Consider the following 55,965-nt stretch of genomic DNA (forward strand, 5'->3'; position numbering starts at 1 on the left):
CGCGAGCGCACCCATGCCGCGTGGATCCATACGTCGGCGACCTTGTCGGTGGCCGGCCATTTCGATCACTTTGCACGCCAGCTCGGCCTGGACGATCCGCAGACCATCAGCCTGGAAAGTCCGTTCGACTATCCGCGCCAGGCGTTGTGCTACCTGCCCGACGGGTTGCCCGATCCGGCCGCGCGCGATTACACCGAGCGCGTGATCGATGCAGTGATGCCGGTGCTGGAGGCATCGAACGGCCGTGCCTTCTTGCTGTTTACCTCGCATCGCGCCCTGCGCCGCGCCGCGGAATTGCTGGTCGATCGGGTGCCGTGGCCCTTGTTCGTGCAGGGCAGCGCGCCGCGGCATCAGTTGCTCGAGGAGTTCCGCGCCAGCGGCCATGGTGTGTTGCTCGGCGCCGCCAGTTTCTGGGAAGGGGTGGATGTTGCCGGCGAGGCTTTGTCGGTGGTGGTGATCGACAAGCTGCCGTTTGCCGCGCCGGACGATCCGGTGCTGCAGGCGCGGCTGGAAGCATTGGAGCAAGCGGGCGTCAATCCGTTCATGGGCTGGCAGGTGCCCAGCGCGGTGATCGCGCTGAAGCAGGGCGCGGGCCGGCTCATCCGCGACGTGCACGATCGCGGTGTGCTGGTGTTGTGCGATCCGCGCCTTAGCAGCAAGGGCTATGGCAAGTTGTTTCTGGCCAGCCTGCCGCCGATGCCGCGTACGCGGGAACTGGCGCAGGTGCGTGCCTTCTTTGCGCAGGCCCCGGAGGTGAGGGACACCTCCGGCGCCGAGCCGCGTGATAGTTTCCCGGCAGCGGGGCCGTAGGCCGTGCATACGTATTCAGGCGGACAGGTTTAGGGCGCGCACGCAGAATCGCCTCTCACTTCACATCATCATGCGGGGAGCATGATCGCTATGAATCTCAATACACCTACATCGGCGGGCGCTGCGCAGGGGGATGGCGAGCGCGCCACGGCACGCGTGGTGCTGATAGCCGCGGCCGCCGCCATCGGCGGTTTCCTGTTCGGCTTCGATACGGCGGTGATCAACGGCGCCGTGGATGCGGTGCGCATGAGCTTCGGGCTCGGCGTGGCGCAGATCGGCCTGGCAGTGTCCTGCGCCTTGCTCGGTTCGGCGCTGGGCGCATGGTACGCCGGCCAGCTGGCCGATCGCCTGGGGCGCGTGCGCACCATGCAGGTAGCCGCCTTGTTCCTGGTGCTGAGCGCGCAGGGGGCGGGGCTGGCGCACAACGTCTGGCATCTGGTGGTGTGGCGGGTGGTCGGCGGCATCGGCGTGGGCGTGGCCTCGGTGATTGCGCCCGCGTATATCGCGGAAGTATCGCCCGCCAATGTGCGCGGGCGGCTGGGCTCGATGCAGCAGCTGGCGATCGTGCTGGGCATCTTCGTGGCGCTGCTTAGCGATGCATGGCTGGCGAGCACGGCCGGCGGCGAGTCCCATCTGCTTTGGCTGGGCCTGGAGGCGTGGCGCTGGATGTTCCTGGTCGCCACCGTACCGGCACTGATCTACGGCGTAATGGTGCTGGGCGTGCCGGAATCGCCGCGTTATCTGGTGGCGCGCGGACGTCCTGCTGAAGCGAAGACCGTGCTGGCCAAGGTGCTGGGCATGCACAGCGACGCCGCCCTGGACGCCAAGATCAACGACATCACGCACAGCTTGCGGGTGGAGTACCGGCCGACGCTGCGCGACCTGCGCAGTCCGAGCGGGGGCCTGCTGCCGATCGTGTGGACGGGCATTTTGCTGTCGGTGTTCCAGCAGTTCGTCGGCATCAATGTGATTTTTTATTACTCCAAAACGCTGTGGCATTCGGTCGGCTTCAGCGATGCGGATTCGTTCACCATCTCCGTCGCCACGTCCATTCTCAACGTGCTGGTGACGCTGGTGGCGATCGCGCTGGTCGACCGGATCGGTCGCAAGCCGCTGCTGCTGATCGGTTCGGCCGGCATGACGATAACCCTGGGCCTGATGGCGCTGTGTTTTTCGCAAGCGGCGGGCAGCGGCGCCAACCTGAGCCTGCCGGCGCCGTGGGGCATGATTGCGCTGGTCGCGGCCAATGCCTACGTAGTGTGCTTCGGCCTGAGCTGGGGCCCGATGGTGTGGGTGCTATTGGGCGAAATGTTCCCCAACAGCATTCGCGCGATTGCACTGGCGGTGGCAGCTGCGGCGCAGTGGATTGCCAACTTCGCCATTACCAGCACCTTCCCGTGGCTGGCGGAAGTCGGGCTGGCCTTCGCCTACGGCCTGTATGCCTTGTTCGCCCTGATCTCGCTGTTGTTCGTGATGCGTGCGGTGCGCGAGACACGTGGCATCGAGCTGGAAGATATGCACGCCTGACGCATCGCTGCATGAAACGGGCACGCTTCAGTGCCCGTTTCAAACGTGCAGCATTAACGCGCTCGCCGGCAAGCATTAACACCTGATGCAAGCAGATCACGCGGACATCACCCGCGTGAGCGCACATGTGCGCGCTGCATCCGCAACTGGCGGATGCGCGGGGGAATGCCTCACATATCTGCGGAGGGCGGTATGCGACACATGGCAGTCTGGTTCACCCTTTTTGCGTCGATGCTGGCACTGGCCGTGCCGGCGGCAGCGCAAACGCTTCCGGGTACATCCACCTCGATTCCCACGCCTGACGGCTATCAGCTGCAGGCCTATGTGGCGGTGCCATCGGGCAGCGGTCCGTTTCCGCTGGTGGTGATGCCTTCCAGCTGGGGCGAGAACTACACCGAATACGTGGGCGAGGCGAATGCGCTGGCCGGCGATGGCTATGTGGTGATCAGCTACAGCTCGCGCGGCTTCGGCACGCTATGCGGACTGAATCCGCACTGCGGCTACATCGATATCGACGGCCCGCTGACCATCGGCGATGTAAGCACGGTGATCGACTGGGCGCTGAGCAATACGCCCTCCAATCCGCAGGCGATCGGTGTCTCCGGCATTTCCTATGGCGCCGGTACCAGCCTGCTGGCGGCGGAGCACGATACACGCATCAAGGCGGTGGCCTCGATGAGTACCTGGGCGGATCTGGTTGCATCGCTCGATGCCAACCAGACACCGAGCCAGCAGGGCATCGGCTTGCTTTCGTTCGCCAGCTATCTGGGCAAGCCGGGCGCATTGATGGCGCAGGTCAATACCGACGTACTGGCCGATAACTTTGCCGGCGCGGTACAGGCAGTGCAGAACGATCCGAATACGCCAGGGCGCTCACCTATCAACGCGGTGGCGCAACTCAATGCGAACGGTACGGCGGTGTTCGTGGCCAATGCCTACGAGGACAGCTTGTTCGTGCCCAGCCAGCTGATCAACTTCTACAACCAGCTGACGGTGCCGAAGAGGATGATGTTTTCGCACGGCGATCACACCACTGCCGAGCTGGCGGGTGCGTTCGGTTTTCCCAACGAGATCTATAGCGCGGTGAATGCCTGGTTCGATCATTACCTCAAGGGTGTCGACAATGGCATCGACACGCAGCCACCGGTGCAGCTGAAATCGCAGACCGGCACGTGGAGCACGTTCGCCGATTGGAATGCGGTGCAGCAGGGCGCGGTGACTTACCAGCTGACCAAGCCGGTGTCCTGCGGTCTGCTTTATCAATGCACCGGAAGTCTCAGCACAGGCACCGGCGGCGGCTGGCAATACGGCATTACCGGCGGCTATCTCACTGCGGCGACCACCGGCGTGGCTTTTGTCAGCGGCGCCTTGACCGGTTACCTGGATCTGCCGCCTTCGGTGGCACTGTCGCTGGTCAATCGCTGGAATGCCGGCGTGTGGGTGAGTCCGGCGGCGACGCAGGCGCAGAGCCTGATGGGCATGCCGGCCTTGCAGCTCACCGTTACGCCGACCAGCAATCGGCTGACTCTGATTGCCTATCTCTACGATATCAATGCTTCGGGCATCGGCCAGTTGATCACCTGGAAGCCGTATACGCTCAACAATGCAGCCGTGGGCGTGTCGCAGACGATCGGCATCCAGCTCGAAGCCACCGACTGGCAGATGAAGCAGGGCGATCAGCTGGCGCTGGTGATCGGCACCAATGATCTGCGCTATGCGGGGGTGACGCCGTTGAACAGCGATGTGACTTTCAGCGCATCGACCGCCGTGCCTTCGACCTTGACGGTTTCGTTCCACTGAACCTGACGCGTTGCGCTTGCGTGACGCTGTTCGCTGCCTCACCGTCATTCCGGCCTGCGCCGGAATGACGGTGAGGCGATATGGCAGGCGGAAAGCCGACGTCAGCTGCCGCGCAAGATCCGGCTGTACGCGTGCACCTCGTCCACCAGCACCTTCACATGCTCCGGATCCACTTCGGGCGTTATACCGTGCCCGAGGTTGAACACATGGCCCGGATGCTTGCCGTAGCTGTCGAGCACCCGCCGTACTTCGCGTCGAATGATGTCCGGCTGCGCACGCAGTACCGCCGGATCCAGGTTGCCCTGCAGCGCGACCTTGCCGTCCACTGCCCGGCGCGCATCGGCCAGATCGATGGTCCAGTCCACGCCGAGCGCCGCGCAGCCGGTATCGGCCATGGCTGCGAGATGCGCATGGGCGCCCTTGGAAAACAGGATGATCGGCAGCTCGCGCGCGTGCGGATCGGCCTTCAGCGCATCGACTGCCTGCGCCATATAACGCAGCGAGAATTCACGGTACGCAGCCGGACCGAGCATGCCGCCCCAGGTATCGAACACCATCAGCACCTGTGCGCCTGCGGCGGCCTGGGCGCTCAGATAAGCCGCCACCGAGCGCGCCAGCGTATCGAGCAGCTGGTGCGCGGTGGCCGGTTCGTTCCAGCACATCGCTTTGGCGGTGGCGAAATCGCGCGAGCCTTCGCCTTCCACCATGTAGCAGGCCAGCGTCCACGGGCTGCCGGAAAAACCGATCAGCGGCACGCTGCCGTCGAGTTCGCGGCGAATCACGCGCACGGCGTCCATCACGTAGCGCAGTTCGGTTTCCATATCCGGCACGCCGAGCCGCGCGACATCGGCGCGGCTGCGCACGGGACGCGCAAATTGCGGGCCTTCGCCTTGTGCGAACGACAGGCCCAGGCCCATCGCATCCGGAATGGTGAGGATGTCGGAGAACAGAATCGCCGCATCCAGCTCGAAGCGGCGCAACGGCTGCAGCGTTACCTCGCAGGCCAGTTCCGGGTTCTGCGCCAGCGCCATGAAGCTGCCGGCCTTGGCGCGGGTGGCGCGGTATTCGGGCAGGTAGCGGCCGGCCTGGCGCATCACCCAGACGGGTGTGGTGTCGACGGGCTCGCGGCGCAGCGCGCGCAGCAAGCGGTCATTCTTCAACGGGGTTGGCATGGTTTATCGGCGTCCGTACGGGCCATCCAGCCCTTGGGCAAACATCACGCGAAAGCCGCGCTTGAGCTGGGTGTCGCGCAATTTTTCGAAGGCGGCGATGGCCTCGTCGCGTTCCAGATACTGGTCGCGCTTGAGCGTGGCGCGGCCGCCCTGGATGCCGGACTCGCGATACAGCGTCCAGCCGCCCAGCAGATCCTGCTCCAGCACGATCTGGACATAGCGCGGCGGCTCGGCCGAGGCAGGCATGGTTTGCAGATAGAGGCGCATGGCGTCCTGTAAGGCGATGCGGCCATGCCGCAGGCTGGTCATTCTAGAGGCGGGACGACTTGCTAGCGAGGGTGCGGTGATTTTCTCCCTCCCCTGCGTAGGCAGGGGAGGGCCGGGGTGGGGTTGCACGAGCTTGCGGCAAGTGTGTGGGCTTCACCCCACCCCAACCCTCCCCTACTTCACGTAGGGGAGGGAGCAGATTGAGCTTGGATTGAAGATTACGGATGCACGATTCAATTGGTTGCCTCGCGCAGCACCGCAAGCACGTCTGCTTCGTTCACGCCGGTCACGATTTCCGCCTGCCCGATCCCGCGCCACAGGATCAGCCGCAGGGTGCCGGCGGTGTTCTTCTTGTCCAGCCGCATCAATCCCAGCAACTGCTCCGGATCGAAGCCGGCCGGCACCGCGGTGGGCAGGCCGGCCGCCTGCAGTAGCTGCGTCAGGCGTGCGCTGTCTTCAGCCCCGCTCATGCCCAGGCGCTCGGACAGGCGTGCGGCCAGCAGCATGCCTACCGCCACGCCTTCGCCGTGCAGCAGGGTGGTGTAGCGTCCCGCCGTTTCCAGAGCGTGGCCGAAGGTATGGCCGAGATTGAGCAGGGCGCGTTCGCCTTGTTCGGTTTCGTCGCGGGCGACCACGCCGGCCTTGTAGCGCACCTTGGTGGCGATGGCCTGCACCAGCGCGGTTTCGTCGCGACGCTGCAAGGCATCGGCATGCGCTTCCAGCCAGGCGAAGAACGCGGTATCGCCGATTGCGGCACCCTTGATCACCTCGGCCAGGCCGGCGCGATATTCGCGCTCGGGCAGGCTGTCGAGCGTGCCGATGTCGGCGATCACTGCGCGTGGCTGGTGGAAGGCGCCGACCAGGTTCTTGCCGGCCGGAAGATTCACGCCGGTCTTGCCGCCGACCGAGGAATCGACCATCGACAGCAAGGTGGTGGGCATCTGGATAAAGTCGATGCCGCGCATCCAGCAGGCCGCGGTGAAGCCGGCCAGATCGCCGACCACACCGCCGCCCAGCGCAATCACGCAGGCATCGCGGGTGGCGCCGAGCGTAGCCAGCGCCTGTAGGGCGTGGCCGACGTTGGCGAAACTCTTGTGCGCTTCGCCATCGTCGAGCAGGAAGGACGACCACTGCAGCCCGTCGAGCCCGCGCGCTACGCGTTCCAGATACAACGGCGCAACGGTGTGGTTGCTGATCACCAGTACATGCCGCCCGCGCAGTGCGGCGCGCCAGCGGGCGTGGTCGTCGAGCAGGCCGCGGCCGATCCATACCGGATAGCTGCGTGCGCCGAGGGTGACGTCGATGGTTTCAGGTGCAACGGTGCGCGTCATGCTGCTTGCCGGTTCCAGTGGTGATCGATCAGCGCCATGCAGCGCTCGATGGTGATGGTGAGGTTTTCCTGCTCGCCGCCGTGCGGGATCGCCAGGTCGGCGATCTCTTCGTACAGCGCGGTGCGGGTCGCGGCCATGGCTTCCAGCCTGGGCTCGCGATCGGTGTCGGCGAGCAGGGGGCGGGTGGTGTCGTGTGCAAGGCGCTGCAACTGCAGCGGCACGCTGGCCTGCAGCCAGACCACATAGCCGCGCTCGGCCAGGTGGCGGCGATTGAGCGGATCGAGCACGGCACCGGCGCCGCTGGCCAGCAGCACGCCCGGATGCCGGCTGCAGGTATCGAGCACAGCCTGTTCGCGCAGGCGGAAGCCGGCCTCGCCTTCGATCTCGAAAATGGTGCTCACCGGCACCCCCATCACGCGCTCGATTTCCTGGTCCAGATCGAGAAACGGCAGGCCGTAGCGCGCTGCCAGCTGGCGGCCGATCGAGGTCTTGCCGGCGCCTGTCGGGCCGATCAGGAACAGGTTGCGCGAAGGATTCATGCGCCGATTTTAGTATGCCGCGGCGGGTTTCAGGCAGTTGCCGTCTGCGTGTTGCGGGCTTGCGCGGATAAAATGCGCAGATATTGGCCCGGAGCTGGATGGATGGCTGAACGACTATTGCTGGCCGGATGCGGCGACCTGGGCCTGCGCGTGGCGCCGTTGCTGGTGGCTGCCGGGCATGAAGTGTTTGCCCTGCGCCGCAGCCCGCCGGCAGCGCAGCGCGATGGCATCCGCTGGCTGCAAGGGGATCTGACCCGGCCGGAATCCCTTGCGCAGTTGCCGGGCGGCGTGACTCAGTTGGTTTATCTGCCCACGCCGGCCGGGCGCGAAGAACAGGCGTACCGCGCGATTTTCCTCGATGGCCTGCGCCACGTGCTGCAGGCGTTGCAGGCATCGCTGCTGCAGCGCGTGCTGTTCGTATCGTCCAGCGCGGTGTATGGCGAGCACGGCGATGCCTGGGTGGACGAGGACACGCCGCCCGCGCCGCCTGGATTCAATGGCCGGGTATTGCTGGAGGCGGAGCATTGGCTGGCCGCCCAGCCGGTGCGCAGCGTGGTGCTGCGTCTGGCTGGGTTGTATGGCCCCGACCGCATGCAGCTGGTCGAGCGGATCAGGGCGGGAAACGCGTGCGCACCACGGCAGCCGCTGCATTGGGCCAATCGCATGCATGTGGACGATGCGGCGGCCGCGATCGTGCATCTGCTTGCGCTGGCGGATCCGCGCGATGCGTATATCGGTGCGGACGATACGCCGCTGCCGCTGCACGAGCTCTACCGCAGCGTGGCCGCGCTGATCGGTGCGCCGGTGCCGCCGGAGGGTCCTGCACCTGCTGCCGTCGGCAGCAAGCGGCTGAGCAATGCGCGTCTGCGTGACAGCGGTTTCAGCCTGCGCTGGCCGGATTCGCGCGCCGGCTACGCCGCGCTGTTGCGCTGAAGCGGACGCGGCACGTTTCGCGCAACACCGTTACGAAGATTTATCTTCTGGCGACGGTGTCGCGTCGCCGGTATTGCGCATGTCCTTCAGCACCAGCTGCGAATCCATGCCGTATTTGATCAGGTCGGCATCCCGGCGGATGCCGAGTCGCCGCATCGCACTCATTTTTTGCGTGCTGATGGTCTGCTTGCTGCGGTGCAGGCGGTCGGCGATTTCGCTTACCGTCAGACCCGATACATACAGGCGGATCACTTCCAGTTCGCGGTTGGTCAGGTTTTTGGTGAGTGGTTCGGAAGGATCGTCGTCATTGTTGTGCATCCGCATGATCGCTTCGATCGTAGGCGAATAGAAACGCTTGCCGGACAGGGCGGCGTAGAGGGCGCCGGCTACATAGGCGAGCGAGTCGGACTTGCTGAGGATGCAGCCGACACCTTGTGCCGCCAGGCAGCGGATCACGCCGGGGTTGCTCATCATGGTGACGGCGATGACATGCGTCTTGGGATAGCGCCGCCGCAGGTAGCCGAACAGCGAAATGCCGTCGCCATGCACGCCGCCGGGCATGGCGTAGTCGGAAACGACCACGTCGACGGGCTGGCGCAGCAGCATTTCCACCAGTTCGGTGGAGTTTTGCGCGGCGCCGACAATGGTGACGCCGGGCTGCTTTTCCAGCTCGTAGGTGAGGCCGGAGAGCAGCAGGGGATGATCGTCGGCGATCGCGATCCGCAATGGACGGCCGTAAATATGCCGTGGGTCCACAACCGTTTTATCTGGGGGCAATTTCATGGGTACGACGTTCCGCTGCAATGGGGATGTCCTCCATGACACGCGACCAAGGCGATTGGACCGCTGCGCCGCATCGGGAGGCGGCTGGCAGTCGGCGTAGTCCTTCGATGACGCTTCGTTTCCGCGCTTGGATCTGTTCCGCCGCGCGCATTGCGAAACATATGTCAGGAATGAACCAATGTCCGAGTTGATAGAGGAAATTTGAATATGGATCGGTAGTGCGTGATCACGGTTTCGAATGTGATCGAAGGGATTATCGGAATGCCTGCCGGGACGGCCAATCGTTCTATTCTTAATTTGCGCGGCTTTGGCGAGGCAGCAGGGCATCGCCAGAGCGATCCGGCGACGGTATGAAACGGCTCGTCGGCAAGGGCTGCGCGCGAACTGGCGGCAGCGGCAGGTGGACCTAGCTATGGTTGAGGCCGGTTACCTGATGGTGGGTGTCGTATTCGACACAGGTATCGGCCAGCACCGGCAGGGTGGCCAGCGCATGGCGGCTGAGCCGTTCGAAATGGGCGAGAAAACGCTTCATTGCCGCGGCGTCCATGGCCAGCGGCGCACCTCGGGCCAGCAATTCCTTTTCGGTTTCGCTGCGCCAGCTGCGCACCACTTCCCAGTTCGGCGCCTGCAGCACGATCAGTGCATCGAGCTTGCGCCACAAGGGCTGATAGGCGCGCAATTGCTTGTTGACCCAATGCCGCCAGCGTCCGTCCGGATCTTCCGTGCGTTCCAGTTCGTTGACCGGTTCGTCCAGCGCGCTTTCGAGCTGGGGGCGCAGGCCCAGCGCCCAGCCTTCGACGATCACCAGCCGGGGCGGCCGGATCACCCGCGGCCAGCGTGAAGGCGGGGTGCGCGTGTCGCGGCCCTTGTCGAAGCGCGGCCAGGTGACCGGCAGCTTGTCGGAGGCGTGGGGCAGCGCCGCCAGCACCGATAGCAGCAGCTCGATCTCGTGCGTGCCCGGGACGCCGCGCGTGCGCAGCAGCGGATGCACTTGGTGGGCCAGCAGCTCGCGTTCGCTGCGCGAGTAGTAGAAGTCGTCCAGCGCCAGCACTTCGGTCGGCCAGCCGCGCTGCTCGGCCTGGGCCTTGATGACCCGGGCCAGAGTGCTCTTGCCGCTGCCCTGCAGGCCGGAGAGACCGAGCACGTACGGCCGGTGGGTCCGCGCGATGCGGCCGGCGTAATGATCGAGCAGGTGCCCGGCGAGGGCCTGATTCTGCGTGCTAGCATCCTCCTTCATCGCTTCATGATGACCTGCATGCGCCACGATTCAAGCCCTTATGCTGAAACCTGAGATTCTTGACACTTTCAATACATTGCTCGATCAGGCCGTTGCCAGCGGCGATCCTGAGCCGACCGCCATGAACCTGTCCAGTGTCGACGCGGCCGGACGGGTCAGCGCGCGCATTGTGCTGCTCAAAGGCGCGGACCAGCGCGGCTTCCGCTTCTTCACCAATTACCAGAGCGACAAGGGCGTGCAGCTGGAGGCGCATCCGCAGGTGGCACTGTGCTTCCATTGGAAGCGTCTGCGCGAAGGGGTGCAGGTACGGGTCGAAGGCCTGGCGCGCAAGTTGCCGGAAGCGGAATCCAATAGCTACTTCGTCAGTCGTCCGCGCGGTAGCCAGATCGGCGCCTGGGCCTCGCTGCAATCGCAGACCCTGCCGGCGCGCGAAACCTTCGAGCAGCGCGTGGCGCACTACGAGCAGCAATTCGCCGGCCAGGATGTGCCGCGTCCGCCGCATTGGGGCGGCTACGTGGTGGAGCCGGACATGATCGAGTTCTGGTACGGCGCCAATTTCCGGCTGCACGAGCGCGTGCGCTGGGACCGTCACGGCCAGACCTGGACCAGCAGACTCTTGTATCCCTGAGGAGTATGCGATGAGCCGCGCCACGCCTGCCGAACATGTCGCACAGCATGGCTTTACGGTGCATACCCGCGGCCGCGGCTTCAGCGAGATTACCGACAAGGTGGCCGAACTGGTCGCCAGCAGCGGCGTGCACACCGGCATCGCCCATGTCTTCACCGCACATACCAGCTGCTCGCTGCTGATCAGCGAAAATGCCGATCCGGCGGTGCGCGCCGACCTGGAGCGCTGGTTTGCCCGCGCCGTGCCGGATGGCGACCGGATCTTCCAGCACGATGCGGAAGGTCCCGACGACATGCCTTCCCATGTGCGCGCCATTCTCACCGGCGTGAGCCTGACCATTCCCGTGCATGGCGGCAAGCCGCAGCTGGGTGCCTGGCAGGGCATCTATCTGTGGGAACACCGGGTGGATCCGCACCAGCGCAAGGTCACCGTGACGGTGTTCGGGCATTGAACTGCGCCTAACTTCTTTAGCACTTCAGCATGAAAGCCAACGATTCCTTTCCCCAGCGCATTGTCTGCCTTACCGAAGAACCGACCGAAGTGCTGTATGCCCTGGGCGAGCAGGATCGCATCGTGGGCATTTCCGGTTTCACCGTGCGGCCGCCGCGGGCGCGCAAGGAAAAGCCCAAGGTCTCGGCCTTCACCAGCGCCAAGCTGGATGAAATTCTGGCCCTGCAGCCGGACCTGGTGATCGGCTTTTCCGATATCCAGGCCGATATCGCGCGCGAACTGATCCGCGCCGGCATCGAGGTGTGGATCAGCAATCACCGCAGCGTGGCCGGCATCCTCGCGTATGTGCGGCGGCTCGGTGCGATGGTCGGCGCCTATGAGCAGGCCGAGCAGTACGCGCAGCGCGCCGAAGCGCATCTGGAACAGGTGCGTGCTGCAGCGGCACAGTGGCCGCGGCGGCCCAAGGTGTATTTCGAAGAGTGGGACGAGCCGATCATCACCGGCATCCGTTGGGTTGCGGAGCTGATCGGCATTGCCGGCGGCGAGGATGTATTCCCCGAGCACTCGCGCGAGTCGCTCGCCAAGCATCGCATTCTTGCCGACGGTGGCGAGGTAGTGCGGCGGGCGCCGGACATCATCCTCGGCTCATGGTGCGGCAAGCGCTTCCGACCGGAAAAAGTGGCAGCGCGCCCCGGTTGGGAGCAGATCCCGGCAGTGCGCAACGGTGATCTGCATGAGATCAAGTCGCCGATCATCCTGCAGCCCGGACCGGCCGCGCTGTTCGACGGGCTGGATGCGATCCATGCGGTGCTCGCGGCGTGGGCGGCCCGTCAGCACTGAGCCGATCGGCAGCCTCTAACCGTGCCGCGGCAGGCACGGTTGCGCCACGTGTTGCAACGCGTGGCTTTGCTGCGCATCTGGCGTGAACGTTGCCACCAGCGGCGGCGTCTGCAGATCGTTGCCGAGCTGAATCCAGCGCAGCGTCGCATGCGGCTGGCCCAGCGCGGCGGCCACGTCGGTAGCGGTATCGCGCTTGCCCACGGCCGTGGCGACACCGAACACGAACGCGCCTTCCTTGTCGCCACTGAACCAGCCGGCCACCTGGGTGGGTGCAAAGCGCTGCGCACCGACCTCGAACTGCGCGCTGGGCAGGGTCGCGGCTGGCGCGCGCGGCCCTTCGTAGGCATCGAATGGAAAGTCCGGTGCGGTATCCGCGCCGAGCATCAGCTGCAGCGAAAGCGCACCACCGGTTCCTTGCGTGCAGATCAAGGTGAACCAGGCCGGATGTTCGCCGCTGCCGGTAACGACCGTGCCGCGCAGCATCACCTGCGGCGGTTGCTGTGCCGCGGCCGGCATGGCGACGGTTGCCGCCAGCAGGCCGAGCAGCAGCGCAGGCTTGAACATCAGCCGCCGCGCACGAGTTCGGTGCCGAAATCGAGCAGCGGTGCGGCGATCAGCATGCGCGCCAGCAGCAACACGATCACCACCACGGTGGGCGAGAAATCGATGCTGCCCACCATCATCCTGCCGCGTACCGGCCGCAGCAGCGGCTCGGCCATGGCGCCGGCAAGCCGTACCACCGGCTGATAGGGATCGGCCGACAGCATGGTCAGCAACGACCAGCCGAAGATCACCACGATATAGAACAGCAGCACGAAGTCGAGCAGATCCGCCAGCGACAGCACCAGCAAGCCGGGCGCCCCGGGCAGGAAACCGGCGAGCAGGAAAATCACCAGCCGTTCCAGCAACAGACTCAGCCACACCACCAGCAGGGCGGCCAGATTGATGCGTCGCCAGTTCGGCAGCGCGCGGCGCACCGGCGCGAGCACCGGATTGGTGTAGCGGTAGATGAACTGGCTGAGCGGATTGTGGAAATCGGCCCGCGTGGCTTCGGCGGCCAGGCGGCACATGAACAGGGTGGCGATGGCGCCGAACGCCACCTGGATCAACATCGACAAGGCATTGAGCAAATAAGGCATGGGATTTCCTGAGAGTTATTCCTTGTCCAGCGCGGCGGCCAGTTCTTCGCCGCGCCGGGTTGCGGCAGCCACGGCACGCGCGACCACGCGCGGCAGCTGGTCGGCGCTGAAGCTCTCCAGCGCGGCCTGGGTGGTGCCGTTCGGCGAGGTCACGCGCTGGCGCAGGGTGGCGGGCGCCTCGTTGCTTTCCACCAGCATGCGTCCGGCGCCCAGGCAGGTCTGCGTGGCCAGGATGCGCGCGGTTTCGCGCGGCATGCCCTGCAGCACGGCGGCCTCTTCCAGCGCCTCGACAATGGCGAAGAAATAGGCCGGCCCGGAGCCGGAAACGGCGGTGACGGTATCCATCAGCTTTTCGTCGTCGATCCAGCGGGTGATGCCCACTGCATCCAGAATGTGTTGCGCCTGTTCGCGCTGCTGCGGCGTCACGCGCAGGTTGGCGCACAGGCCGGTGGCGCCGGCGCCGATCAGGGCCGGCGTGTTGGGCATGCAGCGCACGATCGGCAACAGATTGCCGAACCAGCGTTCCAACTGGTCGATGCGCACGCCGGCGGCGATCGAGATCAGCAGCGGACGGTTGCGCTGCAAGGTATCGCGCAGCTCGGCATGGATGGCCGGCATCACCTGCGGTTTCACTGCCAGCAGCAGCACGTCGGCGTCGGCCGCGGCCTGACGGTTGTCGGCGAAGGTAGGTACGCCGAAATCGCGGCCCAGGGATTCGCGCGCCTGCGCCATCGGCTCGGCCACGCGCAGGTTGGCGGCGGCTGCGCCGGTCTTGAGCAAGCCACCGATCAGGCTGCGTGCCATGTTGCCGCCGCCGATGAATGCAATACGGGTCATGTTGCGGTTGTCCGGGTCTTCAGAAGGCATACCTTACTGAAGGCGGCGTAGCGGGAACAGGGAACGGGGCATGGCGGTTCGCCCGCGAGACAGCCTGCTGCGGCCTGCAGCGGGTCTGTTACAAGCAAGCCAAGCCGAGGGCTGCCTCGCCCCGCATGTTCCCGGCTTTTAATGTGCTCACGCCCGCATTTAGGCGATTGAAAGGCTGGCTGTTTTACCGCTGCCCCGAGTAGTATCAGGCCGGCTGCACGGGATAGGGGGAGTGGCGGGGCAGATCGGCCCGCCTCCGCGCGTCCGTCCAAGATGACCTACCGTCGTCCTGTTTGTGGCTGAGCTTCCATCATTGACGATCGGTTGAGGGGATACATCCGATGGACATCGCCGAACTGCTTGCCTTCTCGGTGAAGAACAAGGCATCCGACTTGCACCTTTCGGCGGGCTTGCCGCCGATGATTCGCGTGGACGGCGACGTGCGCCGTATCAACATTCCGGCGCTCGAGCACAAGCAGGTGCATTCGCTGATCTACGACATCATGTCGGACAAGCAGCGCCGCGACTACGAAGAATTCTACGAGACCGACTTCTCCTTCGAGATTCCCGGCCTTGCCCGTTTCCGCGTCAACGCGTTCAACCAGAACCGCGGCTCGGGTGCGGTATTCCGTACCATTCCGTCCGAGGTGCTGACCCTGGACGACCTGGGTTGCCCGAAGATCTTCCGCGAGCTGATCGAGCAGCCGCAGGGCCTGATCCTGGTCACCGGCCCGACCGGCTCGGGCAAGTCCACCACGCTGGCGGCGATGGTCGACCACATCAACAAGAACGAATACGGCCACATCCTCACCATCGAGGATCCGATCGAATTCGTGCACACCTCGCAGAAGTGCCTGGTCAACCAGCGCGAAGTGCACCGCGACACGCACGGCTTCAACGAAGCCTTGCGCTCGGCGCTGCGCGAAGACCCGGACTTCATCCTGGTGGGCGAGCTGCGCGACCTGGAAACCATCCGCCTGGCGCTGACCGCGGCGGAAACCGGCCACTTGGTGTTCGGCACCCTGCATACCAGCTCGGCGGCCAAGACCATCGACCGCATCATCGACGTGTTCCCGGCCGGCGAAAAGCCGATGGTGCGCTCGATGCTGTCCGAATCGTTGCGCGCGGTGATTTCGCAGACACTGCTGAAGAAAGTCGGCGGCGGCCGTATGGCGGCGCACGAGATCATGGTGGGCATTCCCGCCATCCGCAACCTGATCCGCGAGGACAAGGTGGCGCAGATGTATTCCTCGATCCAGACCGGCCAGCAGTACGGCATGCAGACGCTGGACCAGAATCTGCTCGACCTGGTTAAGCGCGGTCAGATCGCGCGCCAGCAGGCGATCGGCTATGCGAAGAACAAGGAAGTGTTCAAGTAAGACAGGGTGGGGTGGTGTCCCCATCTTGATGCACGTCCTTAGGGGAGAGCGCCATGAGCGAATTTGATTTCACCTCATTCCTGAAACTGATGGTCCACAAGAAGGCCTCGGACCTGTTCATCACGGCCGGTGTGGCGCCCTCGATGAAGGTGCAGGGGCGCGTTGTGCCGATCACGCAGAGCCCGTTGTCGGCGCAGCAATCGCGCGACATGGTGATCAACGTGATGACGCCGGCACAGCGCGAGGAATTCGAAAAAACCCACGAATGCCAGTTCGCGATTTCCGCGCAGGGCGTGGGCCGTTTCCGTGTGTCGTGCTTCTACCAGCGCAATTGCGTGGGCATGGTGCTGCGCCGGATCGAATCGAAGATCCCCACCATCGAAGAACTGAGCCTGCCGCCGGTGATCAAGCAGCTGGCGATGACCAAGCGCGGCATCATCATCTTCGTCGGCGCGACCGGTACCGGTAAGTCCACCTCGCTGGCGGCGATGGTCGGCTACCGCAACCAGAACTCCACCGGCCACATCATTACCATCGAAGACCCGATCGAATACGTGCACAAGCACGAGGGCTGCATCATCACCCAGCGCGAGCTGGGCATCGATACGGACAGCTGGGAAAACGCGCTGAAGAACACCCTGCGCCAGGCACCCGACGTGATCCTGATCGGCGAAGTGCGTACGCGCGAGACGATGGAATACGCGATCAACTTCGCCGAAACCGGCCACTTGTGTCTGTGCACCCTGCACGCCAACAACGCCAACCAGGCGATCGACCGCATCCTGCACTTCTTCCCGGAAGACCGGCGCCAGCAGTTGTTCATGGACTTGTCGCTGAACCTCAAGGGCATCGTGGCGCAGCAGCTGATTCCCACGCCCGACGGCAAGGCCCGGCGCGTGGCGATGGAAGTGATGCTGGGCACGCCGCTGGTGCAGGACTACATCCGCCAGGGCGAGATCCACAAGCTCAAGGAAGTGATGAAGGAGTCCACCAACTTAGGCATGATGACCTTCGACCAGAGCCTGGTGACGCTCTACCAGGCCGGCGAGATCAGCTACGAAGATGCGCTGCGCCACGCCGACAGTTCCAACGAAGTGCGCCTGCGCATCAAGCTGTCGCAGGGTGGCGATGCGCATACCTTGTCGCAGGGCCTGGAAGGCGTGGAACTGGAAGAGGATCGCACCAATCAGAACGGGGCCGGCAACGGGTTTCTGCGCCGTTAGAGCAAACAGGCGCAGTACTGCAGATTGACCTGATCATCTGCCACCCCTCACCGTCATCCCGGCGAAGGCCGGGACCCAGTGACTTTCCCCGTATCAAAAACGCTGGAATGACAGTGGCGTAGTCCGACACACATCAGGGGCAAAGAAAAAGGAGCCGAAAGGCTCCTTTTTCATGTGCCCCTGCAACGCAGGCAAGCGCTACTTCAACTCGGTATGCGTGGTGATCACCAGACCCTGATCGCCCATCTGCACATTCGCGCCGATCGCCTTGATATGCGCCGCTTCCGCCTGCATCGCCGCGAACTGCGTCTTGGTGCTGGCCAGCGACGCAGCGGCGTTCTTCTGGTCGTCCTGTGCATCGGCATCGTCGGGGCTCGAAGCCGCCGCCGCGCTCGCGGCATTCTCGGCATGCTGTTCCATCAGCTGGATCCAGCTGCTGTACATCGAGCCGTCCAGGTGCATGCGCATCAGCTCGCCCGCATCGCCGCCGGGCTGGGTGAGCAGGTCGGCCAGCTTGCTGTCTTCGCCATCGCCCACGGCTACGCCCAGCGACTTGGCGCCCATCGCCGCCCAGCCGGTTTCGCCCAGCGCATTGGTGAGCTGGGCCGGCAGCGCCACCGGCTTGCCGTCGCCGGTGAGCTTCACGCCGGCGATCAGCGGGCTGGTGACTTGGGCCATGGCCAGCAGGCCGGCCGGGTTATTGGTGCCGACCAGCACGCGGCCGGCTACCTTGGGCATGCCGCCATTCGGGTTGGGGGTGTAGCTATCCAGCGCGATATGCAGGCCGAGCAAGTCGCCGATCGGCGGCACCGCCGCCTTCTGCATGCCCTGGCCGAGGTTGCTGAAGCTCTCGTTGAGGTTTTCCAGCATCGGGCAGGTGAACGGCTTGGCCGCCACGGCATCGGCCTGAGCGCCCCAGAACGCGCGCAGCTGGGTCATCGGCAGGGCCACGCTCAGCTCGAACGGAGCGCTGGCATTGCCGCCAAGGCCGGGCAGTTCCACCTTCAGGCCGTTGAAGGCGGTGACGATGTCGTTGGCCAGCGCTACGTCGAAGCGCATGTCGCGATGCTTGTCGTCCAGATTGGTGTAGCCGAAGCTCATCTGCGGCATGCGTGCGGCAATGCGTGCCGCATCGGTCTGGCAGCTGGCCGGCACCTGCAGCAGGTTGGCCACCGGTTCGCCGGTCTTGGCCGATTCGCTTTCGGCGCGGGTCTTCAGCAGCGCCACGGCGAGCGGATCCTGGCCGCCGCTGGCCAGCGGCAGCAGGCGACTCAGGTCGATCTCGCCCACCGCCCACTTGGCATAGCCCTTGGCCTTGGCCAGGTCGGCGAGGGCGTCGCTGTCCTGGATGCTCTTGGCCGGGCGATCCAGGCCCAGCGCTTGGCGCACCAGCGGCTGGGCAGCGTCATCCGGCAGCATTGCCAGCACGGCCTGCTTGCCGGTCACCGCGATGATGAACTGCAGATGCGAGGCGGTGGCCACATAGCGCTGGTAGCTCTGCGAGCCCACCGTGGCGGTATCGAATTTCTTGCCGTAATCGTTCTGCAGCTTGGCGACGAAGCTTTCGAACGCTTTGGTGTCGGCCAGCTGCATGCGCAGCACCGGCGACAGGCCCAGCCCGTAGAACGCGGAATAGCCCTTGGGGTCGATGCCAGTTTCCTGGATCACCTGGTTGGCGCTCTTGCCGTCGAATTCGCTGGCGACCGTGCGCAGGTATTTGGCCATGTCCGGATCGGTGGCCTGGATCTGCTCGGCCTGCGCCTTCATCTGCGCGACCTGTGCCGGCATCTCGGCATCGACCTGGGCCAGGATGGCCTCGCGCGTGCTGTCGTCGAGCACGTCGAGATTGGCGATCACGTAGGGGGTATCCGCCGGCACGAAGGCCAGGGGGGCATCCTTGTCTTTGTGCGAGCAGGCGGCCAGCATCAAGCCGGACAACGCCAGCGCCAGCACGCGCTTGGTCGTACGCATATCTTTCCCCGGGTAATGGTGTCGTGTTACCGCAACATTATGCCCGCTTTACGGCGCAGGCGCTGCGAATACTTGCTGGCCGCGTTCAGCGCGCGAGCATCTCGGCCAATACCGCCATGCGCACGAACACGCCGTTGCCGACCTGCTCCAGGATGCGCGACTGCGGCCCGTCGGCGACCTCCGGGGCGATCTCGACGCCGCGGTTGATTGGTCCCGGATGCATTACCAGGCAGCCGCGCGCGGCCTTGGCCAGGCGACGGGTGTCCAGGCCGTATTCGCGGAAATAAGCGGCCTCGTCGGGCAGGTCGATGCTGGCCATGCGTTCTTTCTGCAGGCGAAGCATGATCGCCACGTCGGCGCCTTCGACCGCCTCGTCGAAGCTCTCGTAGAAGGTGCAGGAGGGGAGCTCCTCGGCTTCCGGCATCAAGGCGGCCGGTCCGCACAGGCGGATTTCCTTGGCGCCCAGCTTGGTGAAGGCGTGCACATCCGAGCGCGCCACGCGCGAATGCTTGACGTCGCCGCAGATCACCACGATCAGCTTGCTGAAGTCCGGGCGGTGCTGGCGGATGGTCAGCGCATCGAGCAGGCCCTGGGTCGGGTGGGCGCGGTTGCCGTCGCCGGCGTTGACCACGGACACGCCGCTCATCGCATGCTTCACCAGTTCGTCCGGTGTGCCCGATACCTTGTGCCGCACGATGATCGCGTCCAGGTGCATGGCTTCGAGCGTGTGCAGGGTGTCGAACAGTTCCTCGCCCTTGGCGGTGGAAGAGAAGCCGATATCGAAATTGATCACGTCCGCACCGAGGCGGCGTGCGGCCAGCTCGAACGAAGTGCGCGTGCGCGTGGACGGTTCGAAGAACAGATTGAGGATCGTGCGCCCGGTAAGCAGATCCAGCTTGCGCGTGCCGTGCGCACAGGCGTCGCGCATGGTGATGGCGCGGTCGAGCAGGCGTTCGATGCATTCGCGCGGGAGGTTTTCCAGCGTGGTGAGGTGGCGCAGGCGTGGGAACATGGTGGTCGTCTTGATGTTGTTATTGGAAATGGGCCAGTTCTTCATGACGATGCACGCGCTACGGGAGCGTGTTCGCCGCTTCGACGTGCTGATGCAGCCAGCGCTCGAGAATGACTGCCGCCGCTTCCGCATCGATCTGCACCGCATCGCGCCGCCGCTTCAGGCCGGCGGCGCGCGCATGTGCGAAACGCTGCGCGGCCTCGCGCGAGCTGTGCCGCTCGTCCATCAGCATCACCGGCACCCGGTAGCGCTGCTGCAGGTGTTCGGCGAAGCGGCGCGCGCGTTTGCTGGCTGGCTGTTCTTCGCCTTCGAGGGTGAGCGGCAGCCCGACTACGAATGCCTCCGGCAGCCATTCGCCACGCAGGGCATCGAGCGCGGCCCAGTCGGGCGTGTCGTTGCGCATCGCCACGGTGGCGAGGGCGCGCGCGCTGGCGGTGACGCGATTGCCCACTGCGACGCCGATAAGCTTGCTGCCGACGTCGAAGCCGAGCGCGCAGCTCATGCGTGGCCCGCGTAGCCGGGCAGTTGCAGCGGATCCACGCCGACCAGACCGGCGGCGGCGCTCCAGCGCTCCTCCAGCGGCGTGTGGAACACCACCCGCTCGTTGGCGTCGGCGGTGAGCCAGGTGTTGTCTTTCAGTTCCTGCTCGAGCTGGCCGGCGCTCCAGCCGGCATAGCCCAGCGCCATCAGGGCCAGCCGCGGGCCTTCGCCGGCGGCCATGGCGACCAGGATGTCGCGCGAGGTGGTCACCGACCAGTCGCCGTTGATGCGGTAGCTGGATTCCCAGTGGCCGTGCTCGCGATGCAGTACAAAGCCGCGCTCCTGCTGCACCGGGCCACCGATCAGCACCGGGGCATCGGCCAGTTCGTGGTCGACGCAGTCCAGCTTCATCTGCGCCAGCACGTCGCCGAAGCGGTATTCGGACAACTGGTTCACAAGCAGGCCGACTGCGCCGTCCTCATCGTGCTGGCAGAGAAAGGCTACGCCGCGGGAAAAAGGCGGCTCAGCCAGGCTGGGCATGGCGATCAGGAACTGTCCGGCGAGGGATTGGGGAGTCTTGGGCCGCATGTCGCCATTGTATGCGCTGGCCGGCGCCGCGTCTGCCGCGCGTGAACGTGGAAAAGCGGTGAATATTGGCCTGCGCAGGTTATTAGGATGTCATCGCGAGGTGAGATGAACCGTTATGGTGCGTCGTATTGGATTACCAAAAGGGAAGTCGCGCATGAACCGTCTGGCCCGGCTGCTGATGCTGTTGCCCCTGCTGATCGTCCCCAGCCTGGCCTTGGCCAAGCATGACCATGGGAGCGGCGATGGTCTGGCCGATGCCACGGTGCTGATCATCCGCCACGCCGAAAAGCCGGCCGACGGCGCGGGCCTGACGCCGGAAGGCGAAGCCAGGGCGCGCGCCTACGTGGGCTACTTCGAGCATTTCAGCCTCAATGGTGCGCCGATGGTGCCGAATGCGCTGTATGCCGCGGCCGATTCCAAATCCAGCATGCGCCCGCGGCTCACCATCACACCGCTGAGCGAGGCGCTGCAGCTGCCGATCGATAGCCGCTTTGCCGACAAGCAGACCAGGAAGCTGGTCGACGCGCTGCGCCAGGAGCCGCACGGCAAGCAGGTGCTGATCGCCTGGCATCATGGCGAGATTCCCGCCTTGATCGATGATCTGGGTGGCGATGCCGCCGCGCTGATTCCCGGAGACAAATGGCCATCGCAGGTGTTCGGCTGGGTGATCGTGCTGCAGTACGACCACAAGGGCCGCCTGGCGGCATCCCAGGTGGTGCACGAGGATCTGATGCCGGACGATCGGTCCTGAGCCCAAACGCACAGTGATCAACGCATGGCACGTAGGTTGGGTTAGCGCAGCGTAACCCAACGATTCCATCATCCATGGCAAGCGTTCTGCCTTGCGCATGACGGTCAAGTTCGTGCGAAATGGCGACATCGTTGGGTTACGCTGCGCTAACCCAACCTACGGCGACGTTGCGTCAGCGCGTCTTCAACACATCGCCTGGCTGAAACTGCCAGGTGCGCGTGATGTAGAGAATGTCCACTTTCTCTTTGCTGTCCGGCGGCAGCGCCGGGAAGGGCGCGCAAAGCCTGACGATGGCGATGGCGGCCTTGTCGATCACCGCCTGGCCCGAGCTCTGCGTGATATCGATGCTGTGCACGCTGCCGTCGCGGTTGAGCCCGACGGTGAGAATCACATCGCCGTACAGATGCTGCTCGCGCGCCTGCTCCGGATAGTTGAGATTGCCTACGCGCTCGATCCGGTCCACCCAACCGCGCATATACGCCGCATAGGCGTATTCCTTGGTGCTGGCCGAAATGAATTTCTTGTGCGGACGCTTGGCGTAGGCCTGGCTTTGCTGGCGCACCTCGGCGGTGAGCTGCGCGGCCTGTTGTTCGATGCGCGCCTCGTCGGCATTGGCGGCGGTGTCGCGTTCGTCCTTGGTGGTGCCGCTGTTGACGCTGAAATTGCTGCTGCCGCTGGTGGTGAGCATGCGCTGGTCGGTCGCTTGCTGCGGCGAGGGCGTGGCAGCGTCGACCTGCTGCGGCGCCGTGCCCGCATCCGGCTTGGGAAGCAGGCCGGAGAAGGGTTGCGAGGGGCGGGCCGATTTGTCGCTGTCGCCGCCGCCCTTGTTATTGGCCTGGCCGAGGAAATCGGCCTTGTCCGGCGCCTCGTTGTTGGCCACGTTGACCAGGGTCACGTCCAGCGTGGGCAGCGCCGGGCGCGTGGCCACGTAGGTGACGCCGATGCCGAACAGCAGCAGGCCGTGGACCAGCAGCGAAAAAATGAAGGTGGCCCCGATCTTGTTGTCGCCGGGACGGTGGGCAACGGCATTCACGCAGGAGTGTTCTCGATCGCATCGAACAGTAACCCGGCAATATTAAGCCCGAACTGCTGGTCCAGTTCGCGCACGCAAGTCGGCGATGTGACGTTGATCTCGGTCAGGTAGTCGCCGATCACGTCCAGGCCCACGAAGCGCAGGCCGCGGCGGCGCAGATCGGGGGCGACTTGGGCGGCGATCCAGCGGTCGCGCTCGCTCAGCGGCACGCCTTCGCCGCGGCCGCCTGCGGCGAGGTTGCCGCGGAATTCATCCCCCTGCGGGATGCGGGCCAGCGCATACGGCACCGGTTCGCCGTCGATCAGCAGGATGCGCTTGTCGCCGGCGCTGATCTGCGGAATGAATTTCTGCGCGATGGCGAACTGCCGCCCCTCGCCGTGCGCATCGCCGGCCAGCAGTGTCTCCAGCATGGAGTTGAGGTTTTTGTCGCCGGCCTTCACGCGGAAGATGCCGCGGCCGCCCATACCGTCCAGCGGCTTGAGCACCGCATCGCCATGCTCGGCCACGAAGGCGCGCAGCTCGGCGGGATCGCGCGCCACCAGGGTGGGTGCCATGCATTGCGGGAACTGGGTGGCGAACAGCTTCTCGTTGCAGTCGCGCAGCGCGCGCGGGTCGTTGATGACCTGCACGCCGGCGCGCTGGGCCGCTTCCAGCACCATGGTGTCGTAGATGAACTGGGCGTCGACCGGAGGGTCCTTGCGCATCAGCACCACGTCCAGCTCGCGCAGGTCGGTCCAGCGGGCCTCGCCCAGGGTGAACCAGCCGGTGGGGTCGTCCTTCACCGTCAGCGGGCGCAGGCTGGCCCATGGGGCGCCGTCGCGCAGGGCCAGGTTGCCCTGTTCCATGTAGTACAGCCGATGGCCGCGGCGGGCCGCCTCCAGCAGCATGGCGAAGGTGGTGTCCTTGGCGATCTTGATGGCGCCGATGGGATCCATCAGCACGGCGACCGAACGGGGCATGGGAATTCCGGTGATCAGCGAGCGGGGGTGTGCATCGTCGCCGAGGCGGTCCGGTACGGCAAGGCGGCGGGCGGGGACGGCGGCTGGCAACCTTCTCCGGGCGTTGCTTTGCATCCCGGGACATGATGGTGATCAACATCACATTCGTGAAGATCAGGGAAACTATAGGGGGTGGGCGCTAAAGCTGGCTGCCATAAGCGATTTTTCCTTGACGGAAAGGCGTGCAGGCAGTAAACAGCAACGATGGAGCGCCCTGACGAAGATCAGGCGTGTAGGTAAGTGTTCTGCAGGATTTTTCATCTGCATCGGGTAACGGCCCTTGGCTGCGTACCGGGTGTCGTACCTGAGCCTGGGGAAGGCCACAGGGGGGTTAAGTGAACTTGAACGTAGGTACGAACGGCTTGGCCGGTCTTAAGGTCATGGTTATCGATGACTCCAAGACCATCCGCCGCACGGCGGAAACCTTGCTTAAGAAGGAAGGCTGTGACGTGCTCACTGCCGTCGACGGCTTCGAAGCGCTGGCCAAAATCTCGGACCAGAAGCCGTCGATCATCTTCGTGGACATCATGATGCCGCGACTGGACGGCTATCAGACGTGCGCGCTGATCAAGAACAATCCGCAATTCCGTGCGACGCCAGTGATCATGCTGAGCTCGAAGGACGGGCTGTTCGACAAGGCGCGCGGCCGCATCGTCGGCGCCGAGCAATATCTCACCAAGCCGTTCACGCGCGATGAACTGCTTGGGGCAATCCATCGCCATGTCACCACGGTTTGATGTCCGTGGGGACAAGCTCTAAAGGGGGAGCTGTGGCCAATATTCTCATCATCGACGATTCGCCGACCGACGTGCGCGTGTTCACCACGCTGCTCGAGCGCGCCGGCCATCGAGTCGATGCCGTCAACAATGCCGAGGACGGCATCGAGCGCGTGCGCGTCACGCGACCGGATCTTGTCATCATGGACGTCATCATGCCGGGCATGAACGGTTTTCAGGCGACGCGCACGCTTACGCGCGATCCGGAAACCGCGGGCGTACCGATCGTGATCATCACCACCAAGTCGATGGAAACCGATCGTGTGTGGGGCATGCGCCAGGGGGCCAAGGCGTTCATCACCAAGCCGGTGAACGAGAAGGAATTGCTGGCCTGCATCGACGAGCTGCTGCCCAAAGCGGCCTGAGGTGAGCATGAACGCAGTCGTCGCCCAGACACCTTTCGAGATTCTCGCCCGCTACGAGCGGCTGTCGCTGGCGCACGCGTCCGGTACGCAGGAGCGCTTCGAGGCGCCGGGCCTGTGGCGCGGCATCGGTTATCGCGCGGGCAGCCATTTGTTCGTCAGCGGCATCGAGGAAATCAACGAGCTGCTGGCCGTGCCCACGCTGACGCCGGTACCCGGCACCAAGCAATGGCTGCTGGGTGTGGCTAACGTGCGCGGCAACCTGATGCCGGTGATCGACCTGGCGCGTTTCCTGTTCAGCGAGCGCACCCAGCATTCGGAGCGTACGCGCCTGCTGGTGGTGCGCCAGGGCAATGGCAACGTCGCGTTGATGGTGGACGAAGTGTTCGGCCAGCGCACGGTGGATGCGGAGCAGCGCCGCGGTGCGGAGCCGGAAGCCGATCCGCGCCTGACCCGCTTCGTCGACGACCGCGTGGACGTGGACGGGCAGCGGCTGGCGATGTTCAGCATGGGCAAGCTGGTGCGGGCGCCGGATTTCCGGCAGGCGACCGCGTAACGAAATGAGCAGGACCGGTGCCAGATGCGGCCGGACGAGGAGCCTAGGCTCCGGATTATTTGAGCCGGCAGGGTGTGGTGCCGGTGGGCAGTAACGGATGAGGTGAAGATATGAGCACTACAGGGGGCGTCGGCAAGGAACGGGGATATACCATCCTCATCGTCTTGCTGGTGGTTTCGATCGGCTTCGCGGCCATCGACTTCGTGCTACTCAACTTCAAGAACAGCGAAGATCGCCAGGCGATCTCGCTGACCACGCAGATCCAGGTGCTGTCGCAGCAGACGGCCAAGTACGCGCTGGAAGCGTCCGGCGGTAACGCCGACTCTTTCGCGGAGCTGGAGAATGCGCGCGACGCCATCGACTCGGCCGTACAGCGCCTGGTCAACGGCGACAGCAAGACCGGCATGGTGCCCTATGCCGACAAGAACGCCACGCCTACCGGGCGTTCGGTCAGCAAGCTGGCCGACGCGTGGAAGCAGCTCGACGGCGATATCGGCAAGATCCTGTCCAACAAGGCGACGGTGCTCGATTCCTCGCAGCGCGCGGACGATCTTTCCAAGCAATTGCCGCTGCTCAACTCCAACATGGAGCAGGTGGTCAACATCCTGCAGCAGCGCAAGGGCAGCAGCGTGGATGAAATGCTCGGTGCCTCGCGCCAGATGTTGCTGGCCGACCGCATCATCCGCCGCGTGCAGGAGGTGCTGCAGGGCGGCGAATCCGAACAGGCTTCCGCCGACGGCCTCTCGCGCGACGCGCAGAGCTACGGCGAAGTGCTGAAGGGTCTGCTGCAAGGCAACCAGGGCATCGGCGTGCAGCAGCTGGGCGATGCCAATGCGCGCAAGATTCTTTCGCAGATGCAGGGCGACTGGGACAAGCTGAGCGACCCGGTGGCCAAGCTGGCGGCCGCCGCCAGCAACATCGCCGAAGTGAAGAGCGCCGGCAACCAGGCCTCGCTGGATTCGCAGAACGTGCTGCTGCGCGCGAACGACCTGGCCGAGCAGATCGGCCAGCTGCCGGTGCGCCGCCTGTTCCCGAACGTGTGGTGGGGCGTGATCGGTGCACTGGGCGCCGCCGCCTTCGCCGTGCTGCTGGTTATCCAGCTGGTGACCGACCAGCGCCGCCGCTTCCGCGAATCGACCGAACTCAACCAGCGTAACCAGGAGGCGATCATGCGCCTGCTGGACGAAATGGGTTCGCTCGCCGAAGGCGACCTGACGGTGAAGACCACCGTGTCCGAGGACATCACGGGCGCGATCGCCGACTCGGTGAACTACGCCATCGACGAATTGCGCACCCTGGTGACGACGATCAACGAAACCTCCGAGCAGGTATCGTCCTCGGCGCAGGAAACGCAGACCACCGCACGCCACCTGGCCGACGCGGCGCAGAACCAGGCGCACCGCATCAGCACGGCGACCACCGCGATCAACCAGATCGCCAGCTCGATGGACGATGTGTCGAAGAACTCCGCCGAATCGGCTGACGTGGCCGAACGCTCGGTGCAGATCGCTTCGCACGGCGCCGAAGTGGTGCGCGAAACGATCTCCGGCATGGACTCGATCCGCGACCAGATCCAGGAAACGTCCAAGCGCATCAAGCGGCTGGGCGAATCCTCGCAGGAAATCGGCTCGATCGTGGAACTGATCAACGACATTGCCGAGCAGACCAACATCCTCGCCTTGAACGCCGCTATCCAGGCGGCCTCGGCGGGCGAAGCGGGTCGCGGCTTCGCGGTGGTGGCGGACGAAGTGCAGCGCCTGGCGGAACGCTCCGCCAGCGCGACCAAGCGAATTGAAACCCTGGTGCAGACGATTCAGTCCGACACCAATGAGGCGGTCAATTCCATGGAGCAGACGACGGCCGAAGTGGTGGCCGGTGCACGCAAGGCGGAAGACGCCGGCAGCGCACTGGGCGACATCGAGCGCGTTTCGCACGACTTGTCCGCGCTGATTCAAAACATCTCCGCCGCGGCGCGTCAGCAGTCGATCGCCGCGACGGATATTTCGCAATCCATGAACGCGATTCAGGAAATCACGTCGCAGACGTCGCAGGGCGCAAGCCAGACGGCGGAATCGATCGGTTACCTGGCGCAGTTGGCTAGCGATTTGCGCCGCTCGGTGGCGCACTTCAAGCTGCCGGGTTGATATCGGGCCATAACAATGAGGGCAGCCTCGACGGTTGCGAGAAGCGTCAGCAACGCAACCGCTGAGGAGGGCGCATGAGACTTCAAGACCACATCGATTTCACCACCCTGCAATGGGTCAAGCCCGAGCTTGACGAGACGCTTGCGCTCGCACGTCAAGCGCTGGAGTCCTACGTCGACAACCCCGGCGAGCGCGAAGCCATGCGCTCCTGCGCCGACAACCTGCACCAGGTGCAGGGCACTCTGCGCATGGTGGAGTTGTACGGCGCGGCGATGGTTGCCGAAGAGATGGAAACACTGGCCATCTCGCTGCTCGAAGACCACGTACGCAACCGCGAGGATGCCTACGCCGCGCTGATGCGCGGCCTGATGCAGCTGCCCGACTACCTCGAGCGCCTGTCCGGCGGCCATCGCGATGTGCCGGTAGTGCTGCTGCCGCTGCTCAACGAGCTGCGCGCCAGCCGCGAACAGGAAGCGCTGACCGAAGCGGCGTTGTTCACGCCCAACCTCGATGCACAGCTGCCGGCGCAGGCACCGCCCCCCGCCAACGTCGCCGATGCCGCGCAGAACAAGGCCGAGATCGGCGAACTTCGCCTGCGCTTCCAGCAGCAGATGCTGGCCTGGTTCCGTGGCCAGGGCGCGCAGCATCAGCTCGCCGCCATGCGCAAGACGCTTACCGCGATCACCGCGCGCTGCACCACCACGCCCGGACGCCGGCTGTGGTGGATTGCGGCCGGCGTGCTCGAAGGCCTCGATCACGGTGTGCTGAAGAACCATGCGGGCGAAGTGCGCCAGTTGATCGGCCGCGTCGACCGCAGCATCCGCCAGCTGATCGAGCAGGGTGAAAACAGCCTGCAGGGCGGCGACGCCGACGACCTGGCGCGCAAGCTGCTGTACATCGTGGCGCAGTGCAAGCAGCGCAGCCCGCAGATGACGCAGCTGGCGCAGACCTACAACCTCGATGGCCTGGTGCCGGACGACACCGAGCTGGAGCACGCACGCGGCTCGATGGCCGGCCATAACCGGGCCCTGCTCGATTCGGTCGCCCGCGCGCTGAAGGACGATCTGCTGCGCGTAAAGGAATCGCTGGACCTGTTCCTGCGCCAGGCCGATGCCGACCCCGCCCAGCTCGGCGCCCAGGCCGAAGTGCTCGAGCGCGTCGGCGACACGCTCGGCATGCTGGCGCTGAACGTGCCGCGCCGCGTGATCAACGAACAGCGCCGCGTGCTGGAAGAAGTCGCCAATCGCATGCGCAGCCCCGATGAGGAGTCGCTGCTGGATGTGGCCGGTGCGCTGCTCTATGTAGAAGCGTCGCTGGACGACCATATCGAAAGCCTCGGTGCCGAAAACGCGCCGGCCGAAGAGCAGGGGCCGGCCATGCTGCCGCGCAGCGAGGCGCGCCACATCCTCGCCACCCTGATGAACGAGGCCGTCGGCAACACCGGCAAGGTGAAGAACGGCATCGTGGCCTTCGTGGAATCGGGCTGGCAGCACGAGCAGCTCAACGGCATGCCGGCGCTGATGGACGAAGTAGCCGGCGCCATGCGCATGCTGTCTTCGCCGCGCCCGGCGCAGATCGCCGAAGGCGTGGGCCGCTTTATCGGCAACGAACTGTGCGTGGATCAGCGCGTGCCCAGCAGTGTCCAGATGGACCAGCTGGCCGACGCCCTGGCGGCACTGGAGTACTACCTGGAAGCTGCGCGCGAACATCGCGGCGGCCTCGAGCACATTCTGGATGTCGCCGAGCACAGCCTGGGTGGTCTTGGCTATTGGCCGCCACCGCTGGCCAAGGCGATGCCGGAGCCGGAAGAAGAAGCGCATGCCGAACTGCATGCGCCGGCACCGACCTTGAACGAGCCGGTGAGCCTCGCCCATGGCGAGGATGTCAGCGGGCTGTTCATCGGTCATGCCGAAACGCCGGCGCCGCTGGTGCACGACGTCACCGGCCTGCATCTGGTCGAAACCGAAAGCCGCACCTACGCGCCCGCCGCCGATGAAGGCGCCGACTGGATCGAGATCGAAGAAGAAGTCGAAGAGCAGGTGGCGTCTGCCGATCCGCTCGCCGCCGGCGCCGGCTTCCAGGCCAGCACCGAGGGCATCGACGACGATATCCGCGAGATCTTCCTGGAAGAAATGCAGGAAGAGATCAACAACCTGCGGCAGGCGCAGGAAGCGTGGGTGGCCGATGCGGCCCAGCTCACCGCGCTGACGCCGATCCGCCGTTCGTTCCATACCTTGAAGGGTTCCGGCCGCCTGGTCGGTGCCAGCGTGCTGGGCGAATTCGCCTGGCGCGTGGAGAACATGCTCAACCGCGTGCTCGACGGCACCGTGCCGCCGCACGAAGGTGTGCAGGTGCTGGTCGGCCATGCCATCGACGCACTGCCGCAACTGCTGGCCATGCTCCGCGACGGCCAGCTGCCGACCGCGCCGCTGAGCGCGATCATGCAGGCTGCCGACAAGCTTGCCGCCGGCGAACAGGCCAGCATGGAGCAGTTCGCCTCTACCGGCGACGTGCAGACCGTGCGGCGCGTGGTGCGCCGTCGCGTGCCGCGTACGGACGCGGCGATCGATGCCATTCCGGCCGCCACCCATACCGATCACTCCGTTGCCGCACAGCAGCCGGTCGAAGTCGCCGAGCCTGCCGCGTTCTTCGCACCGATCCACGAGCCGGTGTTGCCGCCGGTCGATCCGGTGCTGCTGGAAATCCTGCGCAGCGAAGTGGCGCAGTACCTGCAGATCATCCGCAACGCCGCCAACTTCGCCGACGGCGAGCTGCCGGTGGAAGACGGCCTGCTGCGTGCCGTGCATACCCTGCACGGCGCGATCGCGATGGTCGAGATTCCGTTGCTGATGCACCTGCTGTCGCCGCTGGAAAGCCTGCTCAAGCGCCTGCGCGCCGCCGGCCAGCCGTTGTCGACCGAGGGCGTGCGTCTGTTGCGCCAGAGCGCCGACGTGGTCGACGAAGTGATGGCGCAGTTCGACACGCCGTATCCGCAGCTGCCGGATGCCGCGGCGCTGATCGAACGGCTGGAACAGCTGCGCGATCACCAGCCCGAACCGCAGATGGCGCACGTGGTGTTCGAGCCGCATCAGCTGGAAGCCGAAGCGGCCGCGCCCGATGCGCACGAAGCCCAGCACATCGAATTCGAAACGCCGCTCGCCCCGTCGCAGCAGGCGCCGGCCGAGCACGATGCAGAAACTCAGTTCGACGCGCCGCTCAGTCACGATGACGATGAGGCGGAGCTGCTGGCCGCGCTCTCCGCGCACGAACCGGAACAGACGATCGAGTCGTTCGAGCACGCCGCACCGGAAACGACGGAGCCGCTGAGCCAGCACGAGCCGGAGACCAGCGCGGAGGAAGAAGAATTTGCCGCGCTACTCGCCAGCCTCGATGCGCTGGAGCCGGAAGAACACGCCACCGCGCTGACGCACGAAGCGGACGTCGCGCCGGTCGAGCTGCATGCCGATGTGCAGCACTTGGCCGCGAACGAACTGCTCGACGCCACGCCGGCCACCGAAGCAGAGGCTGCGGACGAAGAGAGCAAGCTTGCGGATGAAGCGCCGCAAGTGGAGCACGTTGCCGAAGAAGCGACGGAGCAGGAACTCACGCCGGAGCCCGAGCCGGAGCACGTCGAGGCCGAAGCCGAGCATGTGGCGGAAGAGCCTGTACACGTGGCGGAGGAACCCGCACACGTGGCAGAGGAGCCCGTGCACGCAGCGGAAGAGCCTGCGGTGGAAGCCGAGCCGGTGCATGTGGCCGAGGAAGCGGTGCCGGCAGAAGAGCTGCTCATCTTCAGCCATATCGATCCCGACTTGCTGGAAATCTTCAGCGAAGAGGCGCGCGAGATTCTCGACGACGCCGACGGCGTGCTGGCGAAATGGCATGCCGAACCGGCCGATGTGTCGCATATGAACGGACTGCTGCGTGCGCTGCACACCCTCAAGGGTGGCGCACGCATCGCCGGCGTCACCCCGGTGGGCGATCTGAGCCACGCCATCGAAAGCTTGCTGGAGCGTTCGCACAACATCGATCCGCAGCAGACCGCGCCGCTGATCGGTACGCTGGAAGTGGCCTTCGACCAGATGCACGGCCTGGTGCAGCGCGTATCGCAGGGCAAGGGCATTGCCTACCCGCACGCGATGATCGAGCTGTTGCAGAAGGGCACCGAAGAACCTGCTGCAGCCTCTGCGGAAGCGCCGGCGGAGCAGCATATCCACGTGCCCGCGCCGCAGCCGTTGCCGATGGTGGAACTGCCGTCGCTGCTGCCGGCAGAGGAGCTGCAGACCGAAGAAGTCGGACGCACCGCACAGGAACAGATCCGCGTTCGCGCCGACCTGCTCGACAGCCTGGTGAACAACGCCGGCGAAGTGGCGATCTACCGCTCGCGCCTGGAGCAGCAGGTTTCGGCCTACCGCTTCAACCTGGTCGAACTGGAACAGACGGTATCGCGTCTGCGCGGCCAGCTGCGCATGCTGGAAATCGAAACCGAGGCGCAGATCATCGCGCGCTTCCAGCGCGAGCACCGCGAAGCCGGCATCGGTGTGTTCGATCCGCTCGAGCTCGACCGTTTCTCGCAGCTGCAGCAGTACTCGCGTGCACTGGCCGAGTCGGTATCGGACTTGGTGTCGATCCAGAACATGCTCGACGAACTTACCCGTCAGGCGGAAACGCTGCTGATCCAGCAGTCGCGCGTGAGTTCGGAACTGCAGGAAGGCTTGCTGCGCACCCGCATGCTGCCGTTCGACACCATGGTGCCGAATCTGCGCCGCACGCTGCGTCAGGCCGCGCAGGAAGAAACCAAGAGCGCCCAGCTGTACGTGGAAGGCGCGCACGGTGAAATGGACCGCAACCTGCTCGACCGCATCAAGGCGCCGTTCGAGCACATGCTGCGCAATGCCGTAGCGCACGGTATCGAAACGCCGGACGAACGCCGCAAGGCGGGCAAGCCGGAAGAGGGCGCGGTACGCATCCGCGTGGCGCGCGAAGCCACCGAGGTGGTGGTGCGCGTCAGCGATGACGGCCGTGGCCTGGACCGCGAAGCGATCCGCAAGCGCGCGATCGAACGCGGCCTGGTGCGCCATGAAACGCGCCTCAGCGACGACCAGTTGCTGGCGCTGATCACCCAGACCGGCTTCTCCACTGCCAGCACGGTGACCCAGCTTGCCGGCCGCGGCGTGGGCATGGACGTGGTGGCGAACGAGATCAAGCAGCTTGGCGGTTCGCTGGCGATTGAATCGACCCAGGGCGTGGGCACGACGTTTGTGCTGCGCCTGCCGTTCACTCTGGCGGTAACCCAGGCGATCCTGGTACGCATCGGCGAATCCACCTTCGCCATCCCGATGACCTCGGTGCAGGGTGTGGCGCGCATTACGCCGGACGAACTCGCCCAGCGCATGGCGGAAGACAATCCGCAGTTCGAATACAACGGCGAAGAGTTCGGCATCCACGATTTGTCCGAGCTGCTCGGCCTGGTCTCGGGCCATGTCGGCGACGAGGAACAGCTGCCGCTGCTGCTGACCCGTTCGGGCGACCTGCGCGCCGCGATCCGCATCGACGCCGTGATCGGCTCGCGCGAAATCGTGGTGAAGTCGGTCGGCCCGCAGGTGAGCTCGGTGCCGGGCATCCTCGGTGCCACCATCATGGGCGACGGCTCGGTGCTGGTGATTCTCGACCTGGCCCCGCTGGTGCGCCACGGCCTGAGCCGGCGCGAGCAGCGCCTGGCCGAAGGTGCGTCGTACGCGAGCGTTGCGCCGGTGGTCGAAGATGTACGCACGCGGCCGCTGGTGATGGTGGTGGACGATTCCATCACCATGCGCAAGGTCACCGGCCGCGTCCTGGAGCGCCACGAGTACGAAGTGGAAACCGCGAAGGACGGCCTCGACGCGCTCGAAAAGCTGCATGAACGCGTGCCCGACCTGATGCTGCTCGACATCGAAATGCCGCGCATGGACGGCTACGAGCTGGCAATCCAGATGAAGGCCGACCCGCGCTTCCGTGGCGTGCCGATCATCATGATCACCTCGCGTACCGGCGAAAAGCATCGCCAGCGCGCGTTCGATCTCGGCGTGGAACGCTACCTCGGCAAGCCGTACCAGGAAGCGGAACTGTTGGCGCAGATCAGCGAAGTGCTGGAGCAGCATGCGCGGGAGCCGGTGAATGATTAAGAGTCTGGCATCGCTCAGTCACGTATCGACATATGCTCCTTCGCTCTGCCTTGGCCTGCGGCCAAACAGCTTCCGGCGCGAGGTAACCGGGGTATGACGTCAGACCCGAAGCACATCGCGCTCTTCTTTGATGATGCTGAGCTTGGTAGTCACCTGCGCGCCGCACTTTCCGAGCACGGCGCACAGATCGCCCACGAAGGCCCGCTAAGCAGCTTCGACGCAGCACAGCTGCGCCAGTCCGGCGTGGACGTGCTGGTGGTGAATCTGGACGATGCGGTAGACGACGCAACGCTCGACCGCATCTACGGCCTGATCGAATCGGGCGACATCCCGGTGGTATTCAATGACGCGCAGGCCAGCCGCGCACTAGAGGGCTGGGACCGTGCGCGCTGGGCGCGTCACCTGGCGGCCAAGGCGTTGAACAGCGGCAGCATCGATCCGCCGCGTCCCGACCATGCACGCGAAATCGAAGCGCCTGCACCGTACGAAGAACTCGTAGCGGCACCGGAGGCGGCTGCACTGATCGATGAAGCGGCGCTGGAAGATCAGGGCGAAGAACTGCCGCTGGTGCACGACGACTCGGCACCGGACAGCGAAACGCTGGCGGCCGAGCTGGAAGCCCTGCTGGCCTCGGACGAAGGTGGCGAGCCGATCGAAAGCGAATTCGGTTCGGGCCTGAAATACCAGGCGGAAGACGAACTGCCGCCGTTGCACGATGGCGATTTCGGCCAGCACGAAGCGGCTGCGCAGGAAACGGCTGTGCAGGAAGCAGCATTGCCGGCGACAACCGCCGAGCTCACTACTTCCGAGCCCGCGGCCGTGGAAGTCGCCAAACCGCCCGCATTCGAGATCAACCTCGATCATCTTTCGCTGGCCGATGCTGGCGAGGCGTTCACCGCGCCGGTAATCGACCGCTCCACGCTGGCGCAGCAGACCCCTACACCCACCGCACCGGAATGGGGCTTTGTGGATGAAGAAGCCGCTGCACCTGCGCCGGCCAAGAACAGCCCGGTGTTCGGTGTGGAAAAAGTAAGCGCTGCCGACTACCTGGCGCCGGCTGCCGAGCAGGTCGAAGAGAGCGAGCTGCCAATTGCGCCGGGCATGAGCCTGGAGCTGGTGTCGATGGAAGAAGCCATCGCGCCCAAGCACGATTACCAACCCTACGAAACCCATTTGCACGAGCTGGAAACCGCGTTTGCGCGGCTGCTGGTGCTGGGCGCGGCGCGTGACAGCGGTGCATCGCTGGCGAATTTCCTGGCCGGCTTGCCGGCCGACCTGAAGCTGCCGATCCTGCTGACCCAGCATCAGGGCGATGGCGCTGCCGAACAGCTGGCGCAGTCGCTGGCCGAGCGCAGTGCGCTGCCGGTGAAAGTGGCGGCGACCGGCGCGCGTGCGCGCGTCGGCGAAGTGCTGGTGGTGCCACGCGGGCAACAGGTGCGGGTGCTGCGCGATGGCCGCGTGGAACTCAGCGCCGCCAATGACGGCGACAACGAGCAGGCGCCTTCGATCGACAGCAGCTTCACGATGGCGGCCAACGTCTTCGGGCGCGATGCGCTGGCGATCGTCTTCGCCGGCAAGGCCACCGACGCGGTGGCCGGCGCGCAGGCGATCCACGATCGCGGCGGACAGGTGTGGGTCGAATCGTCCGTCAGCGACCACTATTCCGACATGGTGCATGGCGTGCTGGCCGAACGCCTGGCCAGTTTCTCCGGTTCGCCGCAAGAGCTCGCGGTGCGACTGGTCGAGGACTTCCGATGAGCGAACAGCAACTTCCCCGTGAAATCCGCTGCGTGCTGGTGCCGGTCGGCAATCTGCGCCTGCTGCTGCCCAATGCGACCGTGGCCGAAGTGATTACGCTGGCTACGCCCGAGCCGGTTCCTGATGCGCCGGACTGGCTGGTCGGGCGCATCGCCTGGCGCGGCTGGCGCGTGCCGCTGATCTCCTTCACCAAGCTGGCTGGCGCCGAAGAAGGCGATACCGAACTGAGTGTGCGCGTGGCCGTGCTCAAGGCGCTTGGCGACAATGCCGAACTGCCGTTCGTAGCCGTGCTCACCCAGGGCTTCCCGCGACTGACCACGCTCAACTCCGAGCTGATCATCCCCACCCACGACGGCAAGCCGCTGCCGCGCGGCGTGAAGGCGCAGGTGCTGGTGCGCGACGACGTGGCGGTGATCCCCGATCTGGAAGGGATCGAGAACGAAGTCTACGAGCTGCTGCAGCAAGCGAGCTGAAGCGCCGATTTTCGCGACCTGTTGCGCATGGCCATGTGGCGAGTGAGCTGGCGTAGATTGGGTTACCCCGGACTTGATCCGGGGGTAACCCAACAATGCCTCGCCGCTTCGATGAAGATTTGTTGGGTTACGCTGCGCTAACCCAACCTACTGGCCGGCTTATAGATCGCCGTGCAAGGCCTGCAGCGCCGCCAATGCGGCCAGGCCCGCGGTTTCGGTACGCAATATCCGCGGCCCCAGGCGCAGGCCCTGAAATCCCGCTTCCTGCAACGCACCGACATCGCGTTCGCCCAGGCCGCCTTCCGGCCCCACTACCAGCAAGCCCCCGGCATCGCCGAAGCGCAATGCGCGCGCGCGCAGCGTGCCCTCGGGCAGCAGGGCAACGCGTTGCGCATCGTCGGCGACGAGATCTTTCAGCCACTCCTGCAGCAACTGCGCGGGCGCAATTTCTGGCACGCACACGCGGCCGCTCTGCTCGCAGGCGCTGGCGGCCACGGCACGCCAGTGCAGCAGGCGCTTGTCGGCGCGCGCCGCATCCAGCTTCACTTCGGAGCGCTCGGTAAACAGTGGCACAACCCGCGCCACGCCCAGCTCGGTCGCCTTCTGCACGATCAGGTCCATCTTTTCGCCGCGCGCCACGCCTTGCGCCAGGGTGAGCCGGAGCGGAGATTCGCACGCGACCTGCTCACGCTCTTCGAGGCGCACGACGACCTCGCGCTTGCCTACCGACACCAGCGTGGCGGCGTAGTCGTAGCCATCGCCGTTGAACACGGTAAGCATGTCGCCCGCGTTCATGCGCAGCACGCGCGCCACGTGTTCGGCGGCCTGTTGCGGCAGGGCCAGTTCGGTATGCAGGGACAGGGCCTGATCGACGTGGATGCGGGTGCTGCGCATACAGGTTCGCGTAACAGAAGGACCGTCCAGCATACAACTTGCCGTCGCGGTGCGTTCACGCAACTAAACGCCGCTGGCCGGATCTGCCCCTCTGGCTTGCGGGCGGGGCAACGCGGGATCAGGATGGTGAGTACCCACTGGTGGCTCGCCACTCCCCGGGCGAGCAGGAGCTTGCCATGTCCAAGATCGTTACCGTCGTGATCCTGCTGGCCGCCGCCGGCTTTGCGACCGCGCTGCGCGCAGCGCCGCAGAATGTCCCGCCAGCGCCCTTGGTGCCCGCTGCAGCGTCATCCGCAGCATCCCCCGGCCACGCCTCGCCGTTGAAGCCGGGCGATCGCAACTGCATTCGCGACACCGGTAGCCTGATTCCGCCCAAGCCGGGCCAATGCCTGCCCGTGGCGGGGCGCTCCTACAGCAAGGACGAACTGGACAGCACCGGCAAGATGAAGCTCGGCCCGGAGTTGCAGCAGCTGGATCCGAGCGTCACCTTGCAACGGCATTGATGGCCGCTAAGCCTTGACCGCGAGCGTAATGCCGTCGCTGGCCACCTGCACGAGTTGATCGATCTGCGCTTCGGTGATCACGTACGGCGGCATGAAGTAGACGATATTGCCCAGCGGCCGCAGCAGCGCACCGTGTTGCAGTCCGTGCAGATACACATGCATGCCGCGCCGCTCGGCTGCGGGGAAGGGGCGGCGCGTGGTCTTGTCTGCGACCAGTTCCACCGCCGCGATCATGCCGTGCTGGCGCACGTCGGCAACATGCGGATGCGCGCGCAACGGCGCGAGTGCCTTGGCCAGATGTGCGGATAGCGCGCGATTGCGTTCCAGTACCGGCTCGTCGCGGAAGATCGCCAGCGTTTCCAGCGCCGCGCGGCATGCCAGCGGATTGCCGGTATAGCTGTGCGAATGCAGGAACGCCTTGCCGGCGCTGTATTCCGCATAGAAAGCGGCATATACGTGCTCGGTGGTCAGCACCGCCGACAGCGGCAGGGTGCCGCCGGTGAGTCCCTTGGACAGGCACATGAAATCCGGTGCGACCTGCGCCTGCTCGCACGCGAACATGGTGCCGGTGCGGCCGAAGCCGACGGCGATTTCATCGGCGATAAAATGCACCTGGTATTGATCGCATAGCGCGCGCAGCCCGGTCAGATAGCTGGGGTGATACATGCGCATGCCGCCGGCACACTGCACCAGCGGCTCGACGATCACGGCACAGGTTTCGTGCGCGTGCCGCTCCAGCAGTGCGCGCATCGCTTCGAGTCGGCGTGCTGCGGTTTGCTCGGGCGATTCGCCTGGCTCGCCTTCATACGCATCCGGCGACGGCGCCAGGATCGGCGTCAACAACAGCGGCGCATAGGTCTTGCGGTAGAGCGCCACATCGCTCACCGACAGGGCGCCCAGCGTTTCGCCGTGATAGCTGCCGCTCAGCGCGATAAAACGCGTCTTTTCGCCGTGTCCCTGGTTGAGCCAATAGTGGAAACTCATCTTCAGCGCCACTTCGACGGCGGCCGAGCCGTTGTCGGCGAAGAACACCTTGTCCAGTCCGGCCGGGGTGATCTGCACCAGCTGTTCGGCCAGTTCGATCGCAGGTGGATGGGTGAAGCCGGCGAAGATCACGTGCTCCAGCGTCCTGGCCTGTTCAGCCAGGCCTGCGGCAATGCGCGGATTGGCGTGGCCGAACAGATTGGTCCACCAGGAGCTGATGCCGTCGAGATAGCGGCGGCCGTCGGCATCGATCAGCCACACGCCTTCGCCGCGCACGATCGGCACCAGCGGCACCTGCTCGTGGTCGTGCATCTGCGTGCAGGGATGCCAGATATGCTGGAGATCGCGCCGGGTAAGTGCGGCGTTGGCGTCGTGTGCTGGAGTCATCCGGCTATGATCGGCGCATTGGCCGATCGCCTCAAGGGCGCGGCCGCCTCCCTGCAGAAAGCGATGGCATGACGTATTTGCGCGCAGTCCTGGCCGGTGTGGCCGTTTTTGTTGCCGCACTGGCCCTGCTGGTGTGGTTCATGCCGGCGCGGCTGGCGCTAGGCCTGATGCAATCGCGCCTGCACGGCCTGCAATGGGAGCAGGTGGGCGGCAGCCTGTGGGATGGCCAGGCCGGGCAGGTGTCCACCGCCGATGGCGCCGCGCTTGGCCAGTTGCACTGGACGTTGTCGCGGCGCGCCTTGCTGGGCGATGTGCGGTTCGGCATGGATCTGCGCCAGCCGCAGCTGCAACTGCAGGCGCAGATGCAGCGGATCTCCGACACGCAGGAAAACTGGCACGACGTCGATCTGCATGCCGACATGGCCATGCTCGGCATGCAGCCACTGCTCGCGGGGCAACCGCAAGGCCAGCTGGATCTGCACATCACGCACATGCTGCTGCAAGGGCAGTGGCCAATGCAGGCCGATGCGTCCGGCAGCTGGTCGCACGCTGCCGTGCGCACGACGCAAGGCACCGTCGCGCTAGGCCGGCTGCGGCTTGTCGTACAGGCCGAAGCCGGTGTGCTCAAGGCCACGCTCGACGATGATGGCAGCGGTCCCTTGCGGACGGCTGGACGGCTATCCGTAAGCCCGCTCGGCTGGGAGCTGCAACTGGATATGAAGCCACGCCGCGACGATCCGGCCTTGCTGCACTGGCTGCGCGGCTTTGGCCATCCTGCTGCGGACGGCAGCGTGCAAGTCCGCTATCGTGGCGGCTTGGCCCAACTCAATCCAGCGACAGGACATCCATGAACGATCCGCGATGGGATGCGGCGCTTAAGGCAGCGCGCGAGGCCGCCGCCGCGGCGGCCGAGGTGATCCTTCACTACTGGCGCCGCGGCGTCGAGGTTGAGATCAAGTCCGACGCCACGCCGGTTACGATTGCCGACCGCGAGGCCGAGCAGGCGATCCGCGCCGTGCTCGCACCGGCCCTGCCGGGCGCGGCGATCTACGGTGAGGAGTTTGGCCTGGACGGCGAGCGGGATGGGCTGCTGTGGCTGGTCGATCCGCTGGATGGCACCAAGAGTTTCGTGCGGCGCACGCCGTTCTTTTCCACCCAGATTGCGCTTATGTATCGGGGCGAGCTGGTGCTGGGCGTATCGAGCGCGCCGGTGTACGGCGAAACGATGTGGGCCAGCGCGGGCGGCGGGGCGTGGCTCGACGGCAGCCGGGTAGAGGTGGCGCCGACGGCGCAGATGGCGCAGGCCGCGCTCTCGATCGGCAATGTGAAAACGCTGACCGGCGACGCGCGCTGGGATGCACTGGGCGCGCTGATCCGCGACAGCAACCGCATCCGCGGCTATGGTGATTTCTGCCATTACCACCTGCTTGCACGCGGCGGCCTGGACCTGGTGATCGAATCGGATGTGAACATCCTCGATATCGCGCCGCTGGCGGTGATCGTGCGCGAGGCCGGCGGGGTATTCACCGACCTGCATGGCCAGCCGCTCAGCCTCGAAACCCGCAGCGTGCTGGCCGGCACGCCGGCTATCCATGCGCAGGCGCTGCGGCGACTGGCCCTATAAATCGGACGACAACGGTTACAATCCCCCGATGCCTCCACGCTACCCCATCATCCACGCCAAGCAGGATTCCGATGCCAGCAGCTTCCTGCGCGTGGAAAAAATCGATCTCGAATTCTCCAACGGCGAGCATCGCACCTACGAGCGGCTGAAAGGCAGCGGCCTGGGCGCAGTGATCATCGTGCCGATGATCGACGAGCAGACGGTGTTGCTGGTGCGCGAATACGGCGTCGGCGTGGAGCGCTACGAGCTGGGCCTGCCCAAGGGGCGGCTCGACCGCGACGAAACGGTCGAGCAGGGCGCCAACCGCGAGTTGAAGGAAGAAGTCGGCTACGGCGCGCGTTCGCTGAAAATCCTGCACAACCTGTCGCTGTCGCCGTCCTACATGACGCATATGGCGCACGTGGTGCTGGCGCAGGATCTCTATCCCGAAAAACTGGTCGGCGACGAGCCCGAGCCGCTCGAAGTAGTGCCCTGGAAGCTGGCCGACCTGCATACCCTGGTCTCGCGTGACGATGTCACCGAAGGCCGCTCCATCGCCGCGCTGTTCCTGGCGCGCGAATACCTCGCCGGACGATTGCAACGAACGTGAGCGACACTCCCGATCATCCCCTGCTGCTTGAGATCGGCCTGCTGGCGCGCCGCGCCGGCGAGGCCATCATGGCCATCTACCGCGAAGACTTCGACGTCGAGCTGAAGGAAGACCGCTCGCCGCTCACGGCGGCTGACCTGGCTGCGCAAAACGTGATTGCCGCCGGCCTGGCGCAGCTCGATCCGGTGCTGCCGCTGGTATCGGAAGAAGCCAGCCAGCTGCCGTGGGAACAGCGCCGCAGCTGGTCGCGCTACTGGCTGGTGGATCCGCTCGACGGCACCCGCGAATTCATCAAGCGCAATGGCGAATTCACCGTCAATATCGCGCTGATCGACGCGGGCGAACCGGTGCTGGGCGTGGTGCTGGCGCCGGTCACGGAGGAACTGTTCGTCGCCGCGCGCGGGCATGGCGCCTGGTGGCAGGTGCAGGCCGGGGCCGAATGGGAACGCATTTCCACCCGCGAGCTGGCCAATCCGCCGGTGGCCGCCGGCAGCCGGTCGCATGGCGGCGAAGGCGAGGCGGCGCTACGCCGCTTGCTGGGCGATGAATTCCGCCTGCAGCCGCTGGGTTCCTCGCTGAAGTTCTGCCTGCTGGCGCGCGGCGCCGCCGATGTCTACCTGCGCCGCGGCCCGACCAGCGAATGGGATACCGCCGCCGCGCAATGCGTGCTCGAAGAAGCCGGCGGTGCGGTGCTCGATCTCAGTGGCCGGCCGCTGCGCTACAACCGCGGCGAATCGCTGCTCAATCCTGAATTCCTCGCCGTGGGCGACACCGGCATCGACTGGGCGGCGCGGCTGCGCGAAGCCGGCCTGGCGTGAGCGCGCTGCGGAATATTGATCCCGTCACCCCGGCGCAGGCCGGAGCCTAGCGCCTGCGTTGAACGACACTGGGCCCCGGCCTGCGCCGGGGTGACGACTGGAAAGCCCGCATGAACAACGCCGCACGCCATAGCCTTGCCGACCTGCTCGCCATCATGGCCCGCCTGCGCGATCCCGAGCGTGGCTGTCCCTGGGACGTCAAACAGGATTTCAGCACCATCGCCCCCTACACGGTCGAAGAGGCCTACGAAGTGGCCGATGCGATCGACCGTCGCGACTGGCACGACCTGCGCGACGAACTCGGCGACCTGCTGCTGCAGGTGGTGTTTCATGCGCAGATGGCGAAGGAACAGGCGCTGTTCGATTTCGACGACGTGGCGCATGCGATCAGCGACAAGATGCTGCGCCGCCATCCGCATGTGTTCGGCGACGTCCGCTATGCCGACCTGGACGAGCAGAAGCGCGCCTGGGACGAGATCAAGGCGCGCGAGCGCACGGCCAAGGGCGAGCAGCACGATGACAGCGTGCTGGCCGGGGTGTCGCGCGGCCAGCCGGAATGGCAGCGCGCGCTCAAGCTGCAGCAGCGGGCCGCCACGGTCGGTTTCGACTGGCCCGGGCATCGGCCGGTGATCGAAAAGCTGCACGAGGAACTGGCCGAGGTGGATGCGGAGTTCGCCGCCGGCGCCGACCCGGCCCGGCTGGAAGACGAGATCGGCGATGTGCTGTTCGTGGCCGTGAACCTGGCCCGGCATGCCGGCGTGGACTTTGCCCGCGCACTGAAACACGCGAATGCGAAATTCGAGCGGCGCTTCCGCCGGATGGAGCAACTGGCCGACGCGGCCGGACAGGCCATGCCCGCGCTGGACCTGGCCGCACAAGAGGCATTGTGGCGCCAGGCCAAGGCCGAGGAACCCAAGCTTTAGGCACTTCCCGGCCCCGGGTTCGGGGGCCCTACCATGACCCCCAGGCCAGATCGCGCCCCATCATCATGCCGGTGGGGTAGGCGGAGGCGAAGATTGGACCCCATGCCCGGCACCGCCTGCATCGGCCCTTCAACCTTTGTCCTCCGATACGCATCTGAGCATTCGAACCACACCGGAGATTTCCTATGCGCCGCACCCTCGTTCTGTTGCCTTTGTTGCTGCTGTCGCTGACCGCCGCGGCGGATGAATGCCGTTACTCGGCACCGCGCAATCTGCATGACGACCTGTCCGGCGTGCGCGGGGTGCAGATCGAATTGCACAGCCACGACATGCACCTGGTCGGCAGCGGCAGTTCCAGCACGCTGGAAATCACCGGGCGCGCCTGCGCTTCTTCGGAAGCCGCGCTGGACAATCTGCAAGTCAGCTCGCATCGCGAAGGCGACCAGCTGATCATCGAAGTGGGCGGCGGCCACGGCGTCAACATCAGCTTCTTCGGCGTGTCCTACCAGGACCTGGACCTGCAGATCCAGTTGCCGTCGAGCATGCCGGTGACGGTCAACGACGGTTCCGGCGACGCCTATATCAGCGGCCTGAACCAGCTGGATGTGCAGACCGGGTCGGGCGATCTGCATATCCACGACATCGCCGGTGCGGTGAGCGTGAGCGCGGGTTCGGGCGACGTCGAGATGGTGCACATCGGCAGCCTGCGTTCCGGCTCGCTCGGCTCGGGCGATCTGAACGCGCGCGATGTGAAGAGCGACGTGCACATCGGCAGCGTCGGCTCGGGCGATGTGGCGCTCGATGGCGTCGGCGGCAGCGTGGAAGTAGGCACGCTGGGCTCGGGCGACCTGACGGTCAACAACGTGCGCGGCAATCTTACGGTGAGCGCGAAGGGCAGCGGCGACGTCAGCCATTCCAATATCGGCGGCCACGTCAACGTGCCGCACGATGACGACGATTGATCGTAATCTGGATTACCCCGGACTGGATCCGGGGTAATCCAGACTAGCCAAGCAAACGCATCACCAGATACACCAGCGGCGCGCACACCAGCAGAAACGGTATCGATACCGCATGGAACAGCCGCATCGCATGCGGCTGTCGCGCCAGGCGCAGGGCGATCAGGTTTGCCAGCGAACCGATCACCACACCAAAGCCGCCCACATTCACCGCCACGGCCAGTGCCAGCGCATCCGGTGCACGATCGAGCAACAGCACGGTGGCCGGCACATTGCTGATCAGCTGCGAACTGACGATGCCGCCCAGGTAGGTCGTCATCGGCTGCGTGAAATCGATCGCGCCCAAGGCATGATCGACCGCCTGCAAGGACGCGAAATGGCCAAGGCCGAGAAAAATCGCGGCGAAGGTCAGCATCAGCAGCCAGTCGATGCGCAGCAGGCTGCGCCAGGAAAGCAGGGCGAACGGCGCCACCAGCAGCAGGGCGCCGAGCGGCGCATGGCCGTGTTCCATCATCAGCACCATCAGCGCCAGGCTGATCAGCGACAGTGCGGCCAGCGATACGGAGATGGCGCGATCGTTCAAGCGCCCGGCTTGTAACGCCACGCGCTCGTCCGGCAGCCATAGCCAGGTCAGCGCCGCGACCAGCACGAACATCACCGCTGCGGCCGGCAGCAGGTGGCCTACAAAGCTCAAGAACGGCAACTGCGCGTGCTGCCAGATCAGCAGATTCTGCGGATTGCCGATCGGGCTGAGGGTGGAGCCGGCGTTTACCGCCAGCGCTTCCAGCACCGCCATGCGCAGCACCGGCAGGTTGGACAGGCTGCCGATCGCCACGGTCAGCGGCACCACCAGAAACAGGCTGACATCATTGGTCAGCACCATCGACAGCACCGCCGTCATGCTCACCAGCAGCAGGCCCACCGCGCGCAGCGAATGCATGCGCGCCACCAGCATGCCGGCCAGCCGCTGCACCAGGCCGCTGTCGCGAATGCCCTGGATGGCGATCATCAGGCCGAGCAGGCCGCACAGCGTGGGCCATTGCAGCCAGCGCTGGTAATGGCTCAGCGGTTGCGGATCGATCCAGGCCAGCACGATGGTCAGCGCGGCGAACAGCAGCAACAGGAATTCGTGCTTGAGGCGCTCGCGCCAGGTAAGGCCGCTCATGTGGCAGACGCCCCGTGCCGAGGGCAGAACCTCACCACGCGCTCAAGCCTTCCAGCTCATACAGCCGCTGCCAGCTCGGGCGCGCGCGCACCAGATCCGCCAGCCGCCGCAGCGCCGGCCATTCGGTAGCGGGCCGCGGCATGTTGCGCGACCAGCGCATCAACATGGCCAGCAGCAGATCGACGCCGGAAAACGTATGGCCCAACAGGTACGGGCCGTGCGCGGACAGATGCGTTTCCAGTTGCTCCCACACGCTTTCGATCTTGCGCTGCACGGCGGCGCGGGTAGCGGGCGAATGTTCCTCGGCGCCCAGCTCCTGCGGATAGAACCACAGCCGGTAGCTGGCCATCAGCGCATTGCTGAGGAACACCGTCCACTGCAGCCAGGCTGCGCGTTCCACCGTGCACGACGGCGGAATCAGTTTCGCCTCCGGATGGCGCTCGGCCAGCACGGTAAGCAGCGCGGCCGATTCGTGGAACGGCAGGCCGTCGATCAACAGGGTCGGCACCTTGCCGCCCGGATTGAGCTTGCGGTATTCCGCGCTGTGCTGCGCGCCCTGTTCGATGTCGACCAGTTCAAGCTGGTAGTCGGCGCCGATTTCCAGCAAGGCCAGGTGCACCACCATGCTCGCGGTGCCGGGTGAGTAATAGAGGGTGTACATGCGACGGCACCAAGTGGAGGAAGCCACTATCGTAGCGGCGGCTGCGTGCAGGCGGCATCACTCCGCCCGCAACAATCGCATCGGTGGCGTGTGCGTCACTTTGCGCGTGCCGGCCAGTCCCAGCAACATCACCACCACGGCGGCGAGCAGGGCGGCCAGCAGCAGCGGCACGGGTTGCGGCATGAAGTTCTTGATGTGGAACACGCTGCGTCCCAGCCACCAACCGCCCACCATCGCCCCCAGTGCCGCGGTGACGCCCGCGATCAGACCCAGCAGCGCGAACTCGCAGGCCGCCGCCACGCGCAGCAGACCGCGGCGCGCACCCAGCGTGCGCAGCAGGGCGGCTTCGTGTCGGCGCTCCTGCCCGCTGGTGGCCAGCGCCGCGGCAAGCACCAGCGCGCCGGCCAGCAGGCTGAAGCCGAGCACCCAGCGCACTGCACCGGTCACGCGCTGCACGATCTCGCGCACGCGGTCGAGCAAGGCATCCACATCGATCAGGCTGAGATTGGAATACGTGCGCGAGAGCTTTGCCAACGCCTCGGTATTGCCGCGCGGCAGGTAGAAACTGGCGATCCAGGTATGCGGCAGCGCCTGCGCGTGCGACGGATCCAGCAGCAGGAAGAAATTCACCTTGAACGAAGTCCAGTCCACGTGCCGGAAGCTGGTGATCTTGGCATCGAGCTGACCTTCGCCCACGTTGAAGCGCATGGTGTCGCCGAGCTTCAGCGCATACATGTCGCGCCACATCGTATCCACCGACACTTCGGCCTGCGCCGGATGCGCGACGAACCAGTGGCCGGCGGATACTGTGTTGGCCGGCGGCAGTTCGTCGGACCAGGACAGGCGCAGCTGGCGGTCGTTCCAGTCCTTGGTGCGTTCGTCCTTGAAATGGATGCTGTCGATCGGCTGGCCGTTGATGGCGGTGAGCTTGCCCACCGCCAGCGGCATCATGTTGAGTTGGTTGCCGCCCATGGCGGCCAGCGTTTTGCTGAAGTCGTCGCGCTGCTCGTCCTGCAGATTGAGCACGAACCAGTTCGGCGTGTCGGACGGCAGTTCCTGCCGCCAGCCGTCGAGCAGCGACGGCGCGACGATGGCGAGCAGCAGCAGGGCGGTCAGCCCCGGGCTCAGGGCGGTGGCCTGCACGATGCTCAAGCCGCGGCGACGCGCCAGCGCGGCCATGCCTAAGCGCAGTGCAGGATGGCCGCCCGGCGCGATGCGCCGGACGATCCATAGCAGCAGCGCAGCCAGCAGGGCCGCGACCACCGCTACGCCGCCCAGGCTGGCCGCGAGAATGCCGGCCAGCGTGGCCGAACCGCTGAGCTGCCAGATCAGCGCCAGCGCCACCAGCGCCGGCAGCAGATACAGCGCATCGAAGCGGCGCACACGGCGCGCCAGGCTGGCGCGGAACACCGCCACCGGCGGTACGTCTGCCAACCGCACCAGCGGCGGCAAAGCGAAGCCGACCAGCACGGCGATACCCATGCCTGCGGCGGCTAGCGCCGGCAGGATCGGCAGCACCGTCGGCACGCCGGCAAACAGCTGGCTGGCAAACATCCACGCCGCTTGCGATAGCGCCAGGGCAAGCAGCACACCGATCAGCGCGGCCGGCAGGGCGAGGCCGCCCAGCGTGCCCAGCAGCAGGCCGAATACGCGCCGGCGTGAGGTGCCCAGGGCCCGCAGCAGCGATATTTCACTGGTCTTGCGCCGCGCATAACGCTGCGCAGCGAGCGCGATGGCCACGCCGGAAAGCAGGGCCGACAGCAAGGCGGTGAGACGCAGGAAAGCACCGGCGCGATCGAAGGCGCTACGCATGCGTTCCTGGGTTTGTTCCGGGGTGATCAGCTCGCCGCCCTGTGGCAGGGCGGTGGCCTGTGCCCAGCGGTGCCAGCTCTGCACCGCCGCAGGCTCGCCTGCCAGCAGCACGCGATGGCGCGCACGACTGCCGACACCGAGCAGTCCGGCCTGCTGTGCATCATCCAGATTCATCAACGCGCGCGGCGCCATTGCCACCAGTTCGCCGCCGTCCGGCTGCTGGATCAATTCGCCGGCAACGCGCAGATCGCGGCCGCCCAACTGCACCGTGTCGCCCACCTGCCGATGCAGGGCGACCAGCGCACGGTGATCGAGCAGCACGCTGCCGCTGGCCGGCCCGCGGGCGGCTTGCTGGCGGCCATGGGCATCGGCGATCAAGAGCGTGCCGCGCAGGGGGTAGGCGGTATCGGTGGCCAGTACATCCAGCAGCTGGCTTTGCTCCTGGGCGAAGGCAACGCTGGGGAAACTTGCCGTGCGCGTGACGGCGAGGCCACGCTCGCGACCCGCCGCCGCGAAGGTGTCGGGAATGGTCTGCGGTGCGGAAACGCCGAGATCGCCGCCGATCAATTCGGCCGCGCTGGCCAGCACGCCGCGTTCCATTCGCGCGGTGAGCGTGGCGACGACGCCAAGTGCGACCACCGCCAGCACCAGCGAGGCGGCGAGCGTGCGCATTTCCGGCAGGTGCCATTCGCGGCGCAGGCTGCGCAGGGCGAGCAGGAGGATTTTCATGCCAGCGGTTCCAGCTTGCCTTCCTGCAGTTCCACCCGTCGCACACAGCGTTCTGCCAATTGCAGATCGTGTGTCACCAACACCAGGGTGGTGCCGTGGTCGCGATTGAGCGCAAACAGCAGATCGCACACATGCCGCCCGGTGCGCCGGTCCAGGTTGCCGGTGGGCTCGTCGGCAAACAGCACGCGCGGACCGTGCACAAAAGCGCGCGCAATCGCCACGCGCTGCTGCTCGCCGCCGGACAACTGCGCCGGATAGTGTTTGCGCCGCGTGCCCAGTCCCACCGCTTCCAGTGCCGCATGCGCACGTTCGCGCGCGTCGGCATGACCTTCCAGTTCCAGCGGCAGCATCACGTTCTGCTCGGCGGTGAGCGCCGGCAGCAGATGGAACGACTGGAACACAAAGCCGACCAGGCGCCGGCGCAGGTCCGCGCGGGCTTCCTCGTCGAGCTGCTCCAGGGCGTGGCCATCCAGCGAGATGCGCCCGCGGGTGGGCGTATCCAGGCCGGCGAGCAGGCCGAGCAGGGTGGTCTTGCCCGAGCCGGAGGCACCGACGATGGCGAAGCTTTCGCCGTCATGCACCTGCATGGCCACGTCGCTGAGGATATCCAGGCGCCCCTCGGGACCATTCACCGACTTGCTAACATCCCGGACCTCTAGCACCGGACGAGAACCACCACTCATGCGTCGTTTCCTTTGTCTGCTTGTTCTGCTTTGCGGTATCGGGGTGTTGCAGGCGGCGCCGAACGCGACCAAAAGCGTGCTGGTGCTGGGCGATTCGCTGTCCGCCGCGCATAACATTCCAGTGGAATCGGGCTGGGTGCATCTGCTGGAAGTACGTCTGAACGACATGGAGCCGGGCTGGACGGTCGTCAATGCCAGCATCAGCGGCGAAACCTCGTTGAGCGGGCGCAGCCGCCTGCCGGCCCTGCTGGGGCAGCAGCATCCGCGCATCGTGATTCTCGAACTGGGCGCCAATGACGGCCTGCAGGGCCTGCCGCTGGCCAAACTGCGCGACAACCTGGCGGCGATGATCGACGCCGCCCAGCATGCCGGGGCCAAGGTGCTGCTGCTGGGCATCGAGCTGCCGGTGAACTACGGGCCGCAGTACCGCGACGGGCTGCGGGCGGTCTACGCCGGGCTGGCACAGGAAAAGCACGTGGCCCTGCTGCCGTTCCTGCTGGAGGGGGTGGCGCTGAACCCCGCGCTGATGCAGGACGACGGCCTGCACCCGCTGGCGGCCGGCGAGCCGATCGTGCTCGATAACGTCTGGCAGCCGCTCAAGTCATTGCTGCACTGAGATTTTCTGCACGTTTTTCTAGCCTTGAATTCACGTTGCGCTGACACCGCTCCCGGTTAGCCTTCACAAATGTGAAGATTGCGCGGAAGCAAACGAGGCGACCATGAGTTCACGTGACGAGCATGCCGGTCTGATCCTGCTGGTAGAAGACAACCGCCAGATTGCGGAGATGGTGGGGGAATTCCTGGAGCGTCGCGGCTACTCCGTCGATTTCGCCCAGGACGGGGTCAGCGGCCTGCACCTGGCCGTTTCCAACAGCTACGACGTGGTGGTGCTGGACCTGATGCTGCCGGGCATCGACGGCCTGGACGTATGCCGCAAGCTGCGCTCGGAAGCGAAGAAATCCACGCCAGTGCTGATGCTGACGGCGCGCGACACGCTGGAAGACAAGCTGGTCGGCCTGGAAGCCGGTGCCGACGACTACCTGGTAAAGCCGTTCGAAGTACGCGAGCTGGAAGCGCGCCTGCGCGCCCTGATCCGCCGCGACCGCCGCCAGGTGTCCAGCGAAGTGCTTACCGTCGGCGACATGACCCTGGATACGGCCACCCTGCGCCTGACCCGCAGCGGCCAGGAGCTGACCGTCTCGCCGATCGGCCTGAAGCTGCTGGCGATCCTGATGCGCGAATCGCCGCGCGTGGTGAGCCGCCGCGATATCGAGCGCGAGATCTGGGGCGATACGCTGCCCGATTCCGACACCTTGCGTTCGCACCTGTACAACCTGCGGCGGATCATCGACAAACCGTTCCAGCGTCCGCTGCTGCACACGATCCACTCGGCCGGCTACCGCCTGGCCGACCTCGACTCCGAAACTACCGCGACCAGCTATTTCGCCTGATCCGCCCATAACATGAGACAACCGGGTGCGCCTACCCAACGCGCAGAGTCTGCGCGCGGGGGACTTCATCGCCAGTTGCTGCTGATTTTCGGGCTGCAGCTGGTGGCGCTCGTGCTGGCCTGCCTGATGGGTTACTACAACGTGGCGCCGATGGGCGCGGTGCTGCTCTTGATTGTCATCGTCAGCGCGCTGGCCTGGCTGGCGGCGCAGCGTCACTGGCGCCAGGTGCGCGCGCTGGCGCAATGGGTGGACAGCTGGCACGAAGGGCAGACCGAACTGCAATCCCTGCACCCCGACCACGCGCTGCAGCACGCCGATGCCGACGTGGCCGCGCTGGCGCGCAGTTTCCAGCGCTTCGCCAATCGCCTTGCCGGCTACAACGAACGCGAGCGCAACTTCACCCGCGATGCCAGCCACGAGCTGCGCAGTCCGCTCACCGTGATCAAGATGTCCACCGACATGCTGGCCGACGAAGCGGGCCTGAGCGATTTCGGCCGGCGTTCACTGGAGCGCATCCGCCGCGCAACTCGCGAAATGGAAGCACTGGTGGAAGCGATGCTGATCCTGGCGCGCGAAACCGATCCCGGCCAGGGCGAGCAGGATTTCGTGGTGAACGATGTGCTGCGCGACGAACTGGTCGACGCGCGCGAAATGCTCCACGGCCATCCGATCGAATTGCAGTTCGAAGAACCTGCCACCTTCGCGCTGCATGGTTCGCCGCGGGTGTTCGCGGTGTTGTGCTGGCAATTGATTCGCCATGCCAGCCAGTACACGGGGCAGGGCACGGTGCTGGTGACGGTGCTGCCGGGTGCGGTGAGCGTGTGTGCAACCGCCGGTGCCGATCACGATCCGCATCTGCCGGGCCAGCAGGGCTTCGAATATGCAATTGCGCGGAGGATCAGCGAGCGCTTTGCATGGGCGCTGGATCTGCGCGTGCAGGGCGGCAACAGCTATGTGGCGGAAATACGTTTCCCGCAGCCGCTGCCGGTGCATTGACGCCCTCTCTCCTGCGGGGAGAGGGTTGGGGTGAGGGGTACTCCTGCGATAAAGCTTCTTGATGCGTGCTTCGAACTTGCATCCTCGCAAGATTGGCCCCTCATCCGACCCTTCGGGCCACCTTCTCCCCGCAGGGGAGAAGGAAAATCTGTGTGGTGCTGGGCGCGTTGACTCCCTCTCCCCTGCGGGGAGAGGGTTGGGGTGAGGGGGCACTCTTGCGATAAAGCTTATTGGTGCACGTTCTGAACTTGCATCCTCGCAAGATCGGCCCCTCATCCGACCCTTCGGGCCACCTTCTCCCCGCAGGGGAGAAGGAAAATCTGTGTGGTGCTGGGCGCGTTGACTCCCTCTCCCCTGCGGGGAGAGGGTTGGAGTGAGGGGGCACTCTTGCGATAAAGCTTCTTTGAAGCGCGCTCCGAACTTGCATCTTCGCAAGATCGGCCCCTCATCCGACCCTTCGGGCCACTTTCTCCCCGCAGGGGAGAAGGGCAATCAGTGCAGCGACGGGTGAACTTCGAACGCGCACCCCGTCTTCGCCTTCACCTCATCCACCGTCACGCCTTCCTGCAGCTCGATCAGCGTCAGGCCCTTGCCCTTGTGCACTTCGAACACGCACAGGTCGGTGATGATCAGGTCCACCACCTGCTTGCCGGTGAGCGGCAGATCGCATTCGTTCTTGATCTTGGGCGAACCGTCTTTGGCGGTGTGCTCCATCAGCACCACCACGCGCCGCACGCCGCTGACCAGGTCCATCGCGCCGCCCGGACCTTTCACCATCTTGCCCGGCACCATCCAGTTGGCCAGGTCGCCGGTGCAGGACACTTCCAGGCCGCCGAGGATCGACAGGTTGATATGGCCGCCGCGGATCATCGCGAATGATTCGGCGCTGGAGAAATAGCTCGAACCCGGCAGTGCGGTGATGGTCTGCTTGCCGGCGTTGATCAGGTCCGGATCGACATGCGCATCGTCCGGGAACGGACCGATGCCGAGCAGGCCGTTTTCCGACTGCAGCGTCACGTCCATGCCTTCCGGAATGAAGTTGGCCACCAGGGTGGGAATGCCGATGCCCAGGTTCACGTAGAAGCCGTCGCGCAGTTCCTTCGCGGCGCGCTTGGCCATGGCCATGCGGATCGGGCTTTCCTTGCCGGTGTTGGCGCCGGCAATGGTGCGAAATTCGATGCGCTTTTCGTACTTTTCACCCTGGACGATGCGATCGACGTAGATGCCCGGCACATGGATCTGGTCCGCTGCCAGTTCGCCCACTTCGACCAGTTCTTCCACTTCGGCCACGCAGACCTTGCCGCAGGTGGCAATCATCGGATTGAAGTTGCGCGCGGTCTTGCGGAAGACCAGGTTGCCCAGCTTGTCGCCCTTCCACGCCTTGACGATGGATACATCGGCGTGGATCGCTTCTTCCAGCACGTATTCCTTCTCGCCGAACTTCTTGGTCTCCTTGCCTTCGGCCAGCTTGGTGCCATAGGCCGTGCGCGTGTAGAAGCCCGGGATGCCGGCGCCGCCGGCGCGCAGTTTTTCCGCCAGCGTGCCTTGCGGCACCAGGTGCAGCTCCAGTTCGCCGGCCAGCACCTGGCGCTCGAATTCCTTGTTCTCGCCCACGTAGGAGGCATACACGCGCTTCACCTGGCGGGTCTTCAGCAGCGGGCCCATGCCGAAGTCGTCCACCCCGGCGTTGTTGCCGACGATGGTCAGGCCCTTGGTGCCGGCGGCCAGCAGCGCGCCGATCAGGTTTTCAGGAATGCCGCACAGGCCGAAGCCGCCTGCCGCAATGGTCATGTCATCGAACAGCAGGCCATCGAGTGCCTTGGCCGCGTTTGCATAAACCTTTTCCATGAGGGTGCCTTCTAACGGGGGACAGATAGCTCAATAGGATACGACGGATCCATGGCAGCACATGCTGTACGAAGGTCGCAGGGCGCTGCCCATGCGTCGGCGTACGCGGCGGGGCGCGGGACGCGGCGGTGTACGGACCCGCTTGACAGTTATCGTTTACGTGCGTAAACATAATTGCGATTACACATGTAAACGGTGATGTATGTCGATCAGCGAAGCCGAAGCAGTGATCATGGAAGTGCTGTGGCGGCAGGCCCCGCGCAGCGCCGAGGAGATCCTGGCCGAAGTGGGCGAGCAGCAGGGCTGGCAGGAGGGCACGGTGAAATCCCTGCTCAACCGCCTGTTGACCAAGAAGGCCGTCAAGGCTGAACGCGATGGGCGGCGTTATCTGTATTCGCCCAAGCTCAGCCGCGAGCAGTACGTCTCGCATACCAGCAAGAACGTGCTCGATCGCCTGTTCGAAGGGCGCGTGGCGCCGCTGGTGGCGCATTTTGCCGAGCAGCGCAAGCTGAGCAAGCGCGATATCGCCGAACTGCGCAAGCTGCTGGAGGAGCTCGACGATGAGCAGCATTGATGCGTTCGCCGCTGCGCTGACCGAGCATGGCTGGCGCCTGCTGGTAGCTTTTACCGTGTCGGTGTCGTGCGTGTTCGTATTGCGCAAGAGCTACCGCCGCTGGTTCGGGGTGCAGCGCGCGGTCTGGCTCTGGTGGCTGCCGGTGCTGGCGAGCGTGGTCAGCCAGCTGCCGCATCCGGTATCGCCGAGTGCGGCGCTGCCGCCGCTGGTGTATTGGATCGCCCGGGTGCCGGGAGCGTTGCCGGCGCATGGCGCATTGCCGTTCATGCCGGACTGGCGCGTGGTCGTCATGGGCGTGTGGATGGCCGGGCTAGTCGCTGCCATGTTGTGGACCGGCATGAAGCAATGGCGTTTTCGTTCGCGCTTGCGTGATGCCACGGCGGTCGATGAGCTGCACCTGCCTTGTCCGGTGTTGCGCGCCGGCCGCAGCGATATGGGGCCGGCCCTGGTGGGTTTGCTGAAGCCGCGCATCGTGCTGCCGTCGGATTTCCGCGAACGCTACAGCGTGGCCGAGCGCCAGCTGATCCTTGCGCATGAAGCCACGCATCTGCGCCGCCGCGATGTCTGGTGGTCGCTGTTCGCACAAGGCGTGGCGGTGCTGCTTTGGTTCCATCCGCTGGCATGGCTGGCCCTGCGTGCGCTTCGCCACGATCAGGAGCTTGCCTGCGATGCCACCGTGCTGAGCACGCATGGCATGCCGCGCCGCACTTATGCCAGCGCCATGTTGAAAACCCAGCCTGCGGCGCTGCCGTTGCCGGTGGGTTGCAGTTGGTCATCTCGTCATCCACTTACGGAGCGCATTGCCATGCTGAAATCGTCTTTCCCCACCTCGCGGCGCAAGGCGGCCGGATCGTTGCTGCTGTGCGTGCTGCTCGGCACCAGTGCAGGTTTGGCCTACGCGGCCTCGGCCACCCCCGCGACCACCGCTGCACAGGCACGCTATCAACTGAGCGTACAAGTGATGCGCGGCGATCACACGCTGGCTGCTCCAGTTCTGTGCATGGCTGCAGGCCAGGTAGCGGAAATCCGCCAGGGGCAGGGCGCCGATGCCTGGCAGCTCGCGTTTACGCCGAGCGCGTCAGGCACCGGCAAGGTGAACGTGCACGTGACCGGCGACATCGGCGGCGCGCCGGGCGCCGCACATCTGGATGCCAGCGTGGCCGGTCCGCTGGGCCAAATGATGTCAGTGATGATGGGGCCGTCGAACGCGGATCCCGGTGCGGTGCATGTTTCTTTCACGCCGACCAGCGGCTGCGCGGCAGAGACCGCTGATGTAAGCGGCGGCAAGATCACCGTGCAGCTCACCAATGTCAGCGCACGCGCCGCGGCGCAGTTGATCGCTTCGCGCGCGGGTCTGAGCGTGAGCAATCCGCAGGCGCTGGATGAGCAATTGATCACCTTCAATTTCGATCACATGCCGGTAGCGGCGGCGCTGCAGGCCGTGGCGTCGATCGATGGCAAGCGCGCCAGCGTGAGCGGCGAGCACGTCAACATTCTCGCAAAGTAAGCTGGTTATACTCATCCCACCCCTTGGCATCACCGTTGGAGGGTGGTGGGATGAGCCATCGCCTATTTGTTGCACTTGCCAGTCTTGGTATGGCTACGATCACGTATGCCACCACGCCGGTGCTGGTCATTCATGGCGGCTCTGGCGTGATCAAGCGCGATATGACGCCGGCCAAGGAAAAGGCTGTGCGCGCCGCAATGAGCAAGGCCCTGCTCGATGGCTACGCCCAGCTCAAGGCGGGTAAACCGGCACTGGATGCGGTCACCACGGCACTCACCGTGCTGGAAGACGATGCCGACTTCAACGCCGGCAAGGGTTCGGTGTTCACGCACGACGGCAAGACCGACATGGATGCCGCAATCATGGATGGCGACAGCTTGCGTGCCGGTTCGGTCGCCGGCGTGCATCGGGTGAAGAATCCGATCCTGCTGGCGCGCGCGGTGATGGAACATTCCTCGCATGTGATGCTCAGCGGCGACGGCGCGGAAGCCTTTGCCAAGGAGCAGGGCATCGCCCTGGTCGATCCTTCCTATTTCCACACCGACCAGCGCTGGCAGCAATTGCAGAAGGCCTTGAAGGAAGACGCGGCCAAGCAGCCGCATGCGGATGTGGCGACGGCGAAACATTTCGGCACGGTGGGCGCGGTGGCGCTAGATAGTGAAGGCCATCTTGCTGCCGGCACGTCCACCGGCGGCATGACCGACAAGCGCTGGGGCCGCATCGGCGATTCGCCGATCATTGGCGCGGGCACTTACGCCAACGCGCAATGCGCCGTATCCGGCACCGGCTGGGGCGAGTTCTATATCCGCACCGTGGCCGCGCACGAGATCTGTATGAAGGTGTCGATGTTGAACGAGCCGATCCAGC

General features: G+C 65.4%; 53 protein-coding genes (2 of these 53 only partly in view). 31 read left to right on the forward strand and 22 right to left on the reverse strand.

From position 1 onward, the window contains the following. From yoaA to IGX34_RS09050, 3 genes are all read left to right on the forward strand, one after another. Positions 1 to 810, forward strand: partial view of a DNA repair helicase YoaA gene (yoaA, locus tag IGX34_RS09040; protein ID WP_192555393.1) — the 3' portion only. It extends 1,170 nt beyond the left edge of the window; the window shows 810 of its 1,980 coding nt (coding positions 1,171-1,980); its start codon lies off the left edge, out of view; its stop codon occupies positions 808 to 810. A 90-nt stretch (positions 811 to 900) separates the two neighbouring features. After that, complete coding sequence (locus IGX34_RS09045; protein WP_192555504.1) at positions 901 to 2,337, forward strand: sugar porter family MFS transporter; 1,437 nt, start codon at positions 901 to 903, stop codon at positions 2,335 to 2,337. A 201-nt stretch (positions 2,338 to 2,538) separates the two neighbouring features. Then, the gene (locus tag IGX34_RS09050; RefSeq protein ID WP_225737337.1) at positions 2,539 to 4,137 is read left to right on the forward strand and encodes an alpha/beta fold hydrolase; all 1,599 of its coding nucleotides are present in this window, start codon (positions 2,539 to 2,541) and stop codon (positions 4,135 to 4,137) included. Between the two features lie 101 nt (positions 4,138 to 4,238). Here the strand turns inward: IGX34_RS09050 and hemE are convergent, their stop codons facing one another. From hemE to IGX34_RS09070, 4 genes are all read right to left on the reverse strand, one after another. Beyond that, entirely contained in the window at positions 4,239 to 5,309 is a 1,071-nt protein-coding gene (gene hemE / locus IGX34_RS09055; RefSeq protein ID WP_192555394.1) for a uroporphyrinogen decarboxylase, read from the reverse strand. 3 nt (positions 5,310 to 5,312) lie between these two features. Beyond that, entirely contained in the window at positions 5,313 to 5,576 is a 264-nt protein-coding gene (locus IGX34_RS09060) for a WGR domain-containing protein (protein WP_192555395.1), read from the reverse strand. Between the two features lie 233 nt (positions 5,577 to 5,809). After that, positions 5,810 to 6,907: a 3-dehydroquinate synthase gene (gene aroB, locus IGX34_RS09065; protein WP_192555396.1), complete on the reverse strand. Its 1,098-nt coding sequence runs from the start codon at positions 6,905 to 6,907 to the stop codon at positions 5,810 to 5,812. Then, complete coding sequence (locus IGX34_RS09070; protein ID WP_192555397.1) at positions 6,904 to 7,446, reverse strand: shikimate kinase; 543 nt, start codon at positions 7,444 to 7,446, stop codon at positions 6,904 to 6,906. Before IGX34_RS09070 ends, aroB begins: the two co-directional genes overlap by 4 nt. Before the next feature lie 102 nt (positions 7,447 to 7,548). On the opposite strand from IGX34_RS09070, the gene IGX34_RS09075 reads away from it, so the two are divergent. Next, positions 7,549 to 8,379: an NAD-dependent epimerase/dehydratase family protein gene (locus IGX34_RS09075; protein WP_192555398.1), complete on the forward strand. Its 831-nt coding sequence runs from the start codon at positions 7,549 to 7,551 to the stop codon at positions 8,377 to 8,379. A gap of 30 nt (positions 8,380 to 8,409) precedes the next feature. Here IGX34_RS09075 and IGX34_RS09080 read toward each other — a convergent pair whose 3' ends face one another. Then, positions 8,410 to 9,162 (reverse strand): response regulator, encoded by a 753-nt coding sequence (locus tag IGX34_RS09080; RefSeq protein WP_192555399.1) that lies wholly within the window; start codon positions 9,160 to 9,162, stop codon positions 8,410 to 8,412. Between the two features lie 222 nt (positions 9,163 to 9,384). On the opposite strand from IGX34_RS09080, the gene IGX34_RS22345 reads away from it, so the two are divergent. Beyond that, positions 9,385 to 9,516 (forward strand): hypothetical protein, encoded by a 132-nt coding sequence (locus IGX34_RS22345; RefSeq protein WP_274380820.1) that lies wholly within the window; start codon positions 9,385 to 9,387, stop codon positions 9,514 to 9,516. A gap of 52 nt (positions 9,517 to 9,568) precedes the next feature. Here the strand turns inward: IGX34_RS22345 and IGX34_RS09085 are convergent, their stop codons facing one another. Further along, a complete protein-coding gene (locus IGX34_RS09085) occupies positions 9,569 to 10,399 on the reverse strand; it encodes a kinase (protein WP_192555400.1) in 831 nt (276 codons plus the stop codon). A gap of 40 nt (positions 10,400 to 10,439) precedes the next feature. Between IGX34_RS09085 and pdxH the strand changes: the two genes are divergently transcribed. Genes pdxH through IGX34_RS09100 form a run of 3 tightly spaced genes read left to right on the forward strand, consistent with a single transcriptional unit; the run spans position 10,440 to position 12,317 of the window. Next, on the forward strand, positions 10,440 to 11,027 hold the full coding sequence (gene pdxH / locus IGX34_RS09090) for a pyridoxamine 5'-phosphate oxidase (protein ID WP_192555401.1): 588 nt from the start codon (positions 10,440 to 10,442) through the stop codon (positions 11,025 to 11,027). Positions 11,028 to 11,037: 10 nt separating this feature from the next. Next, positions 11,038 to 11,478 carry a secondary thiamine-phosphate synthase enzyme YjbQ gene (locus tag IGX34_RS09095; RefSeq protein ID WP_192555402.1) on the forward strand — a complete coding sequence of 147 codons (441 nt, stop codon included), beginning with the start codon at positions 11,038 to 11,040 and terminating at the stop codon, positions 11,476 to 11,478. 29 nt (positions 11,479 to 11,507) lie between these two features. Beyond that, entirely contained in the window at positions 11,508 to 12,317 is an 810-nt protein-coding gene (locus IGX34_RS09100; RefSeq protein WP_192555403.1) for a cobalamin-binding protein, read from the forward strand. Positions 12,318 to 12,332: 15 nt separating this feature from the next. On the opposite strand, the gene IGX34_RS09105 is transcribed toward IGX34_RS09100, so the two are convergent. The 3 genes from IGX34_RS09105 to proC are packed head-to-tail and all read right to left on the reverse strand — an operon-like array spanning position 12,333 to position 14,293. Beyond that, positions 12,333 to 12,881 (reverse strand): hypothetical protein, encoded by a 549-nt coding sequence (locus IGX34_RS09105; RefSeq protein WP_192555404.1) that lies wholly within the window; start codon positions 12,879 to 12,881, stop codon positions 12,333 to 12,335. Then, positions 12,881 to 13,456 (reverse strand): YggT family protein, encoded by a 576-nt coding sequence (locus IGX34_RS09110; protein ID WP_192555405.1) that lies wholly within the window; start codon positions 13,454 to 13,456, stop codon positions 12,881 to 12,883. Before IGX34_RS09110 ends, IGX34_RS09105 begins: the two co-directional genes overlap by 1 nt. A gap of 15 nt (positions 13,457 to 13,471) precedes the next feature. Next, complete coding sequence (gene proC, locus IGX34_RS09115) at positions 13,472 to 14,293, reverse strand: pyrroline-5-carboxylate reductase (RefSeq protein WP_192555406.1); 822 nt, start codon at positions 14,291 to 14,293, stop codon at positions 13,472 to 13,474. 371 nt (positions 14,294 to 14,664) lie between these two features. On the opposite strand from proC, the gene IGX34_RS09120 reads away from it, so the two are divergent. After that, complete coding sequence (locus IGX34_RS09120) at positions 14,665 to 15,702, forward strand: type IV pilus twitching motility protein PilT (protein WP_192555407.1); 1,038 nt, start codon at positions 14,665 to 14,667, stop codon at positions 15,700 to 15,702. Between the two features lie 53 nt (positions 15,703 to 15,755). Then, positions 15,756 to 16,925, forward strand: coding sequence for a PilT/PilU family type 4a pilus ATPase (locus IGX34_RS09125; protein WP_192555408.1), 1,170 nt, complete (start codon positions 15,756 to 15,758; stop codon positions 16,923 to 16,925). 198 nt (positions 16,926 to 17,123) lie between these two features. On the opposite strand, the gene IGX34_RS09130 is transcribed toward IGX34_RS09125, so the two are convergent. The 4 genes from IGX34_RS09130 to IGX34_RS09145 form a co-directional block, all read right to left on the reverse strand. Further along, entirely contained in the window at positions 17,124 to 18,896 is a 1,773-nt protein-coding gene (locus tag IGX34_RS09130) for a hypothetical protein (RefSeq protein WP_192555409.1), read from the reverse strand. Between the two features lie 85 nt (positions 18,897 to 18,981). Further along, positions 18,982 to 19,908: an aspartate carbamoyltransferase catalytic subunit gene (locus IGX34_RS09135; RefSeq protein WP_192555506.1), complete on the reverse strand. Its 927-nt coding sequence runs from the start codon at positions 19,906 to 19,908 to the stop codon at positions 18,982 to 18,984. A 58-nt stretch (positions 19,909 to 19,966) separates the two neighbouring features. Beyond that, positions 19,967 to 20,410: a Holliday junction resolvase RuvX gene (gene ruvX, locus IGX34_RS09140; protein WP_192555410.1), complete on the reverse strand. Its 444-nt coding sequence runs from the start codon at positions 20,408 to 20,410 to the stop codon at positions 19,967 to 19,969. After that, complete coding sequence (locus IGX34_RS09145; RefSeq protein ID WP_192555411.1) at positions 20,407 to 20,976, reverse strand: YqgE/AlgH family protein; 570 nt, start codon at positions 20,974 to 20,976, stop codon at positions 20,407 to 20,409. The genes ruvX and IGX34_RS09145 overlap by 4 nt, the downstream gene beginning before the upstream one ends. A gap of 154 nt (positions 20,977 to 21,130) precedes the next feature. Here IGX34_RS09145 and IGX34_RS09150 point away from each other — a divergent pair, with 154 nt between their 5' ends. Continuing rightward, complete coding sequence (locus tag IGX34_RS09150; RefSeq protein ID WP_225737338.1) at positions 21,131 to 21,727, forward strand: flagellar basal body-associated protein FliL; 597 nt, start codon at positions 21,131 to 21,133, stop codon at positions 21,725 to 21,727. A 172-nt stretch (positions 21,728 to 21,899) separates the two neighbouring features. Here the strand turns inward: IGX34_RS09150 and IGX34_RS09155 are convergent, their stop codons facing one another. Continuing rightward, positions 21,900 to 22,760 (reverse strand): TonB family protein, encoded by an 861-nt coding sequence (locus IGX34_RS09155; RefSeq protein ID WP_192555412.1) that lies wholly within the window; start codon positions 22,758 to 22,760, stop codon positions 21,900 to 21,902. Further along, entirely contained in the window at positions 22,757 to 23,719 is a 963-nt protein-coding gene (gene gshB, locus IGX34_RS09160) for a glutathione synthase (RefSeq protein ID WP_192555413.1), read from the reverse strand. Before gshB ends, IGX34_RS09155 begins: the two co-directional genes overlap by 4 nt. 419 nt (positions 23,720 to 24,138) lie before the next feature. Between gshB and pilG the strand changes: the two genes are divergently transcribed. From pilG to IGX34_RS09195, 7 genes are all read left to right on the forward strand, one after another. Then, a complete protein-coding gene (gene pilG / locus IGX34_RS09165; protein ID WP_188799497.1) occupies positions 24,139 to 24,495 on the forward strand; it encodes a twitching motility response regulator PilG in 357 nt (118 codons plus the stop codon). Positions 24,496 to 24,527: 32 nt separating this feature from the next. Then, complete coding sequence (locus IGX34_RS09170; protein WP_192555414.1) at positions 24,528 to 24,899, forward strand: response regulator; 372 nt, start codon at positions 24,528 to 24,530, stop codon at positions 24,897 to 24,899. A 7-nt stretch (positions 24,900 to 24,906) separates the two neighbouring features. After that, positions 24,907 to 25,452, forward strand: a complete 546-nt coding sequence (locus tag IGX34_RS09175) for a chemotaxis protein CheW (protein WP_192555415.1) — start codon at positions 24,907 to 24,909, stop codon at positions 25,450 to 25,452. Between the two features lie 110 nt (positions 25,453 to 25,562). Beyond that, on the forward strand, positions 25,563 to 27,596 hold the full coding sequence (locus IGX34_RS09180) for a methyl-accepting chemotaxis protein (RefSeq protein WP_192555416.1): 2,034 nt from the start codon (positions 25,563 to 25,565) through the stop codon (positions 27,594 to 27,596). Between the two features lie 74 nt (positions 27,597 to 27,670). Then, positions 27,671 to 33,760 carry a hybrid sensor histidine kinase/response regulator gene (locus tag IGX34_RS09185; protein ID WP_192555417.1) on the forward strand — a complete coding sequence of 2,030 codons (6,090 nt, stop codon included), beginning with the start codon at positions 27,671 to 27,673 and terminating at the stop codon, positions 33,758 to 33,760. Positions 33,761 to 33,853: 93 nt separating this feature from the next. After that, positions 33,854 to 35,518 carry a chemotaxis protein CheB gene (locus IGX34_RS09190; RefSeq protein ID WP_192555418.1) on the forward strand — a complete coding sequence of 555 codons (1,665 nt, stop codon included), beginning with the start codon at positions 33,854 to 33,856 and terminating at the stop codon, positions 35,516 to 35,518. After that, the gene (locus IGX34_RS09195; RefSeq protein WP_192555419.1) at positions 35,515 to 35,991 is read left to right on the forward strand and encodes a chemotaxis protein CheW; all 477 of its coding nucleotides are present in this window, start codon (positions 35,515 to 35,517) and stop codon (positions 35,989 to 35,991) included. Before IGX34_RS09190 ends, IGX34_RS09195 begins: the two co-directional genes overlap by 4 nt. 159 nt (positions 35,992 to 36,150) lie before the next feature. On the opposite strand, the gene IGX34_RS09200 is transcribed toward IGX34_RS09195, so the two are convergent. Further along, positions 36,151 to 36,885 (reverse strand): 16S rRNA (uracil(1498)-N(3))-methyltransferase, encoded by a 735-nt coding sequence (locus IGX34_RS09200; RefSeq protein WP_192555420.1) that lies wholly within the window; start codon positions 36,883 to 36,885, stop codon positions 36,151 to 36,153. A 176-nt stretch (positions 36,886 to 37,061) separates the two neighbouring features. Here IGX34_RS09200 and IGX34_RS09205 point away from each other — a divergent pair, with 176 nt between their 5' ends. After that, positions 37,062 to 37,388 carry a hypothetical protein gene (locus IGX34_RS09205; RefSeq protein ID WP_192555421.1) on the forward strand — a complete coding sequence of 109 codons (327 nt, stop codon included), beginning with the start codon at positions 37,062 to 37,064 and terminating at the stop codon, positions 37,386 to 37,388. A gap of 6 nt (positions 37,389 to 37,394) precedes the next feature. Here the strand turns inward: IGX34_RS09205 and IGX34_RS09210 are convergent, their stop codons facing one another. Continuing rightward, entirely contained in the window at positions 37,395 to 38,759 is a 1,365-nt protein-coding gene (locus IGX34_RS09210; RefSeq protein WP_192555422.1) for an adenosylmethionine--8-amino-7-oxononanoate transaminase, read from the reverse strand. 68 nt (positions 38,760 to 38,827) lie between these two features. On the opposite strand from IGX34_RS09210, the gene IGX34_RS09215 reads away from it, so the two are divergent. From IGX34_RS09215 to IGX34_RS09240, 6 genes are all read left to right on the forward strand, one after another. Then, positions 38,828 to 39,610 carry a type II secretion system protein N gene (locus tag IGX34_RS09215; RefSeq protein WP_192555423.1) on the forward strand — a complete coding sequence of 261 codons (783 nt, stop codon included), beginning with the start codon at positions 38,828 to 38,830 and terminating at the stop codon, positions 39,608 to 39,610. Then, the gene (locus IGX34_RS09220; protein ID WP_192555424.1) at positions 39,607 to 40,383 is read left to right on the forward strand and encodes an inositol monophosphatase family protein; all 777 of its coding nucleotides are present in this window, start codon (positions 39,607 to 39,609) and stop codon (positions 40,381 to 40,383) included. The genes IGX34_RS09215 and IGX34_RS09220 overlap by 4 nt, the downstream gene beginning before the upstream one ends. Before the next feature lie 28 nt (positions 40,384 to 40,411). Then, positions 40,412 to 40,972 carry an ADP compounds hydrolase NudE gene (nudE, locus tag IGX34_RS09225; protein WP_192555425.1) on the forward strand — a complete coding sequence of 187 codons (561 nt, stop codon included), beginning with the start codon at positions 40,412 to 40,414 and terminating at the stop codon, positions 40,970 to 40,972. Next, positions 40,969 to 41,790 (forward strand): 3'(2'),5'-bisphosphate nucleotidase CysQ, encoded by an 822-nt coding sequence (cysQ, locus tag IGX34_RS09230; RefSeq protein ID WP_338015444.1) that lies wholly within the window; start codon positions 40,969 to 40,971, stop codon positions 41,788 to 41,790. Before nudE ends, cysQ begins: the two co-directional genes overlap by 4 nt. A 110-nt stretch (positions 41,791 to 41,900) precedes the next feature. Then, complete coding sequence (gene mazG / locus IGX34_RS09235) at positions 41,901 to 42,713, forward strand: nucleoside triphosphate pyrophosphohydrolase (RefSeq protein WP_192555426.1); 813 nt, start codon at positions 41,901 to 41,903, stop codon at positions 42,711 to 42,713. A gap of 185 nt (positions 42,714 to 42,898) precedes the next feature. Further along, a complete protein-coding gene (locus IGX34_RS09240) occupies positions 42,899 to 43,675 on the forward strand; it encodes a DUF4097 family beta strand repeat-containing protein (protein ID WP_192555427.1) in 777 nt (258 codons plus the stop codon). A 43-nt stretch (positions 43,676 to 43,718) separates the two neighbouring features. On the opposite strand, the gene IGX34_RS09245 is transcribed toward IGX34_RS09240, so the two are convergent. Genes IGX34_RS09245 through IGX34_RS09260 form a run of 4 tightly spaced genes read right to left on the reverse strand, consistent with a single transcriptional unit; the run spans position 43,719 to position 48,722 of the window. After that, entirely contained in the window at positions 43,719 to 44,837 is a 1,119-nt protein-coding gene (locus IGX34_RS09245; RefSeq protein ID WP_192555428.1) for an SLC13 family permease, read from the reverse strand. A gap of 31 nt (positions 44,838 to 44,868) precedes the next feature. Continuing rightward, positions 44,869 to 45,498, reverse strand: a complete 630-nt coding sequence (locus IGX34_RS09250) for a glutathione S-transferase family protein (RefSeq protein WP_192555429.1) — start codon at positions 45,496 to 45,498, stop codon at positions 44,869 to 44,871. 57 nt (positions 45,499 to 45,555) lie between these two features. Continuing rightward, positions 45,556 to 48,039, reverse strand: coding sequence for an ABC transporter permease (locus IGX34_RS09255; RefSeq protein ID WP_192555430.1), 2,484 nt, complete (start codon positions 48,037 to 48,039; stop codon positions 45,556 to 45,558). Next, on the reverse strand, positions 48,036 to 48,722 hold the full coding sequence (locus IGX34_RS09260) for an ABC transporter ATP-binding protein (RefSeq protein WP_192555431.1): 687 nt from the start codon (positions 48,720 to 48,722) through the stop codon (positions 48,036 to 48,038). Before IGX34_RS09260 ends, IGX34_RS09255 begins: the two co-directional genes overlap by 4 nt. On the opposite strand from IGX34_RS09260, the gene IGX34_RS09265 reads away from it, so the two are divergent. The 3 genes from IGX34_RS09265 (at position 48,721) to IGX34_RS09275 (ending at position 51,169) form a co-directional block, all read left to right on the forward strand. Then, a complete protein-coding gene (locus IGX34_RS09265) occupies positions 48,721 to 49,338 on the forward strand; it encodes an arylesterase (protein WP_192555432.1) in 618 nt (205 codons plus the stop codon). The genes IGX34_RS09260 and IGX34_RS09265 overlap by 2 nt on opposite strands. 103 nt (positions 49,339 to 49,441) lie before the next feature. Continuing rightward, positions 49,442 to 50,173 carry a response regulator transcription factor gene (locus tag IGX34_RS09270; protein ID WP_192555433.1) on the forward strand — a complete coding sequence of 244 codons (732 nt, stop codon included), beginning with the start codon at positions 49,442 to 49,444 and terminating at the stop codon, positions 50,171 to 50,173. Positions 50,174 to 50,248: 75 nt separating this feature from the next. Beyond that, entirely contained in the window at positions 50,249 to 51,169 is a 921-nt protein-coding gene (locus IGX34_RS09275; protein WP_225737340.1) for a sensor histidine kinase, read from the forward strand. 492 nt (positions 51,170 to 51,661) lie between these two features. Here the strand turns inward: IGX34_RS09275 and IGX34_RS22350 are convergent, their stop codons facing one another. Next, on the reverse strand, positions 51,662 to 53,017 hold the full coding sequence (locus tag IGX34_RS22350; RefSeq protein ID WP_192555435.1) for a 3-oxoacid CoA-transferase: 1,356 nt from the start codon (positions 53,015 to 53,017) through the stop codon (positions 51,662 to 51,664). 202 nt (positions 53,018 to 53,219) lie between these two features. Between IGX34_RS22350 and IGX34_RS09285 the strand changes: the two genes are divergently transcribed. The 3 genes in view from IGX34_RS09285 to IGX34_RS09295 are tightly spaced (at most 50 nt apart) and all read left to right on the forward strand, a layout consistent with a single transcriptional unit that may run on beyond the window. Continuing rightward, the gene (locus IGX34_RS09285; RefSeq protein WP_192555436.1) at positions 53,220 to 53,591 is read left to right on the forward strand and encodes a BlaI/MecI/CopY family transcriptional regulator; all 372 of its coding nucleotides are present in this window, start codon (positions 53,220 to 53,222) and stop codon (positions 53,589 to 53,591) included. Beyond that, entirely contained in the window at positions 53,578 to 55,098 is a 1,521-nt protein-coding gene (locus tag IGX34_RS09290; RefSeq protein WP_192555437.1) for a M56 family metallopeptidase, read from the forward strand. Before IGX34_RS09285 ends, IGX34_RS09290 begins: the two co-directional genes overlap by 14 nt. Positions 55,099 to 55,148: 50 nt before the next feature. Further along, positions 55,149 to 55,965, forward strand: the 5' portion of a protein-coding gene (locus tag IGX34_RS09295) for an isoaspartyl peptidase/L-asparaginase family protein (protein WP_192555438.1). 224 nt of this gene lie beyond the right edge of the window; 817 of the gene's 1,041 nt are visible here — the first part of the coding sequence; its start codon is at positions 55,149 to 55,151; the stop codon falls past the right edge of the window.

The sequence above is a fragment of the Dyella acidiphila genome (assembly GCF_014863405.1).
In the GTDB taxonomy this organism is placed as follows: domain Bacteria; phylum Pseudomonadota; class Gammaproteobacteria; order Xanthomonadales; family Rhodanobacteraceae; genus Dyella_B; species Dyella_B acidiphila.

Bases quoted from the DNA above. Each gene is read 5' to 3' on its own strand.
- IGX34_RS09045 (WP_192555504.1), top strand. From the start codon at position 901: ATGAATCTCAATACACCTACATCGGCGGGCGCTGCGCAGGGGGATGGC.
- IGX34_RS09050 (WP_225737337.1), top strand. From the start codon at position 2,539: ATGGCAGTCTGGTTCACCCTTTTTGCGTCGATGCTGGCACTGGCCGTG.
- hemE (WP_192555394.1), bottom strand. From the start codon at position 5,309: ATGCCAACCCCGTTGAAGAATGACCGCTTGCTGCGCGCGCTGCGCCGC.
- IGX34_RS09060 (WP_192555395.1), bottom strand. From the start codon at position 5,576: ATGCGCCTCTATCTGCAAACCATGCCTGCCTCGGCCGAGCCGCCGCGC.
- aroB (WP_192555396.1), bottom strand. From the start codon at position 6,907: ATGACGCGCACCGTTGCACCTGAAACCATCGACGTCACCCTCGGCGCA.
- IGX34_RS09070 (WP_192555397.1), bottom strand. From the start codon at position 7,446: ATGAATCCTTCGCGCAACCTGTTCCTGATCGGCCCGACAGGCGCCGGC.
- IGX34_RS09075 (WP_192555398.1), top strand. From the start codon at position 7,549: ATGGCTGAACGACTATTGCTGGCCGGATGCGGCGACCTGGGCCTGCGC.
- IGX34_RS09080 (WP_192555399.1), bottom strand. From the start codon at position 9,162: ATGAAATTGCCCCCAGATAAAACGGTTGTGGACCCACGGCATATTTAC.
- IGX34_RS09085 (WP_192555400.1), bottom strand. From the start codon at position 10,399: ATGAAGGAGGATGCTAGCACGCAGAATCAGGCCCTCGCCGGGCACCTG.
- pdxH (WP_192555401.1), top strand. From the start codon at position 10,440: ATGCTGAAACCTGAGATTCTTGACACTTTCAATACATTGCTCGATCAG.
- IGX34_RS09095 (WP_192555402.1), top strand. From the start codon at position 11,038: ATGAGCCGCGCCACGCCTGCCGAACATGTCGCACAGCATGGCTTTACG.
- IGX34_RS09100 (WP_192555403.1), top strand. From the start codon at position 11,508: ATGAAAGCCAACGATTCCTTTCCCCAGCGCATTGTCTGCCTTACCGAA.
- IGX34_RS09105 (WP_192555404.1), bottom strand. From the start codon at position 12,881: ATGTTCAAGCCTGCGCTGCTGCTCGGCCTGCTGGCGGCAACCGTCGCC.
- IGX34_RS09110 (WP_192555405.1), bottom strand. From the start codon at position 13,456: ATGCCTTATTTGCTCAATGCCTTGTCGATGTTGATCCAGGTGGCGTTC.
- proC (WP_192555406.1), bottom strand. From the start codon at position 14,293: ATGACCCGTATTGCATTCATCGGCGGCGGCAACATGGCACGCAGCCTG.
- IGX34_RS09120 (WP_192555407.1), top strand. From the start codon at position 14,665: ATGGACATCGCCGAACTGCTTGCCTTCTCGGTGAAGAACAAGGCATCC.
- IGX34_RS09125 (WP_192555408.1), top strand. From the start codon at position 15,756: ATGAGCGAATTTGATTTCACCTCATTCCTGAAACTGATGGTCCACAAG.
- IGX34_RS09130 (WP_192555409.1), bottom strand. From the start codon at position 18,896: ATGCGTACGACCAAGCGCGTGCTGGCGCTGGCGTTGTCCGGCTTGATG.
- IGX34_RS09135 (WP_192555506.1), bottom strand. From the start codon at position 19,908: ATGTTCCCACGCCTGCGCCACCTCACCACGCTGGAAAACCTCCCGCGC.
- ruvX (WP_192555410.1), bottom strand. From the start codon at position 20,410: ATGAGCTGCGCGCTCGGCTTCGACGTCGGCAGCAAGCTTATCGGCGTC.
- IGX34_RS09145 (WP_192555411.1), bottom strand. From the start codon at position 20,976: ATGCGGCCCAAGACTCCCCAATCCCTCGCCGGACAGTTCCTGATCGCC.
- IGX34_RS09150 (WP_225737338.1), top strand. From the start codon at position 21,131: ATGAACCGTCTGGCCCGGCTGCTGATGCTGTTGCCCCTGCTGATCGTC.
- gshB (WP_192555413.1), bottom strand. From the start codon at position 23,719: ATGCCCCGTTCGGTCGCCGTGCTGATGGATCCCATCGGCGCCATCAAG.
- pilG (WP_188799497.1), top strand. From the start codon at position 24,139: ATGGTTATCGATGACTCCAAGACCATCCGCCGCACGGCGGAAACCTTG.
- IGX34_RS09175 (WP_192555415.1), top strand. From the start codon at position 24,907: ATGAACGCAGTCGTCGCCCAGACACCTTTCGAGATTCTCGCCCGCTAC.
- IGX34_RS09180 (WP_192555416.1), top strand. From the start codon at position 25,563: ATGAGCACTACAGGGGGCGTCGGCAAGGAACGGGGATATACCATCCTC.
- IGX34_RS09185 (WP_192555417.1), top strand. From the start codon at position 27,671: ATGAGACTTCAAGACCACATCGATTTCACCACCCTGCAATGGGTCAAG.
- IGX34_RS09190 (WP_192555418.1), top strand. From the start codon at position 33,854: ATGACGTCAGACCCGAAGCACATCGCGCTCTTCTTTGATGATGCTGAG.
- IGX34_RS09195 (WP_192555419.1), top strand. From the start codon at position 35,515: ATGAGCGAACAGCAACTTCCCCGTGAAATCCGCTGCGTGCTGGTGCCG.
- IGX34_RS09200 (WP_192555420.1), bottom strand. From the start codon at position 36,885: ATGCGCAGCACCCGCATCCACGTCGATCAGGCCCTGTCCCTGCATACC.
- IGX34_RS09205 (WP_192555421.1), top strand. From the start codon at position 37,062: ATGTCCAAGATCGTTACCGTCGTGATCCTGCTGGCCGCCGCCGGCTTT.
- IGX34_RS09210 (WP_192555422.1), bottom strand. From the start codon at position 38,759: ATGACTCCAGCACACGACGCCAACGCCGCACTTACCCGGCGCGATCTC.
- IGX34_RS09215 (WP_192555423.1), top strand. From the start codon at position 38,828: ATGACGTATTTGCGCGCAGTCCTGGCCGGTGTGGCCGTTTTTGTTGCC.
- IGX34_RS09220 (WP_192555424.1), top strand. From the start codon at position 39,607: ATGAACGATCCGCGATGGGATGCGGCGCTTAAGGCAGCGCGCGAGGCC.
- nudE (WP_192555425.1), top strand. From the start codon at position 40,412: ATGCCTCCACGCTACCCCATCATCCACGCCAAGCAGGATTCCGATGCC.
- mazG (WP_192555426.1), top strand. From the start codon at position 41,901: ATGAACAACGCCGCACGCCATAGCCTTGCCGACCTGCTCGCCATCATG.
- IGX34_RS09240 (WP_192555427.1), top strand. From the start codon at position 42,899: ATGCGCCGCACCCTCGTTCTGTTGCCTTTGTTGCTGCTGTCGCTGACC.
- IGX34_RS09245 (WP_192555428.1), bottom strand. From the start codon at position 44,837: ATGAGCGGCCTTACCTGGCGCGAGCGCCTCAAGCACGAATTCCTGTTG.
- IGX34_RS09250 (WP_192555429.1), bottom strand. From the start codon at position 45,498: ATGTACACCCTCTATTACTCACCCGGCACCGCGAGCATGGTGGTGCAC.
- IGX34_RS09255 (WP_192555430.1), bottom strand. From the start codon at position 48,039: ATGAAAATCCTCCTGCTCGCCCTGCGCAGCCTGCGCCGCGAATGGCAC.
- IGX34_RS09265 (WP_192555432.1), top strand. From the start codon at position 48,721: ATGCGTCGTTTCCTTTGTCTGCTTGTTCTGCTTTGCGGTATCGGGGTG.
- IGX34_RS09260 (WP_192555431.1), bottom strand. From the start codon at position 48,722: ATGAGTGGTGGTTCTCGTCCGGTGCTAGAGGTCCGGGATGTTAGCAAG.
- IGX34_RS09270 (WP_192555433.1), top strand. From the start codon at position 49,442: ATGAGTTCACGTGACGAGCATGCCGGTCTGATCCTGCTGGTAGAAGAC.
- IGX34_RS22350 (WP_192555435.1), bottom strand. From the start codon at position 53,017: ATGGAAAAGGTTTATGCAAACGCGGCCAAGGCACTCGATGGCCTGCTG.
- IGX34_RS09285 (WP_192555436.1), top strand. From the start codon at position 53,220: ATGTCGATCAGCGAAGCCGAAGCAGTGATCATGGAAGTGCTGTGGCGG.
- IGX34_RS09290 (WP_192555437.1), top strand. From the start codon at position 53,578: ATGAGCAGCATTGATGCGTTCGCCGCTGCGCTGACCGAGCATGGCTGG.